This window comes from Pseudomonas sp. ERMR1:02 (genome assembly GCF_002277815.1).
Lineage (GTDB): Bacteria > Pseudomonadota > Gammaproteobacteria > Pseudomonadales > Pseudomonadaceae > Aquipseudomonas.
The window spans coordinates 173,014-214,330 of record NZ_NKJI01000010.1 but is presented as its reverse complement, the minus strand read 5'-3'; the positions used below and the strand labels follow the sequence as shown (position 1 = coordinate 214,330).

The 41,317-nt window shown below is 57.2% G+C and carries 31 protein-coding genes and 7 pseudogenes (1 of these 38 cut by a window edge); 21 read left to right on the top strand and 17 right to left on the bottom strand.

From position 1 onward, the window contains the following. Positions 1–81: 81 nt before the first annotated feature. A pseudogene (locus CES87_RS19235) lies at positions 82–692 on the top strand (hypothetical protein). A gap of 83 nt (positions 693–775) precedes the next feature. Here the strand turns inward: CES87_RS19235 and CES87_RS19230 are convergent. Beyond that, on the bottom strand, positions 776–2,227 hold the full coding sequence (locus tag CES87_RS19230; protein ID WP_256590983.1) for a sensor domain-containing diguanylate cyclase: 1,452 nt from the start codon (positions 2,225–2,227) through the stop codon (positions 776–778). Positions 2,228–2,631: 404 nt separating this feature from the next. Between CES87_RS19230 and CES87_RS19225 the strand changes: the two genes are divergently transcribed. From CES87_RS19225 to CES87_RS19200, 5 genes and pseudogenes are all read left to right on the top strand, one after another. After that, a complete protein-coding gene (locus CES87_RS19225; RefSeq protein WP_128607346.1) occupies positions 2,632–3,252 on the top strand; it encodes a TetR/AcrR family transcriptional regulator in 621 nt (206 codons plus the stop codon). Positions 3,253–3,428: 176 nt separating this feature from the next. Beyond that, positions 3,429–4,547 (top strand): efflux RND transporter periplasmic adaptor subunit, encoded by a 1,119-nt coding sequence (locus tag CES87_RS19220; RefSeq protein WP_128607345.1) that lies wholly within the window; start codon positions 3,429–3,431, stop codon positions 4,545–4,547. Then, positions 4,544–7,609 carry an efflux RND transporter permease subunit gene (locus CES87_RS19215; protein WP_128607344.1) on the top strand — a complete coding sequence of 1,022 codons (3,066 nt, stop codon included), beginning with the start codon at positions 4,544–4,546 and terminating at the stop codon, positions 7,607–7,609. The genes CES87_RS19220 and CES87_RS19215 overlap by 4 nt, the downstream gene beginning before the upstream one ends. A 2-nt stretch (positions 7,610–7,611) precedes the next feature. Further along, positions 7,612–8,883 (top strand): OmpP1/FadL family transporter, encoded by a 1,272-nt coding sequence (locus CES87_RS19210; protein WP_128607343.1) that lies wholly within the window; start codon positions 7,612–7,614, stop codon positions 8,881–8,883. A 168-nt stretch (positions 8,884–9,051) separates the two neighbouring features. Beyond that, positions 9,052–9,534 (top strand): annotated as a pseudogene (locus CES87_RS19200) (12-oxophytodienoate reductase); the annotation flags it as partial. A 556-nt stretch (positions 9,535–10,090) separates the two neighbouring features. Here CES87_RS19200 and CES87_RS33350 read toward each other — a convergent pair. Then, positions 10,091–10,255: pseudogene (locus CES87_RS33350) on the bottom strand (transposase); the annotation flags it as partial. A gap of 464 nt (positions 10,256–10,719) precedes the next feature. Here CES87_RS33350 and CES87_RS19185 point away from each other — a divergent pair. Then, positions 10,720–11,628, top strand: a complete 909-nt coding sequence (locus tag CES87_RS19185) for a LysR family transcriptional regulator (protein ID WP_128607342.1) — start codon at positions 10,720–10,722, stop codon at positions 11,626–11,628. 37 nt (positions 11,629–11,665) lie between these two features. Here CES87_RS19185 and CES87_RS19180 read toward each other — a convergent pair whose 3' ends face one another. After that, positions 11,666–12,754, bottom strand: a complete 1,089-nt coding sequence (locus CES87_RS19180) for an alkene reductase (protein ID WP_128607341.1) — start codon at positions 12,752–12,754, stop codon at positions 11,666–11,668. 36 nt (positions 12,755–12,790) lie between these two features. Next, the gene (locus CES87_RS19175; protein ID WP_128607340.1) at positions 12,791–13,549 is read right to left on the bottom strand and encodes an SDR family oxidoreductase; all 759 of its coding nucleotides are present in this window, start codon (positions 13,547–13,549) and stop codon (positions 12,791–12,793) included. A gap of 99 nt (positions 13,550–13,648) precedes the next feature. Between CES87_RS19175 and CES87_RS19170 the strand changes: the two genes are divergently transcribed. Both CES87_RS19170 and CES87_RS33345 read left to right on the top strand, forming a co-directional pair. Then, positions 13,649–14,326 (top strand): LysR family transcriptional regulator, encoded by a 678-nt coding sequence (locus CES87_RS19170; protein ID WP_256590982.1) that lies wholly within the window; start codon positions 13,649–13,651, stop codon positions 14,324–14,326. Beyond that, entirely contained in the window at positions 14,323–14,604 is a 282-nt protein-coding gene (locus CES87_RS33345; RefSeq protein WP_256590980.1) for a LysR substrate-binding domain-containing protein, read from the top strand. The genes CES87_RS19170 and CES87_RS33345 overlap by 4 nt, the downstream gene beginning before the upstream one ends. A 35-nt stretch (positions 14,605–14,639) precedes the next feature. Here the strand turns inward: CES87_RS33345 and CES87_RS19165 are convergent, their stop codons facing one another. The 8 genes from CES87_RS19165 to CES87_RS19130 form a co-directional block, all read right to left on the bottom strand. Beyond that, positions 14,640–15,206, bottom strand: a complete 567-nt coding sequence (locus CES87_RS19165) for a thioredoxin domain-containing protein (RefSeq protein WP_178081450.1) — start codon at positions 15,204–15,206, stop codon at positions 14,640–14,642. Positions 15,207–15,394: 188 nt separating this feature from the next. Continuing rightward, positions 15,395–15,796 (bottom strand): cyclic nucleotide-binding domain-containing protein, encoded by a 402-nt coding sequence (locus CES87_RS19160; protein ID WP_128607339.1) that lies wholly within the window; start codon positions 15,794–15,796, stop codon positions 15,395–15,397. Continuing rightward, positions 15,793–16,815, bottom strand: a complete 1,023-nt coding sequence (locus CES87_RS19155; RefSeq protein WP_128607338.1) for a mechanosensitive ion channel family protein — start codon at positions 16,813–16,815, stop codon at positions 15,793–15,795. The genes CES87_RS19160 and CES87_RS19155 overlap by 4 nt, the downstream gene beginning before the upstream one ends. 60 nt (positions 16,816–16,875) lie before the next feature. After that, positions 16,876–17,724: an alpha/beta fold hydrolase gene (locus CES87_RS19150; protein ID WP_128607337.1), complete on the bottom strand. Its 849-nt coding sequence runs from the start codon at positions 17,722–17,724 to the stop codon at positions 16,876–16,878. Positions 17,725–17,841: 117 nt separating this feature from the next. Further along, positions 17,842–18,858 carry an alpha/beta hydrolase gene (locus tag CES87_RS19145; protein WP_128607336.1) on the bottom strand — a complete coding sequence of 339 codons (1,017 nt, stop codon included), beginning with the start codon at positions 18,856–18,858 and terminating at the stop codon, positions 17,842–17,844. Between the two features lie 85 nt (positions 18,859–18,943). Beyond that, positions 18,944–19,690: an SDR family NAD(P)-dependent oxidoreductase gene (locus CES87_RS19140; RefSeq protein ID WP_256590979.1), complete on the bottom strand. Its 747-nt coding sequence runs from the start codon at positions 19,688–19,690 to the stop codon at positions 18,944–18,946. A 66-nt stretch (positions 19,691–19,756) separates the two neighbouring features. Next, positions 19,757–20,509 carry an SDR family oxidoreductase gene (locus CES87_RS19135; protein ID WP_128607334.1) on the bottom strand — a complete coding sequence of 251 codons (753 nt, stop codon included), beginning with the start codon at positions 20,507–20,509 and terminating at the stop codon, positions 19,757–19,759. A 54-nt stretch (positions 20,510–20,563) separates the two neighbouring features. Beyond that, positions 20,564–21,094 (bottom strand): DJ-1/PfpI family protein, encoded by a 531-nt coding sequence (locus CES87_RS19130; protein WP_128607333.1) that lies wholly within the window; start codon positions 21,092–21,094, stop codon positions 20,564–20,566. A gap of 745 nt (positions 21,095–21,839) precedes the next feature. On the opposite strand from CES87_RS19130, the pseudogene CES87_RS33340 reads away from it, so the two are divergent. The 3 genes and pseudogenes from CES87_RS33340 to CES87_RS19120 form a co-directional block, all read left to right on the top strand. Next, positions 21,840–22,194, top strand: a pseudogene (locus CES87_RS33340) (CbbBc protein); the annotation flags it as partial. Positions 22,195–22,394: 200 nt separating this feature from the next. Continuing rightward, on the top strand, positions 22,395–22,721 hold the full coding sequence (locus CES87_RS19125; protein ID WP_256590978.1) for a redoxin domain-containing protein: 327 nt from the start codon (positions 22,395–22,397) through the stop codon (positions 22,719–22,721). After that, on the top strand, positions 22,613–22,933 hold the full coding sequence (locus CES87_RS19120; protein ID WP_256590991.1) for a thioredoxin domain-containing protein: 321 nt from the start codon (positions 22,613–22,615) through the stop codon (positions 22,931–22,933). Before CES87_RS19125 ends, CES87_RS19120 begins: the two co-directional genes overlap by 109 nt. 173 nt (positions 22,934–23,106) lie before the next feature. Here the strand turns inward: CES87_RS19120 and CES87_RS19115 are convergent, their stop codons facing one another. After that, positions 23,107–24,021: a LysR family transcriptional regulator gene (locus CES87_RS19115; protein WP_128607331.1), complete on the bottom strand. Its 915-nt coding sequence runs from the start codon at positions 24,019–24,021 to the stop codon at positions 23,107–23,109. A 270-nt stretch (positions 24,022–24,291) separates the two neighbouring features. Here CES87_RS19115 and CES87_RS19110 point away from each other — a divergent pair, with 270 nt between their 5' ends. Next, a complete protein-coding gene (locus CES87_RS19110) occupies positions 24,292–25,314 on the top strand; it encodes a zinc-dependent alcohol dehydrogenase family protein (RefSeq protein ID WP_128607330.1) in 1,023 nt (340 codons plus the stop codon). A 533-nt stretch (positions 25,315–25,847) separates the two neighbouring features. On the opposite strand, the gene CES87_RS33335 is transcribed toward CES87_RS19110, so the two are convergent. Further along, a complete protein-coding gene (locus CES87_RS33335; protein WP_256590993.1) occupies positions 25,848–26,030 on the bottom strand; it encodes a hypothetical protein in 183 nt (60 codons plus the stop codon). Between CES87_RS33335 and CES87_RS19105 the strand changes: the two are divergent. The 3 genes and pseudogenes from CES87_RS19105 to pgm all read left to right on the top strand — a co-directional run bounded on the left by CES87_RS19105 (position 25,944) and on the right by pgm (position 30,640). Beyond that, positions 25,944–27,400: pseudogene (locus CES87_RS19105) on the top strand (hypothetical protein). The gene CES87_RS33335 and the pseudogene CES87_RS19105 sit on opposite strands and share 87 nt — an antisense overlap. A gap of 67 nt (positions 27,401–27,467) precedes the next feature. Beyond that, positions 27,468–28,868, top strand: a complete 1,401-nt coding sequence (locus tag CES87_RS19100) for a PLP-dependent aminotransferase family protein (RefSeq protein ID WP_128607329.1) — start codon at positions 27,468–27,470, stop codon at positions 28,866–28,868. Between the two features lie 125 nt (positions 28,869–28,993). After that, complete coding sequence (gene pgm, locus CES87_RS19095; protein ID WP_128607328.1) at positions 28,994–30,640, top strand: phosphoglucomutase (alpha-D-glucose-1,6-bisphosphate-dependent); 1,647 nt, start codon at positions 28,994–28,996, stop codon at positions 30,638–30,640. Between the two features lie 129 nt (positions 30,641–30,769). Here the strand turns inward: pgm and CES87_RS19090 are convergent, their stop codons facing one another. After that, positions 30,770–31,465 (bottom strand): pirin family protein, encoded by a 696-nt coding sequence (locus tag CES87_RS19090; protein WP_128607327.1) that lies wholly within the window; start codon positions 31,463–31,465, stop codon positions 30,770–30,772. Between the two features lie 276 nt (positions 31,466–31,741). Here CES87_RS19090 and CES87_RS19085 point away from each other — a divergent pair, with 276 nt between their 5' ends. After that, positions 31,742–34,213, top strand: a complete 2,472-nt coding sequence (locus CES87_RS19085; RefSeq protein ID WP_128607326.1) for a UvrD-helicase domain-containing protein — start codon at positions 31,742–31,744, stop codon at positions 34,211–34,213. A 205-nt stretch (positions 34,214–34,418) separates the two neighbouring features. Here the strand turns inward: CES87_RS19085 and CES87_RS19075 are convergent, their stop codons facing one another. Next, positions 34,419–34,691: a DUF1652 domain-containing protein gene (locus CES87_RS19075; protein WP_128607324.1), complete on the bottom strand. Its 273-nt coding sequence runs from the start codon at positions 34,689–34,691 to the stop codon at positions 34,419–34,421. 249 nt (positions 34,692–34,940) lie between these two features. On the opposite strand from CES87_RS19075, the gene CES87_RS19070 reads away from it, so the two are divergent. Together CES87_RS19070 and CES87_RS19065 are read left to right on the top strand one after the other, a co-directional pair. Continuing rightward, on the top strand, positions 34,941–35,756 hold the full coding sequence (locus CES87_RS19070) for an AraC family transcriptional regulator (RefSeq protein ID WP_128607323.1): 816 nt from the start codon (positions 34,941–34,943) through the stop codon (positions 35,754–35,756). 50 nt (positions 35,757–35,806) lie between these two features. After that, positions 35,807–37,212, top strand: a pseudogene (locus tag CES87_RS19065) (NAD(P)/FAD-dependent oxidoreductase). Positions 37,213–37,510: 298 nt separating this feature from the next. Here the strand turns inward: CES87_RS19065 and CES87_RS19060 are convergent. After that, positions 37,511–37,735, bottom strand: a complete 225-nt coding sequence (locus CES87_RS19060; RefSeq protein ID WP_128607322.1) for a YgdI/YgdR family lipoprotein — start codon at positions 37,733–37,735, stop codon at positions 37,511–37,513. A gap of 191 nt (positions 37,736–37,926) precedes the next feature. On the opposite strand from CES87_RS19060, the pseudogene CES87_RS19055 reads away from it, so the two are divergent. Both CES87_RS19055 and CES87_RS19050 read left to right on the top strand, forming a co-directional pair. Beyond that, positions 37,927–39,593, top strand: a pseudogene (locus CES87_RS19055) (VRR-NUC domain-containing protein). Beyond that, positions 39,590–41,317, top strand: partial view of an ATP-dependent DNA helicase gene (locus CES87_RS19050; protein ID WP_128607321.1) — the 5' portion only. Its footprint extends 552 nt past the window's final position; the window shows 1,728 of its 2,280 coding nt (coding positions 1–1,728); its start codon is at positions 39,590–39,592; the stop codon falls past the right edge of the window. Before CES87_RS19055 ends, CES87_RS19050 begins: the two are co-directional and overlap by 4 nt.

Genomic DNA, 41,317 nt, shown 5'->3' with positions numbered 1-41,317 from the left:
CAGCGACGAGGTGATTGAAGCCTTGGCATCCATGCCGACAGCAGCTTTGGACTTTCGGCTTTTTGGGATGATGCCTACACCTTGCATCACCTGACTTCGGACGCCATTGAGATATCCAGTATCTATCAGGCCTGTTTACGTCACGGGCACCCGGATCGAGCCCTGGTTTTGGCTCCACCTCGAAGATAACGTTCGCCGGAGCCGGTCTCGCATTGTTTGGTTCGTCCAAGGCCAACGTCGAGTGGTGGCTAAGCCACGCCGCGATCAGAAGTGTCGGACCGGATAAGCTGAATCAGCTACGCCACGTTCGCTATCTGAAGGATCTCGATGGGTTGAAAGCGCTGATGGACGGGCATCGAAAACTGCTTGCTCCGCGATTTTCAGCGGTACTTCATCAATTGGATTCCAGCCTTCGCCCATTTGAATTTGCTAGCTGGAGCAAACCCAAGGGTGGTTACTTCATCAGTCTGAATGTCCTTCCTGGTACCGTAAAACGTGTCGTAGTGCTCGCGCGATCGCTAGGAGTCAATCTGGCCCCGGCAGGTTCGTGCTATCCGCGCGGTCACGATCCTCTCGATCAGCATTTGCGTATCGCCCCCTCATCACCGGGATTGACTGACCTGGAGGTGGCCACTCAGGCGATCTGTACCTGTGTATTGCTCGCCGCCTGCGAAAGACTGATATCCAAGTGATATCGAGCAGTCGTTGCAACCCGGCGATGTGGAATGGGAGAGCGGGGGTATCAGACGCTATGCACTGCGCCACCTAACCATCGCTATCTTCCTGAAGTACTGTGCGCGACGTTAAGTTCTTCCTCCTCCTTTGCCGGTGCAGTGCTCATTCGATTTCTACCCTGAGACTTTGCCAGGTAGAGCGCACGGTCAGCCCGATTGATCAAGGTCTTTTCATTGTGATCGCTATCGTGTGGGGCACAAGTCGCCAGCCCAAGACTGACAGTCACGATCCCGAAAGGGCTGCAAAGGTGCTGAAGTCGCTCATCGGCAATACTGCGCAAAATTGCCTCGGCAACCGATCGCGCTCCTGACTCATCCGTATTCGGCATCACCACAGCAATTTCTTCGCCGCCATAGCGCGCCGTCATGTCACCTGGACGACGCACACAGCGCTGGATGGACTGACTGATAATGCGCAGGCATTCGTCTCCGGCAAGATGCCCATAGTGATCGTTGTAACGTTTAAAAAAATCTACATCGACCAGGATCAGAGACAAAGGACTTCCAAGTCGCTTTGCACGCTTGAATTCGACATCCAGAAACTGATCGAGATACCGTCGGTTGGCTAGACCTGTGAGCTTGTCCTCGCGGGCGAGAATCTCCAGCGAATGGTTAAGTTCGATCAATGCGGTCTGTGCAGTGCGCAGTTTTTTCTCGGCCCCAATACGACGACTGATATGAGAGATCAACCTTCGGCCCAAAGCGACCAACAGCCCCAACAGCAATGCCACTACCGCGGAGAATTGTTTTGTTTGGGTCCACCAGGCTTGCATCGCCTCGCTCTGGCCTAAGGCAACAGTCGTCACCAGGGGATATTGATCACTTCGCTTGAACGCATAGATCCGATGTATGCCATCGACTTTTGAAGCAAAGGCCACGGTCCCTGACGATGTGCTACGCAAATGCTGGGAGAATATGGGGGCCCGCGACAGGTCGCGACCGATATCCTCGTCATGGAAGGGAAACCGTACCAGCAGATGCCCGTCGGAGGAGGTCAGGCTGATCGCACCGAACTGGCCTACGTGAATGGTTCGATAAAGTTTGAGAAAATGTTCGAGGCTGATGGTGACAGCGATCACACCGGCAAAATCTCCATTCGGATGATCGATACGTCGGCTGACCGAAATCACCCAGGCGCCGGTGGCGCGACTGAGAATCGCCGGACCGATGAAAACACCGCGATCCCGATTGTCGCGGTGATGTTTGAAGAACTCACGATCAGCGTTGTTGGTCTGAGTCAAGGCCGGCATTTCGCTCGAAAACGTCCAGTTCCCTTGGGCGTCATACAGCACCACGCTGTTCAATTGCGCGAGCGCATTCATCTCCTGCGCCACCAGTAATCTCAAACGTTCGAGCTGCTGCGGACCAGTCCCGTCTTTTTCGATCCTTTCTGTCAAGCCAAGCAGTACCAGCTCACTTTGCTTGAAGGCGCCCTCGGTATAAGTATTGAGAGCGTTTGTCAGATTCACGATGTCGGTTTCGATATCACTCAAGGTGCTTTCCCGAGCCGTCCATATCTGCCACGCAGTCAATAGCACCACGGATATACACACCAGGGCAGTCAGCAAAGTAGCCAGTCGAAGATCGCGTTTCAAGAAAGTACCGATGTTGGTGAATACACATTCATCAAAAGCGGGCGCAGTATAAACGCCTTCGAACCGCCCTAATAACCGGAATGAAAGCTATTGCCCCGACATTTTTTCACCACGAGGACTGAGATAACGTTGGGTTAAGCAAATGCTTTCGGTTTCACCGAAAAATAATGAGTTGGTGCGTTTTTGATTGGCATTCATTTTCGAGTGCGCAGGAACAGCTGCGGGCCGGGCGGGCAAGGTGTGACTACATTACAATCGGGTCACGAGTTGTCAACCCTCCTCAGGGTGCGTAATCTAATCTCATGAACCAGTCATCATTCTCTTCGCCCAACGCCCGTGGCCCAGCCGATCACGACATTCGAGACCAAATTGTCGCGGCGGCCAACCAACACTTCAGTCAATACGGCTACAGCAAAACCACGGTTTCCGACCTGGCCAAAGCCATCGGTTTTTCCAAGGCCTACATCTACAAGTTCTTCGATTCGAAGCAGGCGATTGGTGAGGCGATTTGTGGAAATTGCCTGGCGCAAATCATTGTGGCCGTCGAGCAGGCCGTCCATGTGGAGGGTATCTCGCCCACTGAGCGCTTTCGGCGGCTGGTCAAAACCCTGATCGCCAAGGGTGTAGACCTGTTCTTCAATGAACGAAAGCTCTACGACATCGCCGCGTTTGCCGCTTCTGAGAGCTGGCCCAGTTCGCAAGCCTACGATGCGCGGATCAAGAGCTTCGTGCAGCAGATCGTGCGAGAGGGACGGGAACTGGGTGAGTTCGAGCGCAAGTCACCGCTGGACGACACAGTCGAGTCGATCCATCTCGCGTTACGGCCCTTTATCAATCCGCTGCTGTTGCAGTACAACCTTGATGTCGTTGATGAAGCGCCCGGGCTCATTTCCAACCTGATCTTGCGCAGCCTGATGCCTTGATCGACCTGGCTCACAGGCGCATTGCGAACCCGCTTTAGTGCCAACCTCTAAAATCTGATCTCAAACTTCTTTGCGGTGCTCTGATCAACAGAGCACCGTTCATTTACCCGATTTGTGACCATTGACTTAATTGGTCACTTGAATAAGCATGGCGCATCTGCTTTCAAGAGGTCTTTATGATCCAGCGCCGCCTGCCATTCATTCTCATTGGCTTATTGCCGTTTGCGTTAGCCGCTTGCAATGAATCAACGCCTGTAGATCCTCGCCTCCAGGTGCCTTTGGTGCGTGTAGGTACGGTTCAAGCCTCTGTACCCGCAGCGCGTGTATTCACGGGCACCGTCGCTACTCGCGTTCAGAGCGATCTCGGTTTTCGAGTTTCCGGGAAAGTCTCGGAACGGTTGGTGGATACCGGGCAGGGCGTCAAGCGCGGGCAACCCCTCATGCGAATCGATGCTAACGATTTGACGCTGACCGCGCGGGCCCAGCAGGAAGTGGTGCTGGCCGCCATGGCCCGAGCCCGACAGGCCGGCGATGACGAGCGTCGCTACCGCGCCTTGGTATCGACCGGTGCTGTATCTGCTTCAGCTTACGCAGGGTTCAAAGCAGCGGCCGACACGGCTACAGCGCAACTTAACGCAGCCAAGGCCCAGGCGGATGTGGCAAAAAACGCCACAGGTTATTCGACGTTGCTGGCCGATGCCGACGGAGTTGTTGTGGAGACTTTGGCAGAGCCCGGCCAGGTGATCAGCGCAGGTCAGGCAGTAGTCCGTGTGGCCCATTCCGGGCAGCGCGAGGCGGTGATCCAATTGCCCGAAACGCTTCGTCCCGCGCTGGGGTCGTTGGCGACGGTGGAGCTGTATGGGCAAAACCAATCTGCCGGCAGTGCGCGTTTACGCCAGCTGTCTGACTCAGCTGACCGGCAAACCCGTACATTCGAGGCACGCTATGTGCTGGAGGGCACCCTTGCCAACGCCACGTTGGGTTCAACCATCTCGGTTGTCATTGCCGGTACGCCCGCTACCGACGCCAAAGAATTACAAGTGCCTGTCGCTGCCCTTTACGACGCGGGTAAAGGGCCTGGAGTTTGGGTCGTTGGGGGCGAACCTGAGCAGGTGACATGGCGCCCTGTCACGTTCCTTGGTCTTAGCAGTGCGGAGACCGCTCGTGTGATGGGCAACCTCCAGCTCGGCGATCGTATTGTCGCGTTGGGCGCTCACCTGTTAAGTGAAGGGGAGCGGGTCAAGTCTCAAACGGCCGTCAGCGCTCAGGCACCGGTGGCCGAGGTGCGCCGATGACCGGGTTCAATCTGTCCGCACTGGCCGTGCGTGAGCGTTCGATCACGCTGTTTTTGATCCTGCTGATATCCATAGGAGGGCTGTATGCCTTCTTCAAACTAGGGCGGGCTGAAGATCCTGCCTTCACCATCAAACAAATGACGGTGGTCACTGCATGGCCTGGTGCGACGGCTCAGGAGATGCAGGACCAGGTGGTTGAAAAGCTGGAAAAGCGCATGCAGGAACTGCGTTGGTACGACCGGGCCGAGACCTTCACCCGACCGGGACTTTCGCTCACCACCGTTTATCTGCTCGATAGCACGCCACCTTCCGCCGTCCCGGAGGAGTTTTACCAGGCACGCAAGAAAATCCTTGATGAGGCGGCGGGCTTGCCGTCCGGAGTGATCGGTCCGATCGTCAACGACGAATATGCCGATGTCACCTTTGCTCTTTATGCGCTCAAGGCCAAGGGCGAGCCACAACGGTTGCTGGTGCGCGAGGCCGAGTCTTTGCGCCAGCAACTGCTGCACGTGGCGGGCGTGAAGAAGGTCAACATAATCGGCGAGCAGTCCGAGCGCATTTATGTCGAGCTGTCATACGAGCGTCTGGCGACGCTGGGTATCGGCGCACGAGACATCTTCAGCGCGTTGAACGCGCAAAACATGATGACTGCGGCAGGTTCGGTTGAGGCTAAGGGACCACAGGTTTTCATCCGGCTCGATGGCGCGTTTGATGACTTGCAAAAGATTCGCGACACGCCGCTTGTCCTTCAGGGCAGAACACTCAAATTATCCGATGTGGCCGAGGTCAAGCGCGGTTACGAGGAACCCTCCACGTTCAAGGTGCGCAACAACGGCGAGCCCGCATTGCTGCTCGGTATTGTGATGCGCGACGGCTGGAATGGCCTTGATTTGGGTAAGGCGCTCGCAGCCGAAACAACCTCGATCAATGAGCAAATGCCGTTAGGCATGACGTTGACCAAGGTCACCGATCAGGCGGTGAACATAGAGGCGTCCGTCAACGAATTCATGATCAAGTTTTTCGCGGCGCTGGGCGTGGTGCTGCTGGTGTGTTTTCTCAGCATGGGCTGGCGTGTCGGTATCGTCGTCGCCGCGGCAGTGCCGTTGACCCTGGCCGCAGTGTTCATTGTGATGGCCGCGACAGGTAAAGACTTTGACCGCATCACGCTTGGGTCGTTGATTCTGGCGCTGGGGCTACTGGTGGACGATGCGATCATTGCCATTGAAATGATGGTGGTGAAAATGGAGGAGGGCTATGACCGAATCAAAGCCTGCGCTTATGCCTGGAGTCACACCGCCGCCCCTATGTTGTCGGGCACTCTAGTCACGGCTATCGGCTTTATGCCTAACGGATTTGCCAAATCAACGGCCGGTGAGTACACCGCCAACATGTTCTGGATCGTCGGCATTGCGCTGATCACCTCCTGGGTGGTGGCAGTCGTGTTCACGCCCTACCTGGGAGTCAAACTGCTCCCGCAGATCAAGGTGCCTGAGGGCGGCCATGCCGCGATTTACGGTACACCCAATTACCTGCGTTTCAGACGCGTGCTGGGTGTGGTTATTCGCCGTAAGGGCCTGGTGGCGATATCGGTCGTGGGCCTGTTCATTGTGGCGATTCTCGGGATGGGCGTGGTGAAGAAGCAATTCTTCCCCACGTCAGACCGGCCTGAGGTGCTGGTTGAGGTGCAGATGCCCTATGGCACGTCAATCGAGCAGACTGATGCGGCCGCGGCCAAGGTGCAAGCGTGGTTGGCTGAACAACCGGAGGCCCGGATCGTCACCGCCTACATTGGCCAGGGCGCGCCGCGCTTCTACTTGGCGATGGCACCAGAGCTGCCTGACCCCTCATTTGCAAAAATCGTTGTGCTGACGGCAAGCCAGGAAGAGCGCGAGGCGCTCAAAATCCGGCTTCGGCAAGCCGTGGCTGATGGTTTGGCGCCCGAAGCCCGAGTACGTGTGACGCAGTTGGTATTCGGTCCTTATTCGCCGTACCCGGTGGCCTTTCGTGTGATGGGACCGGACCTGACAGTGCTCCGCGATATCGCCGCCCAAGTGCGTCAGATCATGGCGGCCAGCCCCATGATGAGAACTGTCAATACGGACATGGGTGAGCGTGCTCCGGCACTCCATCTGAAGCTGAACCAGGATCGTCTGCAGGCATTCGGTTTGACGTCCTCAGATGTTGCCCAGCAGCTTCAGTTCCTGCTGACCGGAGCGCCAGTGACCCAGGTGCGCGAGGACATTCGTTCAGTCCAGGTGGTTGCTCGCTCTGCCGGTGACACACGCCTTGACCCCTCGAAAATCGACGCCTTCACGTTGACCGGAGCGCAGGGGCAAAGGGTGTCGTTGTCTCAGGTCGGGACAGTAGAGACTCGTATGGAAGAGCCCATCCTGCGGCGTCGTGACCGCACGCCGACCATCACCGTACGCGGCGATGTGGCTGAAGGTCTTCAGCCTCCAGATGTATCCAGCGCCGTGATGAAGCAACTGCAAGCGCTTGTTGAACAGTTGCCTAAGGGCTATCGCATTGAGTTGGCAGGGGCGATCGAGGAGTCGGGTAAAGCGAACAAGGCGTTGCTGCCCTTGTTCCCGATCATGATCGCGCTGACGTTACTCACCATCATTATTCAGGTGCGTTCGATGTCGGCAATGATGATGGTGTTCGCTACCGCACCTCTGGGCCTGATTGGTGTGGTGCCGATGCTTCTGCTGTTCCAGCAACCGTTCGGGATCAACGCCCTGGTAGGACTGATTGCCTTGTCGGGGATTTTGATGCGTAACACGCTGATCCTCATCGGCCAGATTCACGCCAATGAGCAAGCGGGCCTGTTGCCTTATGACGCCGTGGTTGAAGCCACGGTGCAGCGCGCCAGGCCAGTCATTCTCACTGCGCTGGCGGCGATGCTGGCGTTCATCCCGCTGACCCATTCGGTGTTCTGGGGAACGCTGGCCTACACCCTGATCGGCGGTACGTTTGCCGGCACAGTGCTGACATTGGTGTTCCTGCCTGCGATGTACGCCCTCTGGTTCAAGATCAAACAGTCATCACCCATAGAGCCATAACAATGAAAAGAATCAGCCTCCAGACTCCGCTTGGCTTCGCTGCTGCGTTCGCATCGGTGCAAGTGTTCGGGAGTGGTTTTGCCCTTAACGAACAGAGTATCAGCGGGATGGGAACCGGGTTCGCCGGTCGATCTTCCTCGGCCGAGGACGCGAGCACCGTTTTTGGAAACCCGGCGGGCATGTCTCGCCTCAAGCACGAACAGGTCAGCGTGGGGGCGGCAACGCTCTTCGCAAAATCTGACATCAGCCAAAGCCACAGCACCTTCGGTGGCAAGCAAGACGGTGACATGGTGCCCGTGACCACGGTACCCATGGGCTATTACGTCAAACCCATCGATGAGCACTGGGCGTTCGGTGTTGGCTTTTACGTGCCATTTGGCTTGATAACCGACTACGGCAGCGATTTTGCGGGTCGTTATTATGCGAATAAAAGCGAGGTTACGACGCTGACGTTCCAGCCCACGGTCAGCTATGCCTTTAACGATAAGGTGTCGATTGGATTCGGCCCAACCATCAACCGTATAAGCGGTGAGTTATCCGCGATGGCCCCTAACGCCTTTAGTCCCGGTACCAACGATGGCAAGGTCAAGAGCAGTGGGGACGATACGGCCTTGGGTTTCAACGCCGGCGTGCTGGTGCAGGCGACGCAAAGTACACGATTGGGCGTGGCCTACCATTCAAAAGTCAGTTACCACCTGGACGCAAAAACCAAGGTTACGAACGGGACCTTTAGCCTGCTGGGCCTCAGCGGTCAGAGTTATGACGCCTCGTTGGATGTTGATCTTCCCGAGTCGGTAGATTTATCAGTAACCCATCAACTCACTGACAACTGGACCCTATACCTGGGCAGCACCTGGACGCGCTGGAGTCGCTTCAAAGCGCTCACGATTGAAAACACAGGATTACCGGCAGTACTGCGTAACTCGTTGAGCACGGTGACCGAAGAGGAAAACTGGCATGACACTTGGGCCCATGCCGTCGGCACAGCGTATCAACTCAACAAGCAATGGGTGCTGCGCACCGGTTTGTCCGTGGATCAGTCTCCCACCAATAACACTAACCGGTCGCCGCGCATTCCTACGGGTGATCGAACAGTCTTCAGCCTGGGGGCGGGCTGGACACCAGTCGACAATGTCACGGTCGACTTTGCGTATTCCTATTTGTGGGAAGAAAGCGTGAAGGTCAATGATGTTTCAGCAACCAGGGGGGCTTACAGCTCCAAATACAAAAATAGCGCTAATGGTTTCGGCACGTCGCTGACGTATCGTTTTTGACCGGTGAGCAGCCATTTGGTCAAAGGATTAACGATTTTATCTATCCACTTCGGCTGCCCTCACAGGCAAGTCAGCACTTAGCTGCTTGCACGGTCATTTCGCCTGCGCCGCCTCGTCAAATTGCAACCGAGCCGCTTCAACTTCGGGCAATTTGGCGAGCGTCCATTTCGTCAGGCGGTCGGCCCTGAATTCCCGATCATCATGCGCGTCAGCCAGTGGAAGCAGCAGGACTACGGAGTGCGCGTCGCTGAAACGCCTGCGGTGATGGAGGACTGGCTGCTGCCGCTGGTCGAGGCCGGTGTCGACGTCTTGCACTGCTCGCAGCGACGCTTCTGGGAACCTGAGTTCCCCGAGATTGACGGCGATAATGGTCTTAACTGCGCGGGATGGGCGAAGAAAGTGACGGGGGCCACGACCATTAGCGTTGGTTCGGTTGGCCTGGATAACGACGTGACGAATGCGTTCGCCGGCAAGGGATCAGCTCCTGCGAGCCTGGACCGGCTCGTCGAGCGCATGGAGCGAGAAGAGTTTGACCTGATCGCTGTCGGTCGCGTCCTGCTCAGTGACCATGATTGGGTAACGAAGGTCGAAAATGGCGACTATGCAGAGTTGAACGGATTTAACGCTGCCTCTTTAGGCGAGTTGGTTTAAGACCTGCGGCTCAAGCTGCACTTTGACTTCCGTGTAACGTGTGTGAAAAGCGGCCAGGGCCGGGCCGATGTGTCGCCTTCGTCGGTCAGGCTCACGCTGGCAGAGCGATACGCGACCTCCGTCGAAGGCCGCATGAGCATTTCACAGACTGTCCGGATCCCCGAAAAACATTTTGACTGGGCTCTAGGGCGGTAGTTTCAGGCGATAAAAAACTAGTTATGCCCCCATTTTTGCCCCCAGTCGCCCGCCGGTATCCCCGATCTCGGCGGCTTGATCCTGGGTGGCGTCCTCAGCCTTCTGGGAAGGCAATGTTATGGATTGAATGAATAGCTCGGAAAGATAGCCGATGTTCTGCCTCATCTCTGAAAACGGTAGAGGTTTACTCACCGGATCCGCATTGAGGTCTGCATGTCTGGCACCGAGTCGGAGGAAATCCAACGCGGCATACCGCGCTCGCGGTTGGTTGTGTTACCAGAATGTGGACACCTGCCGCCGTTGGAATATCCAGAGTTAACGACGCAACTGCTTGGAGAGTGGCTGCAGGATTAGTCGCTTCCAAGCGCGAGGGAAACTCCTGCGCCTGGCTGGTCAAGTAGTCAAAAAGGATCACAGGCTGATTCGGTGACTCGCCGGTTTGCGCCTACACGCAGGATTGGCTGCTCGGTTCTCGACCAGGCTCTTACAGCACTTGCACACGTGTTTCGTCGCAGTGGGCGACGCGCTTTCCAGAAGTCGATCCCGCATCCTTCGGCATGTTTGATCAGCGTTAGCGCTAAATAGCTCCGAAGCCTCAATACACCGTCCGCAGCGGGCAGGACCGGTGATCAAGTCCATTTGTGCCATCGCGGCATCTCTGAAATTCCATCTTATCGCATTTCCCTGGCTCCCGGAAACCCCTAATTTAGACGCCTACGCATGTAATTGATGGATGAGAGATGTTCTTCAAGTAGCGCTCTACCACTGTTGATCAACGAAGCGAAGCGCTTGGCGTCCGGATGTGGAATGCCCCTAAAGGCTGTGAAGACGTAATGGCAGCCTCGTAAATTGAGTATGCGGTTAACGCGCATGAATTGATTCAGGGAATGATCGAAAAATATGCCTCACATGGAATACCATTTTGGTTCTGCCGTCTTATATGGTCTTTTAATTAAATGTCTATGGGTTTCATATTAAGAGAGCGCAGTAATGATCAGATTTAACGACCTAGCCATCTTTGTGCGTGTGGCAACAGTTGACAGTTTCTCCGCCGTGGCCAGGGAAATGGATCTCTTTCCTGCTCAAATCAGCGCCGCTATCAAACGCTTGGAGTGCGAACTTGATACGCGCCTGTTTGCGAGATCAACACGAAGTCTGCGCCTTACCGCAGAGGGCGAGCGTTATCTGCCTTATGCTCGGGATGTCCTGAATACGCTCAGCGAGGGTAGAGCCGGGTTACAGCAGGACGATCTGAAACTCCATGGGGTTTTGCAGATCGCCAGTGCCTCAGATTTCGGGAGAAATGTGTTGCTTCCCTGGCTGATCGATTTTCGACGAGACAACCCTGGCCTGGTGCTCCGAGTGATGTTGTCCGATAGCGTCTCGGACATCTTTCGCGATCCCATAGACGTGGCCGTCAGGTATGGCACGGTACAAAACGCCGACTTTATCTCGTTGCCCTTAGTGCCTGGCAATCGCCGCGTACTGGCTGCATCGCCGGCTTATATAGCGCTGCACGGGCGGCCCAAGTCCGTGGAAGACCTTAAGACTCATGCGTGTCTTCGCTTCCATATGAATGGAAAACTCTACGACAGATGGATATTTCCCAAGTTGCCGGAGAGTGACTTCGTTATTGTAAACGGCCCTGTTCTAAGCGATGACGCAGACGTCATTCGACGATGCGCCATCGCGGGGGAGGGGATTTTGTACAAATCATGGATGGACGTTTGTGAAGATGTAAGTGCCGGTCACTTGGAGGTATTACTGCCTGAGGTTGCAGGTGAGCTTTATCCTTTAAGTTTCGTCTGCCCGCATAGGAAGCAGTTCACTCCGGCACTTCGTTTGCTCTATGCGTACTTGAAAGATAAGTGTGAGTCGCTTCTGGTGACGCACGCCTAGGCGTGCAAAACGACACCACACGCCGCTCCTACCTGTTTCAACCTAGCTGCAAAGAAAGCCCGGGATAGTCGGTGTAGCCTTCCTTCCCCTGGCTGAACCACGTCGAACGATCCTCTTGCGTCAGTGGCAAGCGACTGCGAAGCACCTCTGGCAACTGGGGATTAGCGATAAATGGACGTCCGAACGCGACCGCATCGGCAATACCCGCTTCCACAACTGCCTGGGCACGAGCCGAATCGTAATCTGAGTTAAGGATAAGCGTGCCTTTGAAGGCATTACGAATGATGGCTGCACTTGGAGGGTATTCCGATACGCCAAAACTCCCGTCAGCCGGCGGCTCGCGAAGCTCGAGATGGGCAATGCCGATCTCGGATAACACTTCAGCGGCGTGGATAAACAGAGGCACAGGATTACTGTCCCTCACGCCCTGGTCATGACTGCTGGGGGTTAATCGAACACCCGTCCGATCTGCTCCAACGACTCCCGCGACCGCTTGCGTGACCTCCTTGAGCAGCCTGACTCTGTTTTCAATCGATCCTCCGTATGCGTCGGTGCGAAAGTTGCCACTGTCCCTTAAAAACTGATCGATCAGATATCCGTTGGCGGCGTGAATCTGGACGCCATCAAACCCTGCCAGCAACGCATTCCGGCCTGCCTGGGCGAACTCGGCAATCAGCAACGGAATCTCTTCAAGCGGTAGAGCTCGAGCCTGGGAGTACGGTTGTTTCCCTGCGTAGGTATGGGCCAATCCAGGCGCTGTCGTCACCGAGGGGGCTATGGGTTGTGCTCCATCAAGGAAGCTGGGATGAACCACCCGGCCCATGTGCCAGAGTTGAGCGATTATTCGGCCGCCAGCAGCGTGGACCGCGTCGGTGATAAGCCGCCATCCGGCAATTTGTTCAGCGGACCAGAGGCCGGTTGCGTAAGCCCATCCCAGGCCTTGCTGGCTGATGCCTATCGCCTCGCTGATGATAAGACCCGCCGTCGCACGTTGGGCGTAGTAGTCGACCATGATGGGGGTTGGGACGTGATTCTGCGTTCCCCTGGCCCGTGTCATCGGGGCCATGATGATGCGGTTAGGTAACGTTATGGCGCCCAGACGAAGGGGCTCGAATAGTGTGGTCATGTGGACCTCCTTATAGGGTGAACGAAAGTGTCAGGTTTAAACCAGGCGTGCGCCGCCATCGACGTTGATCGTGGCGCCGTTCATGAAGCCGTTGGTCATCAGGAACATCACGGCTGCACCCGCTTCGTCAGCGGTGCCGAGGCGATGCAGCGGCAGGGTCTGCTCAAGCGCAGCAACAAAGCCATCGCGTGCATCACCCATGGCTTTCACAAGGATCGGCGTGTCGATAGGGCCTGGAGACAATGTGTTGACTCGGATAGGCGCCAATTCGAGGGCGAGGCCACGGGCGAATGCTTCCATGGCAGCTGATGCTGCGCCGAGCACCGCCGTGCCGTACGCATTGGGTCGATCTGCAAGCGCACCGGAAATAAAGGTGACGGAGCCATCTTTGGAAAGGCGGTCACCGAGCGCCCTCAAAGCATGTACTGAAGCCCAGATTCGCTCGTCGAAAGCGCGATGCAGATAGGTAACGTCGGCTTCAAGGACTTTGCCGGCGACGAAGGTGCCGGCCAATAGCACGAGGTGATCGACCGCTGGAATATCCGCCAGAGCGGCCTGGATTTGTTCGGGCTTCGTGACATCAGCTGCACGCCAGCCATCCAGCCCATGGGTATCGGCGGCTTGCTGTGCTCGGTCTGGATTCGAACCGATCACGAAGACCTTTGCGCCAGACGCCTTGGCCTGAATTGCAGTTGATAGCCCGATACCGGATGTACCGCCGACGATTACCACGGTTCGATCCCGTAGGAGGTTTGGTTGTACGTTAGTATGGCCGCGGCTGGAAATGTCAGACATCGCTGTTTACTCCTCGGGGCATCGAATTGATGCTGTGAGGACAGCCTATTCGCATCCTTTAAAGTTGATAATAGGGTTTCAAGTGGTTACTCTTGTGCCATGAAAGCACAAATAGGTTTAGACCGCCTGACAGGTCTTATCGCCTTTGCTCGCACGGCCTCGCTGGGTAGCTATACAGCGGCTGCACGGGATCTCTCCGTATCACCCTCGGCCGTCAGCAAAAGTGTCCAGCGGCTGGAAGAACATTTCGGCCTGCGCCTTTTCAGTCGGACCACTCGCTCGCTGACCTTGACCCCTGAGGGACGCGAACTGTACGAACGTGCGTTGCGGGTGATCCGGGAAATCGAGGACATTGAACAGGCTGCGGTCGCGTCGAGAGGCGAGCCGTCAGGAACTCTGAAGGTGACTGCGCCGCTTCCCATTGGTGTCAACATCCTGGCCCCGGCGCTCCCGGCGTTTCGTGAGCGTTATCCGAAGCTGGTGGTGGACCTGCGACTCGGCGATCAATTCTCCGACATCATCGAGCAAGGGATAGATGTCGCGATCAGGGTCGGCAATCTGGCGGACTCCAGGCTGGTTTCCAAGCCTCTCGGACCTCATCGAATCTGCACCTTTGCATCGCCCGGCTACCTCGCCAGAAAGGGCAAACCGCGCAACATTGACGACCTCGTCAATCATGATTGCATCAATTTCCGTTACCAGAGTTCGGGGCAGGCGTTACGGTGGCCGTTCCAGGTGGGGAGCGAGTCGTCGAGATCACTCCCGACGCCACCATGACCATTGATGTGAGCGATGCAGTCGCAGTGGCGCTAGCGGCTGGCGGTGGTATTGGTATCTCTCCGACTTACGTTGCCGCGCCTTATGTGCAGCGCGGCGAGTTGGTACCTGTGTTTCCCCAATATGCGGTAGACCGGTTCGTGATCACCGCTCTTTGGCCCGAGAGCCGAAGAGGCAATCCAAACGTAAAGGCATTTGTAGACTTTCTACAAGAAGTGTTTCCGGTGCCGGCTCCCTGGGATGTGATAGTCGAATCGGCTGCCAATGCTCAGCGCTAAGGCGGCTTGAAGGGCTATGCGATAGCGGCATTGGCTCAGTTGAGTTGCTCGATCCAGGAGGACACCGAGTCACCGCTGCTCATGTTCGCCCGGATCAGCCCGTTGATCATGAAAGTGGGCGAAACGTGGACGCCATTCTGTCGAGCATACTTGCACTGCCATTTGATGGCTTGATCCAGGGTTGGGGTTGCGAAGGCCTCTGCCAACGTGATGCCACTGTAACGCTCGATGCGCTCGATGATGTCCCTGGGTGTTGCGTCCAAATTCGGGCCACCCGCGTGATGGTCAAATTCGAACTCCCTCCGATGCGCCGCGACTGCGGCCATGACTGCCTTGGCATTTTCCTTGCCCCCTTCAAGCGTCGCCGCCGCAAGGATGCACCGGATGATGACGCCGGAAAACATATGCCAGGGCTGAGACTGCAGGCGGATGATCAATGTGATTCTGTCCTCGCCAGCCTCTGCGAGGAGGGCATCAAACTTGAGGAACGCCTTGACGGAATAGGGGCAAGTGGGTTCAAGAAAGACTTCGAAAGTATGAGGGCCATGGCCCCACGAAAGCGTATTCGCTTTCACTGGCCTGTCGTTTTCAGGTTCTTGCATAAAGGTACCCGTTAGTGGAGGGGATGAAGGTGTGCGCGGCCCCTGCGGGAGGCCGAAGACCTTGAGGATGCATAGGCATAAAGCGCTCAGGCTCGAACCCTGCATGCTCTGTAAACTGTTGCATGGCTTTTGACTTCATTGTTACGTATGAAAAAGCCATTGCTATGCTCATCGCTTGAGCCAATTGTTCAGTGATGCCTCAACCATTTCAGAAACCCTCCGGGTACCGCCGTCGGCGCTTTCTGCAAAAGAATGGAGCGGGCGTGCTGCTGACGGACCATTTGAAGGCGGGTAAGGGACGCGCGTAATTGCGACCTTTCGCCCATACACTGGCGCACTTCATCCCGATGCAGTTGAAGAACCTTGACGGCGGAAAGCGCGATGAATTGTGCTCCGTTTGGCTTGTTATCCATGACGCCTTCTTCACCTAGTACTTCTCCTGGTCCCATCCGCGCGACTTCGACCCAGTTGTTCCCGCTGTACAACTGGACGGACACCACACCACTACCGATAACCAATAGCTGCTCACTGATTTCGTTGGCTTTCAAAACACAATCGCCGGTCGCCAGGTAGGACGATTGCAGGTTCATCGCGAGACGATCTTTATCCTCTGAGGTGAAACTTGCGAAAATGCGCACATCGTCCAAAACGACGCGAGTAATCTCAGACGCAGGGATCTCAGTGGCAGTGGCGATATCAACGCCGGATGCACGTAGATGCCTGTAAGCAATGTCGTAAAGGCGATTACGTGCTGCGATTTTTCGGCAGGCGCGCCGACAAAACCAATCACCTCATACTCCAGTAAGCCCTCCGTTATGCTTTTGAGAATTACCTTGGGTGTAGGAACTGGTAGTAGCGCGGAATAACCCAGCAGCGCCTGCTCCAATATTTCCTGGATCCGTTCGGGGCGAAATCGAAGGGGCAGATGCAGGCTTATCGTCACCCCGTGTTGATCTTCAGGCCGGCTCATGTTTTGTATTTTGGTTTTCGCCGCGACCGAGTTGGGTATGACTACGGTACTGCCTTGCGAGGTCAGCAACAATGTGGCGCGCCAATCGATGTCGGTTACCCTGCCTTCCATACCATCGATTTGAATCCAATCGCCCACTTGATAAGGGCGAGTGGCATTCAGGACGATCCCGCTAAACACATCGCTGAGTGTGCTTTGTAAAGCCAGGCCGACAATGATCGCCAGCGCGCCAGAAGTGGCCAGCAACCCTTTTACCGGTAATTCCAGTACGTAGGCCGCAGCAGCAACGGTGGCGACCAGGAAAATCAGGGCGCCGAGCACTTCCCTCAGTAAGCGACCGCCTCCTTCAGTCCTGGATATCAGGATTGCGCTGAGCAATTCCGTCAGCATCCGGGCACTCAAAAACCACCAGACGATCATCAACAGTGAAGCAGCCACTTGCCAGGACCCGGAGTCAGCGTCGCGTACCGGTTGCAGGGGTGAGTTGCCGGACAGAAAGATGGACGCGCTGTAACAGGTGTACAGACCAATGTTAACGCCAGCGCGCAGACCGGTCAGCCTTCGGGGAACGACCCACCAACCCATGATATCTGCGATTAATATCGCCCCGAGGAGGGCGCACAGCCATTCAATTGTCACGACGTGGCCCTCCAAAAAATGGGTGCATTCCCGCTTTCATCTGCGCAGCGAAACAAGCGGTCAGGTGGCTACGCCTCGCCAGAATTGGTGGAGTTCAGCACTGATGAATTCAGGCTGTTCCTCGAATACCCAATGTCCGCACTGCTCGATGACGCCACCTTTTGCAGATAACGCGATGTGTTTTGCAGAGGTGTAGCAATGGTCACCAAAAGACACTTCGCCACCCCACGCCAACACCGGGATCATTAGCTTTTCCTTGGTCAGTTGCGCGGTCTGATCCGCCATCTCCGGGATATAGCCATAGTGGTTCAGGCTTGCGCGCAGATTGCCCGGCTGGCGCATCTGCATAACGTAATAGTCAATATCGCTCTCGGATATTGCCGTAGGGTTGTAGGCAAAATCTCTGAAGAAATGCCGCAGGTACATGTCCTCCCGGCCTTCAACAAGGGCACGGGTGATGTCCATGTTCATGTGCATGCTCAGATGCCAGTAGGGCACCCGCGGATCGACATACCCTGGAAAATCCAGGCCGAAAAAAGGTGTTTCGATGGTTGCCAACGACAAGGCACGTTCAGCCGCCAAGTATGCCAAGGCAACCGAAGGTGGGCCTCCCAGGTCATGGCTGAGAATGTGGAAGCGATCGACCTGTTCAACGTCCAGCAGGCCGAGCATGTCTTTGGCGATATTGATGGGGTCGTAACCCTGGTAGGGCTTATCGCTGTCGGCGAAGCCGCGAAGATCGGGGGCGATGAACGTGTAATGTTGTGCAAGCCTGTCGATAACAGGCATGAACTCTCTGTGGTTTTGGGGCCACCCGTGCATGCAGAGGACCACCGGACCCTTGCCGGCAACAACGTAGTTGAGCCGAACACCGTTAACGGTGGCGCGTTTGTGCGTCAGGTTAGTCATGGCGAGTGCCTTTTTTGTCCCGTTCTACCTGGGCCTTTCGAGCCTGAGATAGTGAGGCGGGTGTGCAATTTGATGCATGCCGCACCCGTCAGAGTGATCGGCATGCGGGATGCTTACTTAGTTGAGATGCGCCTTGAGTTCTGTACCCGCCTGTCTCATGGCAGCTTTGACTTCGGGCACCTGGCTCAACGGGTTCAGCAGGCCAAAGTCATGGATCATGCCGTTGTAGCGAACCGCCGTTACATCCACCCCGGCAGCGTCCAGCTTCTGCGCGTAGGCTTCGCCTTCGTCTCGTAGCACATCCAGCCCCGCGGTTTGCACGAGGGCAGGTGGAAGTCCTTTCAACTGATCGATGCTGGCCTTGAGCGGAGAGGCATGAATCTCTGCCCGGGCATTCAAGTCGGTTGTGTAGCTATCCCAGAACCAGGTCATCATGTTCTTGGTCAGGAAATGGCCTTCAGCGAATTGCTTATAAGTGTCCGAGTCGAAGTTGGAGTCGGTTACCGGCCAGAGCAGGAGCTGGAATCGAATTTTGGGAGTGGCTTTTTCTTTAGCTATCAGGCTCACGACGGCGGCCATGTTGCCGCCGACACTGTTACCGGCCACCGCCAGGCGCTTGCCGTCCACGTTGATCTGTTTGCCGTTTTCGGCCACCCACTTGGTTGCCGCGTAAGCCTGGTTAATGGCAGTGGGATAATGTGCTTCAGGGGACGGTGTGTAATCGACGTACACCGCGACGGCACCGGAAGAGACAACCAGGTCACGAATCAGGCGCGCATGCGTCGGATAATCCCCCAGCACCCAGCCGCCGCCATGAAAGAACATGAAGACTGGAAGCTCGCCTTTGACTTTTTCAGGCCGAACCACCGTCAGCTTGATGGTTTTACCATCGGCGGTAATTGTCTTGTCACTCACCTCGATGCCCGACATATCAACCTTTACCGAGTTTTGGGCTCCCGTAAGAACCGCGCGGGCTTCTTTTGGACTCAACTGCTCGAGAGGCTTGCCCCCACCCGCCGCCAGCGCATTAAGAAACGCTTGGGTTTGATGTTCCGGTACTGGATTGCCGGCGGCCATTGCGGACCCGACCGATAGGGCGATCATCGCCGGCACCGCTTTCACTACCTGTTTCATATTGCCTCCTGAAGCCATTGGTTTTGTATAAAGCGTGTAAGGAGAGGGCGGCTATCTGTCGCCCACTCAGCCTTATGTGAATGTGTTACTGGGCGAGATAGCCGCCATCTACGGCAAGACTTTGTCCCGTCACGAAGCTGGCTGCGCTGGAGGCGAGGAACAGGATGGTCTGCGCCACTTCCTCAGGGGTCCCGAGACGTTTCGCAGGGATCAGGCCGCTCAATGTTTCTTCCGTGAGGCCCACCTCGGCCAACCTATGAAGCATCGGCGTGTTGGTAGGGCCAGGGGCGACGCAGTTGACTCGAATGCCGATCGCGGCGACTTCCAGCGCCGCGGACTTGGTCAGGCCCTCTACCGCGTGTTTGCTGGCGGCATAGAGGGCGCTGCCGGGAAAGCCGACGCTGCCGCCGATGGACGACAAGTTGACGATGCTGCCAAAGCCCTGCCGTTTCATGGCGATCAACTCGTGCTTCATGCTGAGCGCGAGCCCCAGCACATTGGTATCGAACACTTCCCGGTAGATCTCTGTGGTGATCTGGTCGATGTCAGTGAACGTCCCTTCGAGGCCGGCGTTGTTTACGGCAACATCCAGGCGGCCGTATTTGGCGTCGACAAATTGCGCAGCCGTCACCACGTTATTCTCGAATCGAACATCGACGTTGACGAAGTCAGCGTCTGCAGCGCCTGCCTCGAGCAGTTCATTACGCAACGATTCGCCAGCTTCGGCACGCCTGCCGGTTGCCACGATCGATGCACCGTTGCGGGCGAATGCGAGGCAGACGGATCGACCAATCCCGGTTAAAGCTCCGGTCACAAGAACGACGTTGCTCATCATATTTTCCTTTTCTGTTATGGCTTAGCCACGTCAAGACGGCGCGGCGCGTGAGATGTCTCGACGTCAAACCAGCCGCGAACCGCCATCGACATTGATCGTGGCGCCGTTCATGAAGCCGTTGCTCATCAGGAACATCACGGCTGCACCCGCTTCGTCCGCCGTGCCGAGGCGATGTAGCGGCAGGGTTTGCTCCAGCGCGGCGACATAGCCGTCGCGCGCATCGCCCAAGGCTTTCGCGAGGATTGGCGTGTTGATGGGGCCCGGAGACAGGGTGTTGACCCGGATAGGTGCCAGTTCCAGAGCAAGGCCACGGGCCAATGCCTCCATGGCAGCTGATGCAGCGGCGAGCACAGCGGTGCCGTAAGCGTTTGGCCGATCTGCCAATGCCCCTGAAATAAAAGTCACCGAGCCCTCTTTGGAAAGGCGATCGCCGAGAGCCCGCAAGGCATGCACCGACGCCCAGATCCGCTCATCAAAAGCGCGTTGCAAGTACGGGATGTCCGCTTCGAGCACTTTGCCTGCGACGAAGGTACCGGCCAACAACACCAGGTGATCAACCTGTGGGATGTCTGCCAGCGCGGCATGGATTTGTTCGGGTTTGGTGATGTCGGCCGCACGCCACCCATCCAGCTCATAGGTCCTGGCGGCTTGCTCTGCGCGTTGCGGATCTGAACCCAGGACAATGACTTTTGCACCGCGGGCCTTGGACTGAATCGCGGCAGCCAAGCCAATTCCGGAGGTTCCGCCAAAGACAACAATGTTCTTGCCTGCCAAATCACCGGTCAGGGCGCCCTGCGTGGAAGTAATAAAGCTCATGTCTTAATCCTCATGCTGATCGCGGGTGGTGTATGTTTTGAAGTCTGGCCGACGCTACTTGATGATCTGCCGGGGGGACGTTCGAAGCCAGATCGATACGGCTTGTGCAAAGGCTCCAACATCTTTTCCGTTGCCGGTGATGATCCATTTCAATGTCACAACATCGTCGGGAATAAATAGTGCGCCATAACTTTTCAGCTGAATCACCAACTCGACCGAGTTGTCGATGGTCGCCTCTTTTCCAACCAGAACGCCTGCCTGGGCGAGCACTATTGAGCCCAGGCCAATTCCGGCAACCAGCTTGCGGGCTTTATCGAATTTCTGTAGCTGGGCGATAACATTGATGTTGTCCCATAGGTACTCTTTAGTTCCAGCTCCGCCCATGACAGCGATGGCATCGAAGCATTCGCTATGCAGCTCTTCCAGATCTTGAATGTTGATGTTTTCAAAGGTCATTCCGACCGTATTCCGGACGTCGACGGAGAAAATCCTGAGGTTATATTCTTTGCGCCATACGCCCAGGCACGACATGAGCATCGGCGCGTCAATCCGCCTCGGCGGGATAATGATCGCTAAACTTTTCATAGGTGTGTCCTGGCAACGCAGCTAACTAAAGGTGTCGTATAAGAAGCAGGTGCATATTGGCTATCGCCATTACCTGTCAGTCACGGCACCGGTTGCAGGTCTGGAATCAGCATCAACCAGTCGGACTTGGGAATACAGGTGCGCTGCGGATTAGGACCTACACCCCAGCGATGTAAATCAATTAGCGCCGCGGTTTTAAAGGGCTGGCGAGATTCGCGCTAAATTCGTGTAAGTCCTAAATGTCGGCGCGCGTTCTCTTTTCGGCTGCCCGGAAATATGATCCAACTACAAAGGGTTCACTCACTGATCGACCTACATAGTGATCCTTCTGCAGCGGCATATTGTCAATTGAATGCGTGAAGGAAATCCGTGAGGTGTTGAATGAACCAGTTATCGGAAGAACGACAAACTTTCGAAAGTTACAATCAAATCAGGGTGCACTTCCATGTCTGTCCAACTCGGCCCTGCCTTGAAGTCCAAGACGCCCTTGATCGCCTCGCATTGCTACCCGGATGCGTTGATTACGCTTTAACGTATCGGCAGGACAATGCATTTCAATGGTCCATTGCAGGTGTATGGACTAATGAGGAAGACCGCAATCGTCATTACTGCAGTGACCAAATTCAAGTTCTTTTCAACTGCCTTATTCAGCAAAGTGCCTCGTTGATCTGTTGCAGCGAGGGGCAGATTTTGCACCCCGGGGCCGAGAACATCTGAGCGTCACACATCCGGGAAGATAAATAGCATTAGCCTCGAAAAGCGCGATCAACCTTACCGCGGCCCCGCAGCAGGACGGGGAGCACTTTTATCCGTTGCGAAATACTGGGTGCGAAGCGGTAACGCGATGAGGAATGTCCGTGCGCTTCTGGCGGTGAAGCAGGGCAACGGCTTTGATTGCCCAGGTTGCGCCTGGGGCGAGAGCCCTGAAAAGGGCCCAGTAAAGTTCTGCGAAAACGGTGCGAAGGCAGTGAACTGGGAAGCAACAACCCGGCATGCGGGACCGGAATTTTTCAGAAGGTATAGCGCTTAATGGTTATCCGGCCAAAGCGATTATTGGCTAGAGCACCAAGGGCGCCCTGACGCATCCCATGCAATTCGACATGCCCCGAGGGCAGGCCGCTGCCTATTACCCCGAGACTAACCCACTTGCCCCATTGGACAGTTACGGGCATCGAACCTACACACCAACGTCAAAGTCTGTCGCCATAAAGGTTGTAAGGCCAGCCGTTGAGGCGGGTGGGCCCCTTGATTCCTCGTGTTTCGGTTCTGTGATATCGCGGTAAACCAAAAGGACGCAGCCATGCACACGTCAGAATTGAATGATCCAACAGGCTCAACTGCCTCGGTTAATGAACCGTTGGCAGCCCTCGACTTCTCGTTGTACGCGACCCTTGATCAGCCGTCTTCGCTGAGCGAGTGGAAAGGGGCACCCGTCATCCTCGCTTTTTACCCTGCGGACTGGAGCGAGGTGTGTTGCGATCAGATGTCGCTGTATAACGAATTGCTGTCCACGCAGCGATCACGGCCGAGTTTGCGGGTAGCCGCGGGTTCTTCTGGGAGGCTCACGCCGAGCTGTATGAGGACCAGCGTCGGTTGGGACTGTCGCTCTTTGAGCGCATCGTTCTAACGCACGGTCTTTCCAGTGAAGAACTCAAGCTCGCGCTGGACGAAGAAACCTACCGCTCAAAAATCAAGGCGGATTTCAACGGCGGTGTTCGTAGCGTCGTTAATGGCACTCCCTCGTTTTATATCGATGGGCATCGCTATGACGGGCCTCCGGATTTTGCAGGATTGCGCAAGGCGATCGAGTTTGTAATGGCCAGCGAGCGAAGTCGTTAGTTTAAGTATCCTTCGCAGCCCACGTTGGTCGATCTCGGTAAAGAGAGCAGCGGGCAACCTGCGCTGGTGCTGCCAACCAAGGGGGATAATATTTTGTCTTCAACCGTCTGACGGGAGAACCCATCGTCCTGTCGTTCAAATCAATGTCCATTGGGTGTTGGTTTCCGGCGCACTCAAAGACTCTCAGGGTCGCCAAAGAACATCTGAATCCTCGACCTGAGCCAACGCTCCCCCGGATCATTGTCCTGAGACCCGCGCCACGCCATGTGCAACTCGAAACTGCGTACCGGCAGCGGTGGATCTTCAGCCCGTACACCCCCAGCCGCCGTCAGCGCATCGGCCGTGTAGTCGGGTACCGTCGCCACAATGTCAGTGCCGGAAAGCAGAGTACTTAAACCGTTGAACTGTGGCACCGCAAGCACCACATGACGCTTGCGCCCGAGCTTTTCCAGTTCTTCATCGATAAAGCCGCTGAGGTCGCCGGCGAACGACACCAGCGCGTGGGGGCGGGCGCAGAAGTCATCCAGGCTCAAGGAACCGGGCACCGTGTCGGCACGCAATAACTTGGGCATGCTACGACGCAGAACCTTGCGCTTGGCATTGGCTGGCAAATCGGTGGTGTAGCTGACGCCGATGGAAATTTCTCCCGATGCCAACAACCCCGGCATCAGGATGTAGTTGACCCGTCGCACCACCAACACGATTCCCGGGGATTCGGCGCGCAGGCGCTTGAGCAACATCGGCAGCAGGGCGAATTCGACGTCGTCCGACAGCCCGATGCGAAACACCGCGGTGCTGGTGGCCGGGTCGAACTCCGCCGCACGGCTGACCGCGGTGGAAATCGAATCCAGTGCCGGAGAGAGCAGGGCGAAGATCTCCACGGCTCGTGCGGACGGCTCCATGCTGCGGCCGGTACGCACAAACAATGGATCATCGAACAACCCGCGCAGGCGCGAAAGCGCTGCACTGATGGCCGGCTGACCAAGGAACAGCTTCTCTGCAGCGCGGGTCACGCTGCGTTCGTGCATCAGGGTTTCGAATACGATTAACAGGTTCAGGTCGACACGACGCAGGTCATTACGATTCATCTGGAGTCCTGGCAGAGTCAGCAAACTTGACGTGAGCGGCCATATGGGAACAATGGCCAGCAGGAATATTACGGGGAAAGGCTGGTACTCTGCACCGTGTAATTCAGTTTTCCTACAAAGGAGGATTCGGTTTGGTACGGCATTAGACGATGTTGCCGATGCTGCCGAATCAATGACAGGCATGTCGACTATTAATAGCCACTGATAGTGTTGGGTTGAAAGCCCAGCTAGAGTTCAAGGCATTAGAAGGTTTCTTTGGCGAGGTTTGCGATGTCCCGCACGATCCGTTTTCACAAGTTTGGTCCAGCCGAGGTGCTCAAATGCGAAGAGCATGCGGCAGCTCTACCTGCACCGGGTGAAGTGCAGGTGCGCGTCTCAGCCATTGGCATCAGCTGGTACGACATTCTCTGGCGTCAGAACCTGGCGTCCTCTCATGCTCGTCTGCCTTCAGGTCTGGGCCATGAGATGTCCGGCGTCGTGACGGCGCTTGGCGAAGGGGTCGATGACCTGGCGGTCGGTGACAAGGTCGCCAGTTTCCCGGCCGAAAGCCCGAACGACTATCCGGTCTACGGCGAGCAGATCGTTCTGCCTCGCTCGGCACTAACCCGTTACCCGGACGTGCTCAGCCCGATCGAAGCCAGCGTGCATTACACGCCGCTGTTGATCGCCTATTTCGCCTACATGGATCTGGCACGGGTCAAGCCCGGGCAATTTGCCCTGGTCACCGACGCGAGTCACTGTGCCGGCCCATCGTTCGTACAGCTGGGTAAAGCCCTGGGTGTACGGGTGATTGCCGCCACCAAGTCGGCGGATGAGCGTGAATACCTGCTGTCGCTGGGTGCCGAGAAAGTCATCGTCACCGAAGAAGAAGATCTGCTGATGCGGATCAACAAAATCACCGACAACCGCGGTGTGGATGTGGTGTTCGATGGCTTGGGTGGCCCGCAGATGTCGCTGCTCGGCGATGTGCTGGCACCGCGTGGCAGCCTGGTGTTGTACGGCCTGCAAGGCGGCAACCAGACGCCTTTCCCGGCCTGCGCAGCGTTCCAGAAGAATATTCAGTTCTTCGTGCACTGTATCGGTAACTTCACCGGCAAGCCGGAACTGGGCATTATCCAGGATCAGGTCGCCCTGCAACGCGCGTTGCGCGACATCAACCAGCTGACCGCCGACCGCGTTCTGCTGCCGCTCAAGACTCGGGTCTTCCCGTTTACCGAGTTTGTCGAAGCGCATCGCTACATGGGCGAATGTCCATGCCGCGAGCGGGTGGCGCTGCAGGTCGAACCGGCCTGAGCGATTCCTTAAAATCAGCCCCTTAAAATCAGCCCTCAACTTCACCCTCAAAGAGTCCGTGTAAACACGGACTCTTTTGCTTGTGCGCCTCGCGACATGAGACATCCATCGACCTGTCGATGGGACAGTTCAGCAACTGAACTGGTTTTTGCGCTCAATCTGTAGCTTCTATTCAGCAACTAAGCCCTGATAATTGGATGACTACTTTCATCTCAAGGAATGAGTCATGGGCGGGTATCAGATCGATACTTTTCACTGCGCTGCGCGGCTGTATATTCAGAAAATAGCGCATTCTTACGCAGTTGCAGAACAATCGTCGGCAACTTCTTTCTTTATTTCTTGTATTAAACATCCGTGGGACTGTGTCGGACATTTCCTAGGACGGCGCTTACAGACGCGGCGAGCCCTCAAAGCCGGGGCTTTCCAGCGGCCAGCGTGTGCACAGGGTGTCAGCATGTGCAGTGCCCCTGAAACGTTGATCAGAAAACTTAAGTGCTAACATTCGGCAATAGAACCCAATCTTCGAATCCTCTTCAGGCCATTCCCTGCGCTGTGCGTGCAGCTGTTTGTGCAATATCGAACTTACGAGCATCAGGTAAATAAAGATGACCAATATTCATGAGCAAGCGATGAACTATGTCTATCAACAAGTGCTGCAGCGATTGCTGGGTTTCTTTTCCCGTGCCGAGCGAACGGCACTGCAGTTGTTGATTCAACGCTTGGCGGTTGCCGCCGGGGCATGCAACGAATCGGTGAATTCAAGGTGCTGGCGATCCAGTCAGGTTCCCGCGACAGTTGCTACAGCCTGGCGTTGCTGCGCGCCGCACAACTCACGATCGCCAGTCGGGCGCCGGCGACATTCCAGTTGCGGGTGGCGACCTTGCGGCTGAACGGCAGCAACCCGATTGCACTGGAAAACATCCATCGCACCTGTAACGCGCTATTCGTCTATGACGATCCACGGGTTGAAGTCCTGATGGTTGATAACAGGGAGGTCCTGCCGTTCGACCACGCGGCGCCGATTTCCGCGGCCGGGCGCGAATCCAATCGCACGAACCTGCTGATGTTGGGACATCGTCGAGTCTGGGACGGACCACTTGATCTGTTGGATGACGGCTATCTGGCCGCCGGTGAGTTCTACGGGCAGATCGCACGCTGGAACCACGGTGTCGATGCCATGATCAGCAGCGACACACCTCGCCAGCAGAAGCAGTTCATCGAAGGTTTGCGACGAGCGGCGGCCAAGGCCGGCCTACAGGCCTCGAACCATCATGAGCCAGGCAACGCAGGGTTGTTCGCGTTGCTCGACGAAATCGGCAGCAAAGGCTATCAGCGGTTTTACACCGAGGATGACCAGCAGCTTTGGCGCCCGGCCGACCAGTTTGAAACCTGTCGCCGCGCGACGCTCATCGACATCCACGACATGCTGGTGAGCAATCTGGAGGAGCGTTGGCCATTGCTTACCGAGTTTCTCGGATTCCAGGCAGACGAGTTGTCGGCACAGCTCAGTGACAATGAATACGTCAGCCTCCCGGTTTCGGCCCATGTGCGAGGGCTGCAAGCCTGCTTTTTGCAAGGTCGTACCTACGAGGCGGGCGTTGCCCAATACCTGCAAAGGGCCTTGGTGATGATGCGCCGCAAGCAACTGCCGGAGCGTTTGTGCGAACAGGCGGTGGAGGCGTTCGGCAATCCGGTTACGCTGGCGGAGCTGCGTGCACGCGCGGCTGCCGAGGCGCAACGCAGTCTTGGCCTGAACGAGGCTCAATTGGTGTGCCTGTTGTTTGCGCCTTTTGGTGACAATGCCGCGAACCTCGAACGTTTTCTACGACGGTGCCATCCCGGCATGCTGGTGGCCATGCCGGAGTTGCACCGGGCGATGCAGGGGTATCCGGTCGCTGATCAGATCATGCAATGGATGGTCGATGTCAGCGGGTTGTCGGTCAGCCTGATTGGCAAGCTCTCTCGCCTGGGGCCGGTGCCCGCAAATGAGAGCAGGGCAGTTGAATCGGCAACCGGCGATCAGGATGGGGAATTCGACACCGACGACGACTCATCCATGGCGGGTGAACGGTCAGCAGGTCGCTGAGAGTGCGCGGATTGACAGCCCCCCAGACCCTGCGTGAAAAGCGGCGTCAAGGCCATGGTCCGTTCCCATGAAGGGGCCACGTGAAACCGATTTCGCCTATCAGGCGGTGTACCGTTACTTGACCTGCGTGATCGGCGAAATCGCCAGCGATGCGCGCGTGCGCCTGCCTTCGTTGCGCCATTTGGCCGAACGCCTGAACGTGTCGATCTCCACCATTCAGTACGCTTACTCGCTGCTGGAGAAAGAAGGGCGGGTGTACTCGGTGGCCAAGTCCGGTTATTACGCGTTGCCGGCACCCGCCATCAGCACGCATTACAGTGGCAACGACTTGCTCGAAAGCGTCTATATCAATACTCGGCGTCCTGGAATGCTGGTCCTGAGCAGCGATGAACCGGCGTTGTTGCAGCCGATCGACAGTCCACTGTTACTGCAGGAAAGAGAGCTTCTGCGCCAATATCCGCGCCAGCTGCAACCGAATTCGCAACCCTGCGGCGAACTGGAACTGCGCATGGCATTGGCCGCGCGCTACACCACTTCGCCTGTGCGCTGCTGGCACGCCGATGATGTTTACATCGGCGCGGATCTTCGCGGCGTGCTGGAAATTCTGATTGGCGTGTTGTGCCTCAGGGACGCCACAGTGGTGGTCGAATCACCTTGCGACTGGGTGATACTGCGCCTCTTTCAGGCGGCGGGCGTGCGCGTAATCGAATGGCCTCTGCGGGCCAATGGAAGACTGCATCACGAACGTCTCAAGAAACTGCTGGAAAGCGAGCCGGTACGCCTGGTGATGGTTTCATCCGGTTTGAACATGCCCCGTGGCAGCCAGGCGCCGGACGACGATCGACAAGCCGTTGCGCAGTTGCTGGGCCGGTATGACTGCTGGGTACTGGAAAATGACTGTTACGGTGAACTGGGATTCGAGGTCCCTGGCCTGCGGTTTCGCGATCTGTTGGCGCCGCAACGGCTGATAATATTTTCCACGTTCGAGAAAATCATCGGGCCAGAGGCTCCCTACGGTTATTTGCTCTCTCGCCATCTGAGCGCCGAATGGCAGCGGCACTTTTTGCTGCGGGCCTTCCGCCTGTCAGCGATTCGCCAGAAAGCCATTGCCCGTTTGTACGGCAATGGACGCATCGATCAACACTTGCAATTGCTGCGGCGCAGGCTCAACGACAGCAAAATGCAGATGACAAACTTGCTGTGCGAGCGAATGGGTGACGCGCTGCAGTTCGTCGAGCCTGAGGGTGGCGCAACGGTCTGGGTCCGCTCGTTGCGACGGGTCGATGTACGCCAGGTGTTCCAGCGCCTGCTCAAGCATCAGGTGGTGATAGCGCCGGGAGAACTGTTCAGCCTCCAGGGCCTGCATACGCAACATTTGCGCTTGAGTCATAGCTTCGGCAGCGATCATGACCTCGCCACCGCACTGGACTTGTTGGGAGATGCTTTGCGCAGGGAGTCGATAGACTGAAGCTGGCCTGTATGGGGCTTATAACATTGCGCTTGAGTCGAGCCGGGATCGATAACGTCGCGCCGCGGTCAAACTGCCAGTAAACTGCGATCCATTCCTGAACCACTCTATTCCAGAGGTTTTGCATGACACTCAGTCATTTTGCGGGTAAACCGGCACCGGCAGAGTTGTTGGTCGACATCCCACGACTGGTAACGGCGTATTACACCGGCCAGCCTGATGCCGCTATCTCGACCCAGCGCGTGGCTTTTGGCACGTCCGGGCACCGGGGCAGCTCCTTCGACCTGAGTTTCAACGAGTGGCACGTCCTGGCGATCAGTCAGGCAATTTGCCTGTATCGCGAAGCGCAAGGCATCGATGGGCCATTGTTTGTCGGCATCGACACTCACGCATTGTCCACGCCGGCCGGCGCCAGCGCCCTGGAAGTGCTGGCAGCCAACGGCGTGACGGTGATGATTGCCGAAGGCGACGAATACACGCCGACCCCGGCCATTTCCCATGCGATTCTTTGCTACAACCGCGGGCGCACCTCGGGCCTGGCGGACGGCATCGTCATTACGCCGTCGCACAACCCGCCGCAAAGCGGTGGCTACAAATACAACCCTACCAACGGTGGCCCGGCCGATACCCACATCACCAAGTGGATCGAAGCCAAGGCCAACGAGCTGCTTAGCAACAAGCTCGCCGGCGTCAAACGAATCAGCTACGAACAGGCTCTGAAGGCCAGCACCACTCATCGTCACGACTATGTGAACACCTACGTCGCCGACCTGATCAACGTGATCGACTTCGATGCCATCCGTGATGCCAAGCTGCGTCTGGGTGTGGATCCGCTGGGTGGAGCAGGGGTGCGTTACTGGTCGGCGATTGCCGAGCATTACCGCCTTGATCTGGATGTGGTGAACAAGCAGGTTGATCCGACTTTCCGGTTCATGACCGTCGACTGGGATGGCCAGATCCGCATGGATCCATCGTCCACTTACGCCATGCAGGGCCTGATCGGACTCAAAGAGCGCTTCGACGTGGCGTTTGCCTGCGACCCGGATCACGACCGTCATGGCATCGTTACTCCGTCCGGTGGCCTGCTGGCACCGAACAACTACCTCGCGGTCTCCATTGATTACCTGTTCCAGAACCGTCCGCATTGGCGCGCCGATGCCGCCGTGGGCAAAACCGTGGTCAGCAGCGGCCTGATCGATCGCGTGGCCAAACGCCTGGGTCGTCGTTTGTACGAAGTACCGGTCGGCTTCAAGTGGTTTGCCGATGGCCTGTTCGACGGCTCCTTGGGCTTTGGCGGTGAAGAGAGCGCCGGTGCATCGTTCCTGCGCAAGGACGGCGGCGTCTGGTGTACTGACAAGGACGGCCTGATCCCGGCGCTGCTGGCAGCCGAAATGACCGCTCGCACCGGTCGTGACCCAAGCCAGGCCTATCGCGCACTGACCGATGAGCTGGGCGAACCGTTCTCGGTACGTGTCGATGCCAAGGCCAACCCGGAGCAGAAAGCCCTGCTGAGCAAGCTGTCGCCGGCCCAAGTCACTTCGACCGAACTGGCGGGCGAATCGATCCAGAGCATCCTCAGCCACGCCCCGGGCAACGATCAGGCCATTGGCGGCCTGAAGGTCATGACCGAGAACGGCTGGTTCGCGGCGCGTCCGTCGGGTACCGAGGATATCTACAAGATCTATGCGGAAAGCTTCGTCAGCGATGTGCATCTGAAGCAGTTGGTGGCGGAAGCTCAGACGTTGGTGGATGGCGCGATTTCTGCGAAATAAATGATGGCCCCATCGCTGTAGGAGCGAGGCTTGCCCGCGAAGACGGCAGCCCAGGCACCAAAAATATTCGATCAGAAAAAAGGGGCGACCATTCACGGTCGCCCCTTTTTTTGCACTGCATTTACCGGATCAAGCCAAATCCACCAAAACAATCTCACTGTCCTCAATCGCCGTCACCCGCAACACCTGCTCATCGGCAACTGCAATACCGTCTCGAGCTTGTGCACGCAAGCCATTGACTTCAATGATACCAGTGGCCGGTACCAAGTAAGCACGACGGCCGCTGTCCAGATGATATTCGGCGCTTTCGCCCGCCTTGAGGTTCGCCGCCACCAGCCGTGCGTCGGCACGAATGCGCAGACTCTGATCGTCGCCCGCCTTGCCGCTGGCCAGGGTTACAAAGCCTTCGCGCTGACCTTCAGGGAACGGTTTGGCGCCCCAGGACGGTGCCAGGCCCGATTCGTTGGGGATGATCCAGATCTGGAAGATCTTGGTCGGCGTCGCTTCCAGGTTGTATTCGCTGTGGGCGATGCCGGTGCCGGCGCTCATGACCTGAACGTCACCCGCTTCAGTACGACCCTTGTTGCCAAGGTTGTCCTGGTGGGTAATGGCACCTTCACGTACATACGTAATGATCTCCATGTCCCGGTGCGGGTGCTGCGGGAAACCGGTGCCGGGGGCGATCACGTCGTCGTTCCACACCCGCAGGTTGCCCCAGTTCATACGCTTGGGGTCATGGTACTCGGCGAACGAAAAATGGTGATGGGCATCCAGCCAACCGTGGTGCGCGCCACCAAGCGATTTGAAAGGTCTGAGTTCAAGCATGATCGTCTCCTGAAAGGTTCGTCATGGGGCAAAGTGCCTGAGCCACGAAGAGACCGGTGGTTGATGACGGTCATCATCCGTCAGGCAACGATCGATAAAAAGCGTAAAAAATGCCTCATAACAATCGAAACGGCTGATATAAAACAACCTCGAAATATTCTCATCCAGCCTTCAGTTCATCGCATAAGCCAATGAGTCATAAGCATTTCACTAGAACTCAACGGCAAATGCAGACACCATAGCCCTCAACAGCCTCACACCCTGGAGTCCGTCCGCGTGTCGCAACACACCCCCGATCTTCCGCCTGAACTTCGTCCTCTGGCCGAAATGCCGCTGCTCAAGCGCCTGGCCGCCCGCTTCTTTGGCCACGGCCTGACGCGCCTGCGTGCACAGCACCGTGCGTCCTGGCTACACGGACAGGCGGATGGCTTTCGCAGCGGGCATATTGCCGGGGTGGAGTACGGCTACGAGGAAGGCAAGCTCGAAGGGCTGGAAGAAGGCCGGCAGGTTTTGCTGATTCGCGATTCGCGGTGTACCGAGCATCGGCCACCGAACATCGATGATCATCTGTTCGACGACTGGCGCCTGCCGCTCAATGCCGAGCTGAAAAAGCGCATGAAGGCCGATGTCGCCCGACTGCTGCCGGTACATGCGCAACCGAGCGCGGCCCAGTGGAAAATGATTTTCAGCGACACGCCTTCAACATCGGTGATCGCCGGCGCCGGCGCGGGTAAATCAACCACGCTGGTGCTGCGCATTGTCTTGCTGACCCATTACCTGGGGTTCGAGTTGAGCTCGATGACTGTGGTGACGTTCACCCGCGAGTCGCGCAAGGACTTCATCAACAAGCTGATCGAACTGTTTGCACTCTGGGGCCGGGCGCTCAGCTTCAAGGAGGCGCGGGATCTGGTGCGCACCTTCCATTCGCGGATTCTGCCGATGGTCCGCAGCTTGCCGGGCTTCGAACGCTTGCAAGCCTTCGAAAACCTCAGCCTGAAGCAAACCGGCGATGACGAGGTGGACAGCAATCCGTTCGACCTGCGCATCAACGATGCCCAGCGCCAGCAACTCAACGCCTGTTATCACGCCTTGCATACCCGCGATGAACGCTTTCGCGAACTGATCCAGCCGTTGTCGCGCCACGCTCTGCAACTCAAGGAGCTGGAGCGCGATCACCCGGATGTACAAAAGCGCATGGCCGTAACCGAACTGGCCGCCAAGCGTGACGAAGAGCTCTGCGACACTGTTGAGGACTTGTGGTTTAGGGCGGGTGCCTGGCCAATCAAAGGCATCGAACCGAAGCGCCAGACATTTGATATCAACGGCTCGACTTTCCATTGCCACGGCTACATTCCGTCCATTGACGCCTGGGTAGTGCTGGGGTTTGATCCTCGGGAAAACCCGCAGGTCAGCCGTCAGAACGCCAAGCTGACGGTGCGCGCAGAGTGGGCAGTAAAACGCACCCTGTTTCAAGCTTTCTGTCGTAAGCCATTGATATGGCTGGATAGTTACGAATCATCAAAGCGTGTTTTAGCGTCACTTGCCGGCGATGCCAGCGCCGGACCGGGCTTCGATTACAAGGTCAAGGGCGAGCTGGCTGCCGCACCGTTGCTGGACTGTTTTGTCGCGGCAGCCGGGTTCATCGAGAACCTCGGTCTGGATGTTCCGAACGCCGTCAGCCAGATGAGCTTTTCCAGGGACGATCCCGACCGGTTTTTCTTCGAGGCCCTGAGCCTGTATTGGCGAGCCCTGGAAGACCATCTGCTCGACCAGAAACCGCCGATCATGACTTACAACCGGATGTTTGCCCTGTTCAGTGAACATTCCCCGGAGAATCTCAAACTGCTCAGCGATGATCTGCTTCGACCGTTGTCGCACTTGATGATCGACGAATTTCAGGACGTATCGCCACAGATAGTCTCGTGGATTCGCGCCAGCCTCGCCGAGATCCGCCGGCGCGGCCCGGCCATGCACGTGGGGCGCGGCGCCCAGCGCTCATCGTTGCTCTGCGTCGGGGACGATTGGCAATCGATTTACGGCTGGCGCGGCAGTTCACCGAGCTATTTCATGGAGTTCAACAAGGAATTCTCTTCACCGAGCACCACCAAAGTCATGCTCAGCGACAACTACCGCAGCCATCAGTACATCATCGACGCCGCCGAACACATCGTGCGTGCCGCGCCGGCAATTGCCGGCAAGAAGGCCAAGGCCAGCGGCGAGCAGAAGGATTTACAGCCGGTCAATGTGTTCGATCGCGATGATCAAGGCATGGCTAAACGGCTGATCGAGCATTACCGGAAGGGTGATTCAATCTTGATGCTTTATCGAAAAAGCAGCGATAAGTTATTGATAGAAGAGCATATTCAGTCTGTAGTTAATGTTGATTCTAGCTTGCCGCATGAAGCCCGACGTCTGAAACACCTGACCTATCACAGTGCCAAGGGCTTGCAGGCTGACGCGGTTTTCCTGCTCGGCGATTGTCAGCACCTGACGAGTTCGCCTTACAAGAATCAGGTGTACCGCATGGCGGGTCTGGGCAAGGTCGGCGACAGTGAGCCGTACGACAATGCGCAGAAAGACGAAATTCTGCGCCTGGCGTATGTGGGTATCACCCGGGCGGTGAGTCATTGTTACTGGTATGTCGATGGGCAGGACACCCAAGCCGCCAACAGCCCTAAGGCTTCGGACCGGATCGGCAAGGGTAAGGCGTTCTTTGCCGATCACCGCCAGGGCAAGACTTCGGCATAAATCTTGTTTTGGATACTGATCGTTCCCATGCTCTGCGTGGGAATGCATCCCGTGACGCTCCGCGTCACCAGTGCGCAGAACGCTCGTCTTGCATTGGTAGCGGGACGCGGAGCGTCCCCGGCGGCATTCCCACGCAGAGCGTGGGAACGATCAATCACCCAACAAAAAGCCCACAAAATGTGGGCTTTTTACAATCAATCGACCGTCACGCATAACTCCTGAGAGCCAGCGGTGGAATGAACGCTTCCAGCTCATCCTCCACGGCTTCGATTATTCGTTCGACATCAGCAGCATTCATAACCGTCGCACAAGGAATGCCGGCAATGGCGATCATGGTCTCGCCACTGGCCCGATCAAACAAACGGGCAATCATGCTGCCCGGGGCATCCATGCTCGCCTCAAAACCCATGGGATGAAAATGCCAGCGCATCAGCTGGCAGGCATTTGGAAAAGTGACCTTGCTGAACCCTATATTCATGTGTTGCCCGCCTTCTTAATCGAGCGCTTCCGTTAGCTCATGTAGGAGGGAAGAACCTTCATTGGTTCAACCGGTGTCAGAATTTAAAAGTAGCATCCGTCTGTGAAAACAATGTGTTTTTTTCAGTCCGTTTAGCGATTGCTGCATTTTTTTGATACAGGTCACTGTTCGACCCTGTTGCGCCAACGGATCGACCATTGAAGGCAAGGGCAAACTTCGGCAAGCTCGGCTTTTTTCGTCGAGACCCTTATGCACGCCGAGGATGATGGACCGCAGCAAACCCAGGCCACGGGCCAGACGGTCATGCGTTATCACTTGCGCTGGAAGCACCGGGATCTGGACGGTGTCATGGCGCTGTATCACCCCGAGATTCAGTACAGCGACTTTTTCCAGAATCGCGTGATGGGCCTGGACGAGTTGCGCGAATACGTGCGCAGCAGCATGCCCCGTGATCCCGATGAAGCACTGGAGCACTCGGACCGCATTCGCCTGGACGGCAACACCGCGTTCATTCAGTACCGCATCACCCTGCGGGGCGGTGAAGGGCTGGTGTCGTTGCGCGCCAGCGAGGCCATCACCGTGCGCGACGGGCTGATCTGGAGAGTCAACGAGTACGCCTCGCTGGTGCACGAAAAGCCAACCAGTAAAGCCACAGCAACGCAGCGCCCGGCAGTCAGCCGTCTCGGCTTGTCGCCGCGCCAATTGAGTTTCATGGCCGACGACCTGCAACAGTATTTCCAGCGCCAGCAACCCTACCTCGACCCCGAACTCGATCTTCAACGAGTGGCGAAGGAGTGCGGGTACAGCCGCAATCAGATTTCTTATCTGCTCAATCAGGTGCTCGGCCAGAGCTTCTATCGCTACGTCAACCAGGCGCGCCTGCAACACTTGCTCGCCGCGCTGGATAACGCCGTGCCGCCGCTGCGCATCGACGAACTGGCATTCGCCGCTGGCTTCAACTCACTGTCGGCGTTCTATAGCTGTTTCCGCCAGCACACGGGCCTGTCACCCAAGGCTTACGCCAAACAAATTTCTTTGCGTGCACGCGCGCAAGACAGCCTCTGAACCCACGCACTAGGATCAACGCCATCGAAGTTTGAGTGGCGGAGTCTTGCATGTCGGCGTGGCGCACTATCAGTTTATGGATGGACCAGCTCGACGAGCCGTTACAGGCGCGTGCGGCGCTGGAACAGGATCTGGATATCGACGTGGCGATCATTGGCGCCGGTTATACCGGGCTGTGGACCGCGTACTACCTCAAGCGTCAGGCACCGGAACTGAACATTGCCATCGTCGAGGCGCAAACCGCCGGATTTGGCGCCTCGGGGCGTAATGGCGGTTGGCTGATGGGTAACCTGTTGGGTGAAGAGCGGCTGCTCGCCGATTCATCGCCGCAGCAGCGCCGAGCGTCCTGGACTTGCTGCACAGCATTCCCGATGAGGTAAGAATCGTCCTCGAACGTGAAGGCATCGACTGCGATTACCGAAAAGGCGGAGCACTGTACTGCGCTGCCCGATATCCGGAGCAGGAAGCCAGCCTTCGCCAGTATCTGGACAAGCTCTACCGCCAGGGCCTCAACGAAAACGATTACCGCTGGCTCAGCCCGGAGCAACTGGCGCAACAGATCCGGATCGCCAAGCCCTATGGCGGTATCTACGCGCCTCACGTCGCCACCCTGCATCCGGCCAAGCTGGTGCGCGGTCTGGCGCGCACGGTCGAGCGCATGGGCGTCAAAATCTACGAAAACAGCGCGGTCACCCAGTGGCAGTCCGGCAGCCTGCGTACCGCGAAAGCCTCGGTGCGCAGTCGCTGGGTAGTGCCAGCGGTAGAAGGTTACGCAGCCTCACTGCCACCGCTGGGGCGATATCAGTTGCCAGTGCAAAGCCTGATTGTCGCCACCGAACCGCTGTCCGCCGCTACCTGGGACGAGATCGGCCTCAGTCACGGTCAGGCCTTCAGTGAAAGCAGCCGCCAGGTCACTTACGGCCAGCGCACCGCCGACAACCGGCTGATCTTTGGCGCCCGGGGCGGGTACCAGTTTGCCGGCCGGTTGCGCCATGACTTTGACCTGACCACCAGCGAAATCGAACTGCGGCGCTATCTGTTCGGCGAACTGTTCCCGCAACTCAAGAACATACAGATTACCCATGGTTGGGGTGGCAATTTGGGCATGTCCCGGCGTTTCAAACCGCACATGTTTTGCGACCGGGCCAACGGCATTGCGCTTTCCGGCGGTTATGGCGGGGAGGGCGTCGGCGCCAGCAACCTGGGCGGGCGGACCCTGGCCGACCTGATCCTTGAGCGCGACACCGATCTGATTCGCCAGCCTTGGGTCATCCATCAAGGTGGGCTCCAAGCACTCAGGGCCTGGGAGCCAGAGCCCTGCCGCTGGCTCGGCTACAACGCGATCATTCGCAGCTTTGTCCACGAAGACCAGACCCTGGCCAACCCGGCCACCGCCCCTTGGCGGCGCAAACTCGCCAGCGGGGTTGCGGGGTTCATGGAAGGTTTCATGCAGTAAACGGCGCCCTAAGGGCCTGAAGACGGCAGTCCAATCAACAAAGATGGCGCCTGACCCAACGCCTTCGCGGGCAAGCCTCGCTCCTACAGAAGATCAAAAGCCAGATCAGCAGCCAAAGCGAGGCGGCCTGACAGCCGACCTGATTACGGACCTGCCTACGATCCAATTGTAGGAGCGAGCCTGCTCGCGAAAAACGTCCAGATAACGCGATCATTCAGACAGGGCGCGTTATCGTTGACGCCCATCGCAAGCAAGCTCGCTCCGGGCGGCGTTCCGACGTAGAACGATAACGCGGTCTCTAGTCTCCCTGACGAATCGTGGTCACTTCATCGGCCCTGACTTTCACCTTCGCGCCGGAAATATCCTCGAACTCGAAGAAGCCGTCCTTGGTCTTGGTTTTTGGTATGTCCTTGGTCAGGTACTGGGTGCCGTTCTGCAGGGTCACCACCGTTGGCGTCGAGCAGCCTGCAAGCATCAGAAAGACCATTGCTCCCAAGGGAAACCCCAAGGTCTTGATTTTCATAACAACCTCTCTCACTTCAAAAAAGCGTGACTGTCGCACACGACAGCACCTCTAACGCGATTGGTTCCGCGGATTGGCGGAAAGTTCGATGCAAGGAAAAAAATACCTGACAACGCCTCCGCCCATCCTTTTCCGATTGCGCCGGGCGGGGCGTTACTGGTATCTGTACGCATAACCAGTATTCGTTCGCCATGGCCCATCTTCCTGTGACCGCAAACCCGCTCGACGATCCGTTCTATTACCTTAACAACTTCATGCAAGTGCTTGATTGGCTTGAGCATCGCTATGGCGATGTGCTGAGTGTCGAGGAGCAACGGTTCATTGGCGACTTTAATGGCCTGGCCCGTGAATCCCGGGCGTTGCTGGTCAGGATGGTCATGCGCAAGAGGATCCACTTCAGGGCCAGTAAACTGCATTACGTCGAAATCGGTGACATCGCCAGCGCTGCCGAACCACTCCTGGCACTGGGCTGGGTGGATGAACAACTGCCTTTGTCGATCAAGGCGCTGTTCGACGTCTTGCTTAAGGCCGAAATTGTTCAGTGCCTTGGCAGCACCCTCTGCCAGCCCAAGGGCAAAAAGGTCGATTGGCTGCCGGTACTGAGTGAGCAGTTTCCCGAGGAGCGCAGCTTCGATGACTGGTGTCCGTCGCTGAACGACCGCTTGTTCAGTTTGACCATCATGGGCCTGTGCGATCGATTGCGCCTGATGTTTTTCGGCAATCTCTACCAGGACTGGTCTGAGTTCGTGCTGGCCGACCTTGGCATCTTTACCTACGAAAAAGTCGAATTCTGCGCTGATTCCCGAGGTTTGCGCTGCCGCGAGGACGTGGACGCCGGCATGTTCCTCTACCAATGCCAGCAGCACTTCGAAGCCGGTGAAGCGGTGGCTGACATTGTCGAGCGCATCAAAGGCTTGATGCTGATCAATCCCTGGTTGCAACGACGCCGCGACAAACTGCTGTTCCAGATAGCCCAGCACTGTGAGCGCATGGCGGATTTCACCACGGCGCTGGCATTGTACCGTCAGTGCGCATACCCAGGTGCACGCGTGCGGTTGATCCGCGTGCTGGAGCGTTGCGAGGAGTATCAACTGGCCCTCGACCTCGCCAACGAGGCGGGACTATCTCCACAAAGCGCCGCCGAACAACAGCAATTGCTGCGCATGATGCCCAGGCTACGGCGCAAACTGGGCGGGCCCGCGGTGAAACGCCCGTCCCCGCGGCAAATGCTGCGCCTGGACCTGCAACTGCCCCGGACCGACCCGTTAATATCGGTGGAGTCTTACGTCCAGGCGCATCTGGCGGACGATTCGGCACCGGTGCATTACGTCGAAAACAGCCTGATCAATTCACTGTTCGGGCTGCTGTGCTGGCCAGCGATTTTCGCGCCGTTGCCGGAGGCTTTTTTTCACCCGTTCCAGCGTGGTCCTGTGGATCTGCTCAACGAAGATTTCCATGAACGTCGAGCTGACCTGTTTCAAGCCTGCCTCGCGGAACTCGACGACGGGCGTTATCGGCAGACCATCCGTGAGCGCTATATCGAAAAATGGGGCGTGCAGTCGCCCTTCGTATTCTGGGGAGTGCTCAGCGAGGCATTGCTTGAGCAGGCCCTGGACTGCTTGCCGGCCGAACACCTCAAGCACTGGTTCAACCGCTTGTTGCTGGACATCAAGGCAAACCGCGCCGGCATGCCGGACCTGATCCAGTTCTGGCCGCAGCAAAAAACCTACCGCATGATCGAAGTCAAAGGCCCGGGGATCGCCTGCAGGATAACCAGTTGCGCTGGCTGGAGTTCTGCCACGAGCACCACATGCCGATTGCCGTGTGCTACGTGCAATGGGCGGAGCAGGACGCTTGAGCTACAGCATCGCGGTGCGGGCGCTGTGCGAATTCACCGCCAAGGTCGGCGATCTCGACTTGCGCTTCACACCGTCGCCCACTGCGCTGGAGGGTATCGTCGGCCATCGTACGGTGGCATCGCGGCGCAGCGAGGGTTACCAGAGTGAAGTCGCGCTCGAAGGCGTGTATCAAGGCCTGAAAGTCAAAGGCCGGGCGGACGGCTACGATCCCGCGCAAAACTGCCTGGAAGAAGTCAAAACCTACCGTGGCGACTTGAGCAAGCAGCCGGCCAATCACTGTCAACTGCACTGGGCGCAAGCCAAAATCTACGGCTGGCTGATGTGCCGCAAACTGGACCTTGAGCAGATCAATCTGGCGCTGGTGTATTTCGACATCGTCAGCGAAAAGGAAACCTGCCTGCTCGAGACTTACAGCGCCACGCATCTGCAGCTGTTCTTCGAGCAGCATTGCGCACGGTTCCTGGACTGGGCCGAGCAGGAGATGGCCCATCGCGAGGGGCGCAACCGGGCGGCGCAACAGTTGGCATTTCCCCATGCCGACTTTCGACCAGGGCAGCGTCATCTCGCCGAATCAGTGTTCAAGGCCGTCAGTACCGGCCGTTGCCTGATGGCCCAGGCGCCGACGGGAATTGGCAAGACCGTCGGCACCTTGTTTCCGATGCTAAAGGCTCTGGCGCCGCAGCAATTGGACAAGGTGTTCTTCCTTACGGCAAAAACGCCCGGGCGCAAACTGGCCCTGGATGCGGCGCAGGTGATCCTTGAGGGCGCCGAGGCACCGCCCTTGCGGGTTCTGGAGATGATTGCCCGGGACAAGGCCTGCGAGCACCCGGACAAGGCTTGCCACGGTGAATCCTGCCCGTTGGCCCAGGGTTTCTACGACCGTTTGCCGGCAGCGCGTCAGGCCGCAAGTAGAGTGAACCTGTTGAACCAGAGTGCATTGCGCCAGATCGCCCTGGACCATGGGGTGTGTCCGTATTACTTGAGCCAGGAAATGGCCCGGTGGGCCGACGTGGTGGTTGCCGATTACAACTATTACTTCGACTTCAGCGCCTTGCTGTTCGGGCTGGCTCAAGTGAACAACTGGAAAGTCGCAGTGCTGGTCGACGAGGCCCATAACCTGGTGGAACGCGGCCGCCAGATGTACAGCGCCAGCCTCGATCAAGCAACCCTCAATGGTGTACGGAAAACCGCCCCCGAGCCGTTGAAAAAGTCCTTGCAGCGAGTAAACCGCGAATGGAACGCCCTGCATAACCAGCAACTGGGCGCCTATCAGGCTTATGACAAGGCCCCGGAAAAACTGCTCCAGGCGTTGTCCTCATGCAGCGCCAGCATCGGCGACTACCTGAACGATCACCCGCAAGGACTGGACAGCGCACTCCAGAGTTTTTACTTCGACATCTTGCAGTTCTGCCGGGTAGCCGAGCTCTTCGACGAACATTTCCTGTTCGATATCAGCAAACGCGACCTAGAGCGCAAACGAGTTCTCTCGCAACTGTGCCTGCGCAACGTGGTGCCTGCGGGTTTCATTGGGCCGCGCCTGACGGCAGCACGCAGCACCGTGCTTTTTTCGGCGACCCTGAGCCCGCGCCATTACTACGCGGACCTGCTGGGGACGCCGGTGAATACAGTGTGCATCGACGTCGAATCGCCGTTCGACGCTGACCAGTTGCAAGTGCACATCGTCAGCCAGATCTCCACCCGGTTCGCCCATCGCCAGGCGTCC

Excerpts from the sequence above, each read along its gene's own strand:
- CES87_RS19225 (WP_128607346.1), top strand. The coding sequence starts at position 2,632 with ATGAACCAGTCATCATTCTCTTCGCCCAACGCCCGTGGCCCAGCCGAT.
- CES87_RS19220 (WP_128607345.1), top strand. The coding sequence starts at position 3,429 with ATGATCCAGCGCCGCCTGCCATTCATTCTCATTGGCTTATTGCCGTTT.
- CES87_RS19215 (WP_128607344.1), top strand. The coding sequence starts at position 4,544 with ATGACCGGGTTCAATCTGTCCGCACTGGCCGTGCGTGAGCGTTCGATC.
- CES87_RS19210 (WP_128607343.1), top strand. The coding sequence starts at position 7,612 with ATGAAAAGAATCAGCCTCCAGACTCCGCTTGGCTTCGCTGCTGCGTTC.
- CES87_RS19185 (WP_128607342.1), top strand. The coding sequence starts at position 10,720 with ATGATCAGATTTAACGACCTAGCCATCTTTGTGCGTGTGGCAACAGTT.
- CES87_RS19180 (WP_128607341.1), bottom strand. The coding sequence starts at position 12,754 with ATGACCACACTATTCGAGCCCCTTCGTCTGGGCGCCATAACGTTACCT.
- CES87_RS19175 (WP_128607340.1), bottom strand. The coding sequence starts at position 13,549 with ATGTCTGACATTTCCAGCCGCGGCCATACTAACGTACAACCAAACCTC.
- CES87_RS19170 (WP_256590982.1), top strand. The coding sequence starts at position 13,649 with ATGAAAGCACAAATAGGTTTAGACCGCCTGACAGGTCTTATCGCCTTT.
- CES87_RS33345 (WP_256590980.1), top strand. The coding sequence starts at position 14,323 with ATGACCATTGATGTGAGCGATGCAGTCGCAGTGGCGCTAGCGGCTGGC.
- CES87_RS19165 (WP_178081450.1), bottom strand. The coding sequence starts at position 15,206 with ATGCAAGAACCTGAAAACGACAGGCCAGTGAAAGCGAATACGCTTTCG.
- CES87_RS19160 (WP_128607339.1), bottom strand. The coding sequence starts at position 15,796 with ATGAACCTGCAATCGTCCTACCTGGCGACCGGCGATTGTGTTTTGAAA.
- CES87_RS19150 (WP_128607337.1), bottom strand. The coding sequence starts at position 17,724 with ATGACTAACCTGACGCACAAACGCGCCACCGTTAACGGTGTTCGGCTC.
- CES87_RS19145 (WP_128607336.1), bottom strand. The coding sequence starts at position 18,858 with ATGAAACAGGTAGTGAAAGCGGTGCCGGCGATGATCGCCCTATCGGTC.
- CES87_RS19140 (WP_256590979.1), bottom strand. The coding sequence starts at position 19,690 with ATGAGCAACGTCGTTCTTGTGACCGGAGCTTTAACCGGGATTGGTCGA.
- CES87_RS19135 (WP_128607334.1), bottom strand. The coding sequence starts at position 20,509 with ATGAGCTTTATTACTTCCACGCAGGGCGCCCTGACCGGTGATTTGGCA.
- CES87_RS19130 (WP_128607333.1), bottom strand. The coding sequence starts at position 21,094 with ATGAAAAGTTTAGCGATCATTATCCCGCCGAGGCGGATTGACGCGCCG.
- CES87_RS19125 (WP_256590978.1), top strand. The coding sequence starts at position 22,395 with ATGCACACGTCAGAATTGAATGATCCAACAGGCTCAACTGCCTCGGTT.
- CES87_RS19115 (WP_128607331.1), bottom strand. The coding sequence starts at position 24,021 with ATGAATCGTAATGACCTGCGTCGTGTCGACCTGAACCTGTTAATCGTA.
- CES87_RS19110 (WP_128607330.1), top strand. The coding sequence starts at position 24,292 with ATGTCCCGCACGATCCGTTTTCACAAGTTTGGTCCAGCCGAGGTGCTC.
- CES87_RS19100 (WP_128607329.1), top strand. The coding sequence starts at position 27,468 with ATGAAGGGGCCACGTGAAACCGATTTCGCCTATCAGGCGGTGTACCGT.
- pgm (WP_128607328.1), top strand. The coding sequence starts at position 28,994 with ATGACACTCAGTCATTTTGCGGGTAAACCGGCACCGGCAGAGTTGTTG.
- CES87_RS19090 (WP_128607327.1), bottom strand. The coding sequence starts at position 31,465 with ATGCTTGAACTCAGACCTTTCAAATCGCTTGGTGGCGCGCACCACGGT.
- CES87_RS19075 (WP_128607324.1), bottom strand. The coding sequence starts at position 34,691 with ATGAATATAGGGTTCAGCAAGGTCACTTTTCCAAATGCCTGCCAGCTG.
- CES87_RS19070 (WP_128607323.1), top strand. The coding sequence starts at position 34,941 with ATGCACGCCGAGGATGATGGACCGCAGCAAACCCAGGCCACGGGCCAG.
- CES87_RS19060 (WP_128607322.1), bottom strand. The coding sequence starts at position 37,735 with ATGAAAATCAAGACCTTGGGGTTTCCCTTGGGAGCAATGGTCTTTCTG.